This is a genomic window from Actinomadura sp. 1N219, from assembly GCF_044326405.1.
Classification (GTDB): domain Bacteria; phylum Actinomycetota; class Actinomycetes; order Streptosporangiales; family Streptosporangiaceae; genus Spirillospora.
Map to the genome: position 1 here is coordinate 570,359 of NZ_JBIRAY010000002.1, position 57,354 is coordinate 627,712.

The 57,354-nt window shown below is 71.4% G+C and carries 54 protein-coding genes and 3 tRNA genes (2 of these 57 only partly in view); 10 read left to right on the plus strand and 47 right to left on the minus strand.

Annotated features, from left to right (window positions below; all coding sequences use genetic code 11):
• Positions 1–82 carry the 5' portion of a tyrosine recombinase XerC gene (locus ACH35V_RS11385; RefSeq protein ID WP_395971855.1) on the minus strand. Its footprint begins 830 nt before the window's first position, so 82 of the gene's 912 nt are visible here — the first part of the coding sequence; the start codon lies at positions 80–82; its stop codon lies off the left edge, out of view.
• A gap of 155 nt (positions 83–237) precedes the next feature.
• Here ACH35V_RS11385 and ACH35V_RS11390 point away from each other — a divergent pair, with 155 nt between their 5' ends.
• From ACH35V_RS11390 to dprA, 3 genes are read left to right on the plus strand one after another with little or no spacing between them, the layout of a single operon-like run.
• Positions 238–591, plus strand: a complete 354-nt coding sequence (locus ACH35V_RS11390; RefSeq protein ID WP_395971856.1) for a YraN family protein — start codon at positions 238–240, stop codon at positions 589–591.
• Positions 591–2,144 carry a YifB family Mg chelatase-like AAA ATPase gene (locus tag ACH35V_RS11395; RefSeq protein WP_395971857.1) on the plus strand — a complete coding sequence of 518 codons (1,554 nt, stop codon included), beginning with the start codon at positions 591–593 and terminating at the stop codon, positions 2,142–2,144. Before ACH35V_RS11390 ends, ACH35V_RS11395 begins: the two co-directional genes overlap by 1 nt.
• Positions 2,141–3,334 (plus strand): DNA-processing protein DprA, encoded by a 1,194-nt coding sequence (gene dprA, locus ACH35V_RS11400; RefSeq protein WP_395971858.1) that lies wholly within the window; start codon positions 2,141–2,143, stop codon positions 3,332–3,334. Before ACH35V_RS11395 ends, dprA begins: the two co-directional genes overlap by 4 nt.
• Before the next feature lie 825 nt (positions 3,335–4,159).
• On the opposite strand, the gene ACH35V_RS11405 is transcribed toward dprA, so the two are convergent.
• The 26 genes from ACH35V_RS11405 to rsmD all read right to left on the minus strand — a co-directional run bounded on the left by ACH35V_RS11405 (position 4,160) and on the right by rsmD (position 33,137).
• On the minus strand, positions 4,160–4,474 hold the full coding sequence (locus ACH35V_RS11405) for a DUF2469 domain-containing protein (RefSeq protein WP_328352814.1): 315 nt from the start codon (positions 4,472–4,474) through the stop codon (positions 4,160–4,162).
• Entirely contained in the window at positions 4,471–5,196 is a 726-nt protein-coding gene (locus ACH35V_RS11410) for a ribonuclease HII (protein ID WP_395971860.1), read from the minus strand. The genes ACH35V_RS11405 and ACH35V_RS11410 overlap by 4 nt, the downstream gene beginning before the upstream one ends.
• Before the next feature lie 973 nt (positions 5,197–6,169).
• The gene (gene lepB, locus ACH35V_RS11415; protein WP_395971861.1) at positions 6,170–7,072 is read right to left on the minus strand and encodes a signal peptidase I; all 903 of its coding nucleotides are present in this window, start codon (positions 7,070–7,072) and stop codon (positions 6,170–6,172) included.
• 198 nt (positions 7,073–7,270) lie between these two features.
• A complete protein-coding gene (gene rplS, locus ACH35V_RS11420; protein WP_089312872.1) occupies positions 7,271–7,621 on the minus strand; it encodes a 50S ribosomal protein L19 in 351 nt (116 codons plus the stop codon).
• A gap of 118 nt (positions 7,622–7,739) precedes the next feature.
• Positions 7,740–8,621 (minus strand): tRNA (guanosine(37)-N1)-methyltransferase TrmD, encoded by an 882-nt coding sequence (gene trmD, locus ACH35V_RS11425; RefSeq protein ID WP_395971862.1) that lies wholly within the window; start codon positions 8,619–8,621, stop codon positions 7,740–7,742.
• Positions 8,618–9,130 (minus strand): ribosome maturation factor RimM, encoded by a 513-nt coding sequence (gene rimM, locus ACH35V_RS11430; RefSeq protein WP_395971863.1) that lies wholly within the window; start codon positions 9,128–9,130, stop codon positions 8,618–8,620. The genes trmD and rimM overlap by 4 nt, the downstream gene beginning before the upstream one ends.
• Before the next feature lie 11 nt (positions 9,131–9,141).
• Positions 9,142–9,384, minus strand: a complete 243-nt coding sequence (locus tag ACH35V_RS11435; protein WP_021598307.1) for an RNA-binding protein — start codon at positions 9,382–9,384, stop codon at positions 9,142–9,144.
• 1 nt (position 9,385) lies between these two features.
• Positions 9,386–9,880 (minus strand): 30S ribosomal protein S16, encoded by a 495-nt coding sequence (gene rpsP, locus ACH35V_RS11440; protein WP_395971865.1) that lies wholly within the window; start codon positions 9,878–9,880, stop codon positions 9,386–9,388.
• A gap of 701 nt (positions 9,881–10,581) precedes the next feature.
• Positions 10,582–12,171: a signal recognition particle protein gene (gene ffh / locus ACH35V_RS11445; RefSeq protein ID WP_395971866.1), complete on the minus strand. Its 1,590-nt coding sequence runs from the start codon at positions 12,169–12,171 to the stop codon at positions 10,582–10,584.
• A gap of 405 nt (positions 12,172–12,576) precedes the next feature.
• The gene (locus tag ACH35V_RS11450; RefSeq protein WP_395971867.1) at positions 12,577–16,200 is read right to left on the minus strand and encodes a [protein-PII] uridylyltransferase; all 3,624 of its coding nucleotides are present in this window, start codon (positions 16,198–16,200) and stop codon (positions 12,577–12,579) included.
• A 3-nt stretch (positions 16,201–16,203) separates the two neighbouring features.
• On the minus strand, positions 16,204–16,542 hold the full coding sequence (locus tag ACH35V_RS11455; protein WP_395971869.1) for a P-II family nitrogen regulator: 339 nt from the start codon (positions 16,540–16,542) through the stop codon (positions 16,204–16,206).
• Entirely contained in the window at positions 16,539–17,882 is a 1,344-nt protein-coding gene (locus tag ACH35V_RS11460; protein WP_395971871.1) for an ammonium transporter, read from the minus strand. Before ACH35V_RS11460 ends, ACH35V_RS11455 begins: the two co-directional genes overlap by 4 nt.
• Positions 17,883–18,053: 171 nt before the next feature.
• On the minus strand, positions 18,054–19,214 hold the full coding sequence (gene ftsY, locus ACH35V_RS11465; RefSeq protein WP_395971872.1) for a signal recognition particle-docking protein FtsY: 1,161 nt from the start codon (positions 19,212–19,214) through the stop codon (positions 18,054–18,056).
• A 356-nt stretch (positions 19,215–19,570) separates the two neighbouring features.
• Positions 19,571–20,224 (minus strand): DivIVA domain-containing protein, encoded by a 654-nt coding sequence (locus ACH35V_RS11470; protein ID WP_395971873.1) that lies wholly within the window; start codon positions 20,222–20,224, stop codon positions 19,571–19,573.
• Positions 20,225–20,229: 5 nt separating this feature from the next.
• Positions 20,230–21,441, minus strand: coding sequence for a globin domain-containing protein (locus ACH35V_RS11475; RefSeq protein WP_395971874.1), 1,212 nt, complete (start codon positions 21,439–21,441; stop codon positions 20,230–20,232).
• Positions 21,442–21,447: 6 nt separating this feature from the next.
• Positions 21,448–21,855 carry a globin domain-containing protein gene (locus ACH35V_RS11480; RefSeq protein ID WP_395971875.1) on the minus strand — a complete coding sequence of 136 codons (408 nt, stop codon included), beginning with the start codon at positions 21,853–21,855 and terminating at the stop codon, positions 21,448–21,450.
• Between the two features lie 311 nt (positions 21,856–22,166).
• On the minus strand, positions 22,167–25,853 hold the full coding sequence (gene smc / locus ACH35V_RS11485) for a chromosome segregation protein SMC (RefSeq protein WP_395971876.1): 3,687 nt from the start codon (positions 25,851–25,853) through the stop codon (positions 22,167–22,169).
• Positions 25,854–26,615: 762 nt separating this feature from the next.
• Positions 26,616–26,813, minus strand: a complete 198-nt coding sequence (locus ACH35V_RS11490; protein WP_131967557.1) for a hypothetical protein — start codon at positions 26,811–26,813, stop codon at positions 26,616–26,618.
• A gap of 178 nt (positions 26,814–26,991) precedes the next feature.
• A complete protein-coding gene (locus ACH35V_RS11495; RefSeq protein WP_395972053.1) occupies positions 26,992–27,291 on the minus strand; it encodes an acylphosphatase in 300 nt (99 codons plus the stop codon).
• Between the two features lie 32 nt (positions 27,292–27,323).
• The gene (gene mutM, locus ACH35V_RS11500; RefSeq protein WP_395971877.1) at positions 27,324–28,217 is read right to left on the minus strand and encodes a bifunctional DNA-formamidopyrimidine glycosylase/DNA-(apurinic or apyrimidinic site) lyase; all 894 of its coding nucleotides are present in this window, start codon (positions 28,215–28,217) and stop codon (positions 27,324–27,326) included.
• Positions 28,210–28,995 (minus strand): ribonuclease III, encoded by a 786-nt coding sequence (gene rnc, locus ACH35V_RS11505; RefSeq protein ID WP_395972055.1) that lies wholly within the window; start codon positions 28,993–28,995, stop codon positions 28,210–28,212. Before rnc ends, mutM begins: the two co-directional genes overlap by 8 nt.
• A gap of 408 nt (positions 28,996–29,403) precedes the next feature.
• The gene (rpmF, locus tag ACH35V_RS11510; protein ID WP_131967554.1) at positions 29,404–29,583 is read right to left on the minus strand and encodes a 50S ribosomal protein L32; all 180 of its coding nucleotides are present in this window, start codon (positions 29,581–29,583) and stop codon (positions 29,404–29,406) included.
• Between the two features lies 1 nt (position 29,584).
• Positions 29,585–30,232, minus strand: coding sequence for a YceD family protein (locus ACH35V_RS11515; protein WP_395971879.1), 648 nt, complete (start codon positions 30,230–30,232; stop codon positions 29,585–29,587).
• Between the two features lie 195 nt (positions 30,233–30,427).
• A complete protein-coding gene (gene coaD / locus ACH35V_RS11520) occupies positions 30,428–30,907 on the minus strand; it encodes a pantetheine-phosphate adenylyltransferase (RefSeq protein ID WP_395971880.1) in 480 nt (159 codons plus the stop codon).
• A 145-nt stretch (positions 30,908–31,052) separates the two neighbouring features.
• On the minus strand, positions 31,053–32,513 hold the full coding sequence (locus ACH35V_RS11525) for a penicillin-binding transpeptidase domain-containing protein (protein ID WP_395971881.1): 1,461 nt from the start codon (positions 32,511–32,513) through the stop codon (positions 31,053–31,055).
• 54 nt (positions 32,514–32,567) lie between these two features.
• On the minus strand, positions 32,568–33,137 hold the full coding sequence (gene rsmD / locus ACH35V_RS11530) for a 16S rRNA (guanine(966)-N(2))-methyltransferase RsmD (RefSeq protein ID WP_395971882.1): 570 nt from the start codon (positions 33,135–33,137) through the stop codon (positions 32,568–32,570).
• A 255-nt stretch (positions 33,138–33,392) separates the two neighbouring features.
• Here rsmD and ACH35V_RS11535 point away from each other — a divergent pair, with 255 nt between their 5' ends.
• A complete protein-coding gene (locus ACH35V_RS11535; RefSeq protein ID WP_395971884.1) occupies positions 33,393–34,100 on the plus strand; it encodes an LPXTG cell wall anchor domain-containing protein in 708 nt (235 codons plus the stop codon).
• A gap of 91 nt (positions 34,101–34,191) precedes the next feature.
• Here ACH35V_RS11535 and ACH35V_RS11540 read toward each other — a convergent pair whose 3' ends face one another.
• The 3 genes from ACH35V_RS11540 to ACH35V_RS11550 form a co-directional block, all read right to left on the minus strand.
• A complete protein-coding gene (locus ACH35V_RS11540) occupies positions 34,192–36,021 on the minus strand; it encodes a serine/threonine-protein kinase (protein WP_395971886.1) in 1,830 nt (609 codons plus the stop codon).
• Positions 36,022–36,146: 125 nt separating this feature from the next.
• On the minus strand, positions 36,147–38,336 hold the full coding sequence (recG, locus tag ACH35V_RS11545; RefSeq protein ID WP_395971887.1) for an ATP-dependent DNA helicase RecG: 2,190 nt from the start codon (positions 38,334–38,336) through the stop codon (positions 36,147–36,149).
• Between the two features lie 44 nt (positions 38,337–38,380).
• Entirely contained in the window at positions 38,381–39,985 is a 1,605-nt protein-coding gene (locus tag ACH35V_RS11550) for a DAK2 domain-containing protein (protein ID WP_395971888.1), read from the minus strand.
• 233 nt (positions 39,986–40,218) lie between these two features.
• Between ACH35V_RS11550 and rpmB the strand changes: the two genes are divergently transcribed.
• Positions 40,219–40,413, plus strand: coding sequence for a 50S ribosomal protein L28 (gene rpmB, locus ACH35V_RS11555; RefSeq protein WP_030164391.1), 195 nt, complete (start codon positions 40,219–40,221; stop codon positions 40,411–40,413).
• A gap of 96 nt (positions 40,414–40,509) precedes the next feature.
• Here rpmB and thiD read toward each other — a convergent pair whose 3' ends face one another.
• The 3 genes from thiD to ACH35V_RS11570 all read right to left on the minus strand — a co-directional run bounded on the left by thiD (position 40,510) and on the right by ACH35V_RS11570 (position 43,392).
• Positions 40,510–41,334, minus strand: a complete 825-nt coding sequence (gene thiD, locus ACH35V_RS11560) for a bifunctional hydroxymethylpyrimidine kinase/phosphomethylpyrimidine kinase (RefSeq protein ID WP_395971890.1) — start codon at positions 41,332–41,334, stop codon at positions 40,510–40,512.
• Positions 41,335–41,414: 80 nt separating this feature from the next.
• Entirely contained in the window at positions 41,415–42,368 is a 954-nt protein-coding gene (locus ACH35V_RS11565) for a cellulose binding domain-containing protein (RefSeq protein ID WP_395971892.1), read from the minus strand.
• Between the two features lie 100 nt (positions 42,369–42,468).
• The gene (locus ACH35V_RS11570) at positions 42,469–43,392 is read right to left on the minus strand and encodes a thiamine-phosphate kinase (RefSeq protein ID WP_395971893.1); all 924 of its coding nucleotides are present in this window, start codon (positions 43,390–43,392) and stop codon (positions 42,469–42,471) included.
• Positions 43,393–43,536: 144 nt separating this feature from the next.
• Between ACH35V_RS11570 and ACH35V_RS11575 the strand changes: the two genes are divergently transcribed.
• Both ACH35V_RS11575 and ACH35V_RS11580 read left to right on the plus strand, forming a co-directional pair.
• Positions 43,537–43,770, plus strand: a complete 234-nt coding sequence (locus ACH35V_RS11575) for an Lrp/AsnC family transcriptional regulator (protein ID WP_131967567.1) — start codon at positions 43,537–43,539, stop codon at positions 43,768–43,770.
• Positions 43,757–44,215, plus strand: coding sequence for a DUF3515 domain-containing protein (locus ACH35V_RS11580; protein ID WP_395971894.1), 459 nt, complete (start codon positions 43,757–43,759; stop codon positions 44,213–44,215). The genes ACH35V_RS11575 and ACH35V_RS11580 overlap by 14 nt, the downstream gene beginning before the upstream one ends.
• 19 nt (positions 44,216–44,234) lie before the next feature.
• Here the strand turns inward: ACH35V_RS11580 and ACH35V_RS11585 are convergent, their stop codons facing one another.
• The 14 genes from ACH35V_RS11585 to ACH35V_RS11650 form a co-directional block, all read right to left on the minus strand.
• Positions 44,235–44,786: a nuclear transport factor 2 family protein gene (locus tag ACH35V_RS11585; protein ID WP_395971895.1), complete on the minus strand. Its 552-nt coding sequence runs from the start codon at positions 44,784–44,786 to the stop codon at positions 44,235–44,237.
• Positions 44,786–44,980, minus strand: coding sequence for a ferredoxin (locus ACH35V_RS11590; protein WP_395971896.1), 195 nt, complete (start codon positions 44,978–44,980; stop codon positions 44,786–44,788). The genes ACH35V_RS11585 and ACH35V_RS11590 overlap by 1 nt, the downstream gene beginning before the upstream one ends.
• Entirely contained in the window at positions 44,977–46,317 is a 1,341-nt protein-coding gene (locus tag ACH35V_RS11595; protein WP_395971897.1) for a cytochrome P450, read from the minus strand. Before ACH35V_RS11595 ends, ACH35V_RS11590 begins: the two co-directional genes overlap by 4 nt.
• A complete protein-coding gene (locus ACH35V_RS11600; protein WP_395971898.1) occupies positions 46,314–47,096 on the minus strand; it encodes an SDR family oxidoreductase in 783 nt (260 codons plus the stop codon). The genes ACH35V_RS11595 and ACH35V_RS11600 overlap by 4 nt, the downstream gene beginning before the upstream one ends.
• 2 nt (positions 47,097–47,098) lie before the next feature.
• Complete coding sequence (locus tag ACH35V_RS11605) at positions 47,099–48,295, minus strand: cytochrome P450 (RefSeq protein WP_395971900.1); 1,197 nt, start codon at positions 48,293–48,295, stop codon at positions 47,099–47,101.
• Positions 48,296–48,329: 34 nt separating this feature from the next.
• Entirely contained in the window at positions 48,330–48,914 is a 585-nt protein-coding gene (locus tag ACH35V_RS11610) for a TetR/AcrR family transcriptional regulator (RefSeq protein WP_395971901.1), read from the minus strand.
• Positions 48,915–48,966: 52 nt separating this feature from the next.
• Positions 48,967–49,959 carry a hypothetical protein gene (locus tag ACH35V_RS11615; RefSeq protein ID WP_395971902.1) on the minus strand — a complete coding sequence of 331 codons (993 nt, stop codon included), beginning with the start codon at positions 49,957–49,959 and terminating at the stop codon, positions 48,967–48,969.
• 3 nt (positions 49,960–49,962) lie between these two features.
• A complete protein-coding gene (locus ACH35V_RS11620) occupies positions 49,963–50,580 on the minus strand; it encodes a hypothetical protein (RefSeq protein WP_395971903.1) in 618 nt (205 codons plus the stop codon).
• Between the two features lie 104 nt (positions 50,581–50,684).
• Positions 50,685–50,772: transfer RNA gene (locus tag ACH35V_RS11625), tRNA-Tyr, on the minus strand.
• A gap of 50 nt (positions 50,773–50,822) precedes the next feature.
• Positions 50,823–50,895: transfer RNA gene (locus ACH35V_RS11630), tRNA-Leu, on the minus strand.
• A 5-nt stretch (positions 50,896–50,900) separates the two neighbouring features.
• A tRNA-Leu gene (locus ACH35V_RS11635) sits at positions 50,901–50,974 on the minus strand.
• Between the two features lie 221 nt (positions 50,975–51,195).
• The gene (locus ACH35V_RS11640) at positions 51,196–52,665 is read right to left on the minus strand and encodes a protein kinase (protein WP_395971904.1); all 1,470 of its coding nucleotides are present in this window, start codon (positions 52,663–52,665) and stop codon (positions 51,196–51,198) included.
• Positions 52,666–52,866: 201 nt separating this feature from the next.
• Positions 52,867–53,727, minus strand: a complete 861-nt coding sequence (locus ACH35V_RS11645; protein WP_395971906.1) for a hypothetical protein — start codon at positions 53,725–53,727, stop codon at positions 52,867–52,869.
• 116 nt (positions 53,728–53,843) lie between these two features.
• Positions 53,844–54,515, minus strand: a complete 672-nt coding sequence (locus tag ACH35V_RS11650; protein WP_395971907.1) for a hypothetical protein — start codon at positions 54,513–54,515, stop codon at positions 53,844–53,846.
• A 23-nt stretch (positions 54,516–54,538) separates the two neighbouring features.
• On the opposite strand from ACH35V_RS11650, the gene ACH35V_RS11655 reads away from it, so the two are divergent.
• The 3 genes in view from ACH35V_RS11655 to ACH35V_RS11665 are tightly spaced (each overlapping or abutting the next) and all read left to right on the plus strand, a layout consistent with a single transcriptional unit that may run on beyond the window.
• Complete coding sequence (locus ACH35V_RS11655) at positions 54,539–55,999, plus strand: aldehyde dehydrogenase (protein WP_395971909.1); 1,461 nt, start codon at positions 54,539–54,541, stop codon at positions 55,997–55,999.
• Positions 55,996–56,733 (plus strand): SDR family oxidoreductase, encoded by a 738-nt coding sequence (locus ACH35V_RS11660; protein WP_395971911.1) that lies wholly within the window; start codon positions 55,996–55,998, stop codon positions 56,731–56,733. The genes ACH35V_RS11655 and ACH35V_RS11660 overlap by 4 nt, the downstream gene beginning before the upstream one ends.
• Positions 56,730–57,354: the 5' portion of an NAD(P)-dependent oxidoreductase gene (locus ACH35V_RS11665; RefSeq protein WP_395971913.1), read on the plus strand. Its footprint extends 215 nt past the window's final position; only the first 625 of its 840 coding nucleotides appear in the window; the start codon lies at positions 56,730–56,732; its stop codon lies off the right edge, out of view. The genes ACH35V_RS11660 and ACH35V_RS11665 overlap by 4 nt, the downstream gene beginning before the upstream one ends.

Sequence of the window (57,354 nt, forward strand, 5' to 3'; positions counted from 1 at the left end):
GCAGCGTGTGCGGTGAGACGTCGCGTTCGGCGCGCAGGTGGCGGCCGAAGTCGGAGACGGCGTCTTCCAGCGCTTTGGTCACAGCGTCACGCTGCGCCAACAGCCGGGCCGACGCAAGCACCGGACCCCGGTTTGCGGCGAATCGCCGGAGACGTTCTCCGAAGTTATCCACAGGTCGTGAATTCTCGGCGACACAACGTCACGGCCCGGCATCGTCGAGGACTGGAGGTGAGGCCCGTGAAAGCCCACATCAGCCTCGGCCGGCGCGGTGAGGACGCCGCCGTCGACTACCTGGTCAAGCTCGGCTGGACGATTCTCGACCGCAACTGGCGGTGCCGCGAAGGCGAACTCGACATCATCGCCCACGACGGCCGGAGCCACGTCGTCTGCGAGGTGAAGACGCGCGGCTCGTCCCGCTTCGGAGACCCGGTCGAGGCGATCACCGCGGACAAGGCGGCCCGGTTACGGCGGTTGGCCTGGCGGTGGGCCGCCGCGCACGGCGTGAGCGGCACGCACGTGCGGGTGGACGTCCTCGGCCTGGTCACCGACGGCGGCGGCTTCTCGGTCGACCACCTGCGGGAGGTGTGCTGATGACGCTCGCGAAGACGCGCTCTGTCTCCCTCGTCGGGGTGGACGGCTGCGTGGTCGACGTAGAGGCCGCCATCACCAGCGGCGTCCCCGGCCTCCACCTGGTCGGCCTCCCGGACACGGCGCTCAGCGAGGCCCGCGACCGCGTCCGCGCCGCGATCTTCAATTCCGGTGAGGACTGGCCCAATCGCCATGTCACGGTGTCGCTGTGCCCGGCGAGCATGCCGAAGAAGGGCTCTACCTTCGATGTCGCTATAGCAATTTCGCTGCTCGCGGCCGCGGAGGTCGTCCCGGCGCGGGCCTGCGCCGACCTGGTCCTGATCGGCGAACTCGGCCTGGACGGCCGTTTACGGCCAATCCAGGGGGTGCTCCCGGCCGTGCTGGCGGCCGCCAACCAGGGGTGCCGGACGGTCGTCGTCCCACGCGCGAACGCCGCAGAAGCGGAACTCGTCCCGGGCATGAAGGTGGTGCCCGCGAGCACACTGCGCAGCCTCCTGTGCCTTCTGCGCGACGAACCGCCCCCCGTCGAGGAGGACGAGGACGACGGCAGATCCTTCCCCGCCGACGGGCTCGCCATCCGGCAGCAGGACATCCCGCCCGATCTCGACCTGGCCGACGTCCGCGGACAGGCGGAGGCCCGCCGGGCCCTGGAGATCAGCGCAGCGGGCGGCCATCATCTTTTCTTCGCAGGGCCTCCCGGCTGCGGAAAGACGATGCTGGCGGAACGGCTCCCCACGCTGATGCCGCCGCTGGAACCCGACATCGCCCTGGAGGTCACGGCGATCCACTCCGTCGCGGGAACACTGCGCCCAGGCCAGCCGCTCATCACCCAGCCGCCGTTCTACGCGCCGCATCACACCGCCTCGCGCGCCTCGATGGTCGGCGGCGGCTCGGGCCGCGTCCTTCAGCCGGGGGCCGTGTCGCTCGCCCACAGGGGGATTCTTTTTCTGGACGAAGCTCCGGAGTTCTTCGGCGGAACGCTGGACGCGCTTCGCCAGCCGCTCGAAGAAGGCGAGGTGAGGATCAGCAGGATCGAAGGCATGGCGCACTTCCCGGCGCGGTTCACACTCGTCCTGGCGGCGAATCCGTGCCCGTGCGCCGCGGCCAAGCAGATCGACTGTTCCTGCGCTCCCGGCACGCGCCGCAAATACGCGTCCCGTCTGTCCGGCCCGCTCCTCGATCGCATCGACCTCAAGCTCGAACTGACACCGGCCAGCCGGGCCGAACTCCGCTACGACCTGGAGTTCGCCGAGTCCAGCAAGGTGGTGGCCGAACGCGTTCTGCTCGCCAGGGAACGGACGGTCAGACGCCTGGCCGGAACCCCGTGGCGCTGCAACTCCGAGATCCCCGGCCCGGAACTGCGCCGCCGCTTCACGCCTTCCGCAGAGGCGATGGAAGGCGCCGACGAAGCCCTGCAGAGGGGCGCGCTAAGTGCGCGCGGACTCGACCGCATCCTGCGCGTCGCGTGGACGATCGCAGATCTGACCGGCCACGACGAACCAGGCCCGGACGACGTCGGCGGCGCACTCACCCTGTGGTCCGCGGGGCGCCAATGAGCGACGAACGTACCGCCCGCGCCACCCTCACCGCGGTCGCCGAGCCCGGCGACGCCTTCCTCAACCGGATCATCGACTACTCCGGCCCCCAGCAGGCACTCGAATCGATCCGCACCGGTCGGCTCCCCGACGACGTGCCCGCCGACATGAAGGAGATCAAGCGTCTCGAAAACTGGCGGATCCGCCTGATCGCCGCCGAACCGGACCAGGACATGGCCGTCTGCGCCCAGTTCCGCGGCCGTCTCATCTGCCCGGGAGACCCCGAATGGCCGACGACGCTGGACGATCTCGGGAGCGGCCGCCCCTACGCGCTGTGGCTGCGCGGCCCCGGCGACCTCCGGTACAGCTGCTTGCGCTCTGTCGCCGTCGTCGGCTCCCGCGCCGCATCTCCCTACGGCATGCGGGCCGCGGCCGACTTCGCGTCCGAGCTGGCGGACGCGGGCTGGACGGTGATCTCCGGCGGCGCCCTGGGCATCGACGCGGCCGCTCACCGGGGCGCCCTCGCCGCCGACGGCCCCACCGTCGCCGTCCTCGCCAACGGCGTCGACGTTCCGTACCCGGCGTCCAACGAAAGTCTTTTCGCGGAGATCGCCCGGCGTTCCCTCCTGGTGAGCGAGTCACCGCCGGGCACTCATCCGCACCGCCTCCGGTTCCTCGTCCGCAACCGGGTGATCGCCGCACTGACCCGGGGCACGGTCGTCGTGGAGGCCGAGGCCCGCAGCGGCGCCCTCAACACCGCGACCTGGGCGTCCAAGCTCGGCCGCATGGTCATGGCGGTGCCCGGCCCGATCACCAGCCGCTCGTCGGTCGGCTGCCACCGGCTCCTGCGCGAGGACGGCGCCACCCTCATCACCCGAACCGAGGAGATCATCGAAGCCGTCGGACGTCTCGGCGCCGATCTCGCCCCGCCGCGACACAGCCCCGTCCTGCCCCGTGACCGGCTGGAGCCGGTCACCCGAGCCGTCCTGGAGGCGTTCCCGGCCCGCGGCGCGGCCGGTCCCGCGCAGCTCGCCGTCAACGCGGGCGTCGACCTGACAACGATCAACGCGAAGCTGGGACTCCTGGCCGCCGCCGGCTTCGTCGAACGCACCTCCTCGGGCTGGCGCCTGACCAAGACAGGTAAATCCCCCAGGGGCCTGACTGACAGTGACTCCCAGCCTCCGGCAACTCTCCAACAGGAGCCCGAATGACCCACGCAGACCACGGCTGCCGGGTGGCTAGCGCCGTCCTTCCACTGTCAGTGGATCAAGCCGCCCGGCACCCGCCGCGACGCCCGCACCCGTTGATCCCAGAGCGGACGACGACGTTCATCAAAGCCTCACGACAGCCGATGGGCTCACGACATAGGCAAACGCACGCCGCATACAGACTCAAGGCAACCGACAGGTGGGGAATCGACCAACAGCCACCGCGGCGCACCTGCCCGCAGCGCTCGATCCGCCGCAGAGTCACCCTCACCGCGGCCCGTCACCTCTCGCCGCCCCATCGCATCACGGCCCGTCCGAAACTCACGGCCCGTTCGAAACTCACGGCTCAAGGCGGACGAGGAGTCACTTGGCGAATGAGGTGACCCCGAGCCGACTTCACGAATCTCAGCGCCCCGCCCCACGCAGACCTTGGCACCGTGCTGAGCCCGTCACGACACTGAGCCGTCGCAGACGGAAGCAAACCGCTCCCCTGCCCACGAGCACCGGCACCGCGTCGACAGCTCCGGCAGTCCACCCTGCTGAAGATCAGAAACCGCTCCCGCCTACGAGCACCGGCAGCCCTGCTACGACGACGTCGTTCGGCGGAGGCCTGCTTCTCGGTGCTTCGCCAGCGGATCACCGAGCCGGAGGAACGCCCAAGCGCTGCCTCGCCGGGGACATGGCACATGCAGCGATCACCTCGGCCGCGAACCGAACCTTGATCGTCACCGAGTCCATCACAAGCATCCGTTCGACGGCGAGAAGCCACCTGACCTGGCTGTGTGAGTCACAAGCCGACGCTACGGGGCCAACCTGAAAGGAGCCGCCTCACTGGTCCGAGGGGAGCTCGAAGTCGCTCTTGGCGAGTTCTTCGACGTTGACGTCCTTGAACGTGACGACACGCACGTTCTTGACGAAGCGGGCAGGACGGTACATGTCCCAAACCCAGGCGTCCTGCATCGTCACCTCGAAGAAGACTTCGCCGTTGTCGACGCTGCGCACCTGAAGGTCGACGGAGTTGGTGAGATAGAACCTGCGCTCGGTCTCGACGACATAGGTGAAGAGCCCGAGAACGTCGCGGTACTCGCGATAGAGCTGCAGCTCCATCTCGGTCTCGTACTTCTCGAGATCCTCGGCGCTCACGCTCGTGCCCCTTCCGTGCAGCCCTCGCCGGGGACCTCCCCTTCGGTCTCCTCCACCAAGGCCACCTCTCCATTGTTACGCAAGGCACGCCCCACATTGACGTAGGAGAACCGATGCTCTGGACAGGGTCCGTGCGCGTTGAGCGCCTTGCCGTGCGCGCGGGTCACATATCCCTTGTGAAGGTCGAATCCGTACTCCGGGTACCGCTCGTGGAGGGCCACCATGATCCGGTCTCGGGTGACCTTCGCGACGATGGACGCCGCGGCCACGCACGCCGCCGCCTGGTCCCCTTTGATCATCGCGAGTCCGGGGACGTCCAGGCCGGGGACCGGGAAGCCGTCGCTGAGCACGTAGGCGGGCCGCTTGTCCAGGGCGGCGAGGGCCCGCCGCATCCCGGCGACGTTGCAGCGATGGAGACCGATCCGATCGATGTCATGGCACGGGATGATGACCGCGCTCCATGCGTACGCGCGCTCGGTGACCTCGGCGTACAGCTCCTCGCGTCGCGCCGGAGTGAGCAGCTTGGAGTCGGTGAGGCCGTCGATCTTTCCCCGTCCGCCCTGAAGGATCACGGCGGCGACGACCAGCGGCCCCGCGCACGCGCCGCGCCCCGCCTCGTCGACGCCGGCGACCGGGCTCAGCCCCGCATGCTCCAAGGCACGCTCGAAGGCGTGCAGCCCCGCGTCACGGCGCGGCGTGAAACGAAGTGGACGACCCTTCATGCTCCGCAGCGTACGTCCCCGCGCCCCTCCGCCGCTCCCTGAACGCCGCCGTTCCCACCATGTCCCTGATCACCCGTCGGGCAGCCCGATCCGGCCCACGAAAACCACACGACCACCGTCCTGAAGGTCGGACATTGCGGGTGCCGACCCTCACCCACGTCAGCGCGCCGACACCACATCTCCCCCGGGCCCAAGATCGCTGGCTCTCGAGACCGACCCACCGCCACGTCGACTCCGGAATGACTGCGATGTCTCGCTCACGCTGCCAATACCACCCACGAGTGCGTGGGCCCACATCCGTGCCTATCCCGCCACCAGGCCCTCGTCCCATCCCCAGCCGACCAACGAACGGACACACACGAACGAGCACACACGGAGCGCACGGACAAGCGCGGACAAGTGCACGATGGCGTAAGGCCCTGGAGGTCACCCCAGAGAAGGCCGTTGACTAGCTGATCGTGCATGGGACCCCGGCCTACTGCCACGGCCCCTGGGGTCGGATCATGGCTCGCGCGTGGGCGCTGCCACGGGACGGTGGCAGTTTCGCGTTCCCGTCTGGGAACACCTGGCCGTGTGTGTCCACTTGGCCCGGAGCGTGTGCGGCGTCGGCTCATCCCTTGGGGCGAAGGCCATCTAAGGGCGGCATCAATGCCTGGAACGGGCCAGAACCCTGGCGGAATTCGCGTCCACGACCAATCCCCGGAGAGAGCCTGCTTGCGCCAACCCAGACCGCATCCAATTGATTCGACCAGACCACCGCGAGATCATCTTTGCGCACTTCGAGTTTGGAGTTCGGCGGCGAATATCGCCGTGTCCAGGCGCACGTCCCTGCTGGCTGACGCCGGTTCGGTGCGATTGGCGGGTGAGAGCGGCGGCGGCCCGAGATCTTGGGTTGGTGTCGCCTCGAGGCCGGTGGTGGTGGGGATGGCCCGGTCGTTTGTCTTTCGGGTGCTGGTGGCCGTGGGGAGCGGGGTCAGGTTGCCCTTAGGCGGCGGCGTTTCAGGAGGTAGGCGAGCGGGAGGGTGGCGATGACGCCCAGGGCGTAGGGGGTGGCGGGGATCGCGGCGGCCAGCGCGTTCTGTTTGAAGGTGTCGGGAATCGGGAGGGTGGTCATGCGGTCCAGCGGCCAGACGATGACGAAGGCTCGGCCGATGACGCGGTCGATCGGGATGGTGCCGCCGCCGGGGTCGCCCCGATGGGAGCGGGAGTCGTAGGAGAGTTCACGATGGTCGCCCATGACCCACAGCTGGCCCGGCTTGACGGTGACGTCGAAGGGCTCGTTGGACGGTTTGTTCCGCTCGTGCGTGATCGGGTCGGTGAAGAGGTAGGTGTCCTCGTCCAGCGGGACGCCGTTGACCGTGACGCGGCCCTTGGCGTCGCAGCATTTGACGCGGTCGCCGGGGATGCCGATGACGCGCTTGATGTAGTCCTTCTCGTTGGGAGCGACGCCGAAGGCGGTGCCGACGGCGCGCAGCGCCCGGGAGACGGGGTTGCCGGGTTCCTCGACCTGGATCTCCGGGTCCCAGGAGTCGAGGCCGTTGAAGACGATGACGTCGCCGCGGGCGATGTCGCGGGTGTGGTAGACGATCTTGTTGACGAGGACGCGATCGCCGACCTGGAGGGTGTTCTCCATGGACCCGGACGGAATGTAGAAGGCCTGGACCGCGAACGCCTTGATCACGAGGGCCAGCACGACGGCGACCACGATGAGGACGGGGAGCTCTTTCCAGAACGAGCCCTGCTTCTTCTTTTTGCGCTTGCCGTCGTCGTCGGAGCCGTCGACCGTCTCCTCGGCCGAGTCAAAGGGCTCCTTCTCTTCGGGCACCGCGCCCTCGGCCTCGGATCGCACGTCTCTCCGATCGTCCTCGTCAGTCATCAGAGCGAAAGCCTAGCGGCGCAGGGCCCCGCGGACGCCGCCCGTGGGCGTGTCGCCAGGGAGCAGGTCGGCCATTTCCATCCGAAACTGGCAACGCCCCGGTCACCGTTACAGGTTCCCGGGGCGCTGTCATTCATTGGCTCAGATCGGCCCTGTTCATCCTTGGCGATCGAATGGGTCGCTGGCTCAGTGGCGGACTCAGTGGTCGCGCTTCTCCTTGATGCGCGCGGCCTTGCCGCGGAGGTTGCGCAGGTAGTAGAGCTTCGCGCGGCGGACGTCGCCGCGGGTGACGACCTCGATCTTGTCGATGGAGGGGCTGTTGATCGGGAACGTCCGCTCGACGCCGACGCTGTAGCTGACCTTGCGGACGGTGAAGGTCTCGCGGGCGCCGCCGCCCTGCCGCCGGATCACCACGCCCTGGAAGACCTGGATACGGCTCCGGTTGCCCTCAGTGACACGCACGTGCACCTTCAGCGTGTCGCCCGGACGGAAGTCCGGGACGTCGGCGCGCATCGCGGCCTTCTCGATCTCCTGGATCAGGGTGTGCATGGCAGCGGTTCCTCATGGTCGAACGCGGGCGTCGAGAGGCCCCGGTGGATCTTTCGTGGGGGCGTCGCGCCGCGGAAAGTGGTCGTGGGGTGCCGTGCGATCTGGACGCACGGACGCTCTAGTCTGCCATATCTTCGCCGTCAACCGGAAAACCGGCCTCGCGGAGGACGGCGCGGTCCCGTTCGTCGAGGTCTTTCGGGGCGAGCCGGGCGAGCAGGTCGGGACGGTGCCGCGCGGTGCGGCGAATCGCCTCGTCGCGCCGCCACCGGGCGATCGCGCCGTGGTGGCCCGACAGGAGGATGTCCGGGACGGGCCGTTCCCGCCAGACGGGGGGCTTGGTGTACACGGGGCCCTCCAGGAGCGACTCCATGGCGCCGGGCGCGAACGAGTCGTCGGCGACCGAGTCGGCGTTGCCGAGGACGCCGGGCAGGAGACGTCCGATCGCCTCGATCATGACCAGTACGGCGACCTCTCCGCCGGCGAGCACGAAGTCGCCGAGGCTGACCTCGTCCACGGGCATCCGCGTGCGGGCCTCGTCGACGACGCGTGAGTCGATGCCTTCGTAGCGTCCGCAGGCGAAGAGGAGCCACGGTTCGGACTCGTACTGCGCTGCGAGAGCCTGCGTGAACGGCCGCCCGCTCGGCGTGGGGATGATCAGCCGCGGCACCGTTCCAGAGGCCGCGGCCTGGCCCGCGCCGGAAACGGGGCGGGACGCGCTCGCAGATGGCAGTGGGGTTGGCTCGCTCACAGGTGGTGTTGGGGGTGGGGGGGTGGGGGGGACGATGGCGTCGAGTGCTTCGCCCCATGGTTCTGGCTTCATGACCATGCCGGGGCCGCCGCCGTACGGGGTGTCGTCCACGGTGCGGTGGCGGTCGTGGGTCCAGCCGCGCAGGTCGTGGACGTGGACGTCCAGGAGTCCGGTTCGCCGGGCCTTGCCGAGGAGGGAGATGTCGAGGGCGGCGAAGTACTCCGGGAAGATCGTGACGATGTCGATTCTCATGACTCGCCGAGCAGGCCGGGGGGCGGGTCGATGACGAGCCGCCCCCCGGGAACGTCCACCTCGGGGACGAGCGCGGTCACGAAGGGGACCAGCGTCTCCCCGCCGGGGCCGTTCACGACCAGGAGGTCCTGGCCGTGGTGCAGGACGTCGGAGACCCGGCCGACGTCGGCGCCCTCCGCGGTGACGACGGCGAGCCCGATGAGCTCCCGGTCGTGGAAGTCGTCCGGGTCTGCGGACGGGGCGATCTCACCGGGGTCGACGACGAGCCATGTGCCGCGGAGTTCTTCGGCGGCGTCGCGGTCGCCGATCCCGGCGAAGCGCACGAGCAGGCGTCCCGAATGCCAGCGAACGCGCTCGACGGCGAGCGGGCCGGCGGCCGCGGGGTCGGTGACGATCTCCGTGCCCGCGGCGAACCGGATGTCCGGCTCGTCCGTGCGGACGTCAATGGTGACCTCACCGCGGACCCCGTGCGGCCGTCCGATCCGTCCCACCACGAGCGGTTCGCTCATCGGGACACCACTCAGCGGACCTCGTTGACGTCGAGGAGGTCAACGCGCACGTAGCGGCCCCCGGAGAGGGCGCTGATCACCGTGCGGAGGGCTTTGGCGGTGCGTCCGCTGCGGCCGATGACCTTTCCGAGGTCCTCGGGGTGCACTCGCACCTCCAGGACCCGGCCGCCCCTGATCCGGCGGGCGCGGACCCGGACGTCGTCCGGGTTCTCCACGATCCCGCGGACCAGGTGCTCGAGCGCTTCTTCGAGCACGTCAGCCCTCGCTCTTAGCTTCGGTCGTCTCGGTGGCCTTCGCCTCAGTCTTCGCCTCGGACTTCGGCTCGGACTTCTTCGCCTCGGACTTCTTCGGCTCGGCCTTCTTCTTGCCCCGGCCCGTCGTCGCGGCTCCGGCGGCCGCGTCGTCGCCCAGCGACTCCTTGACGGCGGCCTCGAACGCGGCCTTCTTGTCGGGCTTCGGCTCGGCGACCCTGAGGGTGCCCTCGGCGCCCGGCTCGCCCTTGAACTTCTGCCAGTCGCCGGTGATCTTCAGCAGGTTGAGGACGGGCTCGGTCGGCTGCGCGCCGACGCCGAGCCAGTACTGCGCCCGCTCCGAGTCGATCTTGATGAGCGACGGCTCCTGCTTGGGCTGGTAGAGCCCGATCTCCTCGATGGCGCGCCCGTCACGCTTGGTGCGGGCGTCGGCAACGACGATCCGGTACTGCGGGTTCCGGATCTTCCCCAGACGCTTGAGCTTGATCTTGACTGCCACGGGTGTGGTGTACTCCAGACTTAATAACAGGGTGGACGACCCGTGCCAGGTGGGGAACACCGGCTCACGGCCGCCCGAGGACTCCGGTCGCCGAGGACGAGAGAGGGCGCCTGGCGACTCCGGGGTTTCCAGCCTGTCATTCTGCCAGACGATCCGCGGAAACGCGCAATCGCGCGAAGTCGTGTTGCCCGACCGCGGGCTCGGCCGTCGAGCGACCCCCGGTGCCTGCGGGAACTGATCAGGCGGCGAGCCGAACCAGGCAGGCGGCGACCCGCAGCGATGCGATGATCGCCGTCCCGCCATTGCTGTGAGGTGACCAGCGCGTTCGGCCGACGGTCACCCCCATCGCCCCGAAATACCAGGGCGTCCAAGGCCCGGCCCGATAGCGCGACAAAGCCGACTGCGACAGCGCCGCAGCCACTCCGGGAGCAAGCAACTGCAGTAGCCACGGCGACGTACGCCATCACTAGACCCTGCGGGATATCGCACTTCGACTCGCAGGGCGCAGCGGGTCACGCACTGATCGCCGTTTCCGGCCGGCGGGGGAAAGCTGCTCAGCGTCCGGCCTCGACAGCATTGCGCACGTCGACGGCATTGGGCAGCGCGTCTTGCGCAGCATGTCTTGCGCAGCACGTCTTGCGTTGATCGCTGCGTTCGCGTGGAGGCGGACGCCAGAGAACGGCATCGGCCCGAACGGGTGCCTACTTCTTCTTTCGGCTCTGGAGTTTGTCCAGGTCGGGCATCTGGAAGCCGGGCGGAAGCTGACCGCCGAGGCCGGGCGGGAGGCCAGGTGCGCTGCCGGGACTGCCGCCGAGCCCGGGGGGAAGGCCCTGGGGCGTCGCGCCGCCGGCCGCGGGCTGCTGATCCTGGCTTCCCTTGCCGCCGCCGGCGCGCTTGCGCGGGTCGCCGCTGCGCTGCTTGCCCTTCTTCTTGGACGCCTTCGCGGCCTTGGTCTTCCTGCGTCCGCCGGGCATTCCGGGCAGGCCCATCCCGCCCGCCATCTGGCGCATCATCTTCTGCGCGTCGAAGAACCTGGTGACGAGGCTGTTGACCTCGCCGACGCTGACACCGGAGCCGCCCGCGATGCGCGCCCGCCGCGAACCATTGATGATCTTCGGCTGGGCGCGTTCCTGCGGGGTCATCGAGCGGATGATCGCGGCGATCCGGTCCAGATCCTTGTCGTCGATCTGGTTGACCTGCTCCCTGACCTGCCCCATTCCGGGCATCATGCCGAGGAGGTTGCCGATCGGGCCGAGCTTGCGGATCATCATCATCTGCTCGAGGAAGTCCTCGAGGGTGAAGTCCTCGCCCGAGGCGAACTTGCTGGACATCTTCTCGGCCTGCTCGGCGTCGAACGCCTGCTCGGCCTGCTCGATCAGGGTGAGGATGTCGCCCATGTCGAGGATGCGGCCCGCCATGCGGTCCGGGTGGAAGACGCTGAAGTCCTCGAGCTTCTCGCCCGTCGAGGCGAACATGATCGGACGTCCGGTCACATGCCGGACGGACAGCGCCGCACCGCCCCGCGCGTCGCCGTCGAGCTTGGTGAGGACGACGCCGTCGAAGCCGACGCCGTCCATGAACGCCTGCGCGGTGTTGACCGCGTCCTGGCCGACCATCGCGTCGACGACGAACAGCACGTCGTCGGGCTTGACGGCGTCGCGGATGTCGATGGCCTGCTGCATCATCTCGGCGTCGACGCCGAGACGTCCCGCGGTGTCGATGACGACGACATCGTGCTGGGCCTGCTTGGCCTGCTCGATGGACCGGCGCGACACGTCCACCGGGTCGCCGACGCCGCTGCCCGGCTCCGGCGCGAACACGGGCACCCCGGCCCGCTCGCCGACGACCTGCAACTGCTGGACGGCGTTGGGACGCTGCAGGTCGGCGGCCACGAGCATCGGCGCGTGGCCCTCCTGCTTCAGCCACCGGGCCAGCTTGCCCGCGAGCGTCGTCTTACCGGCGCCCTGCAGACCCGCGAGCATGATCACGGTCGGCGGGTTCTTGGCCAGCCTGATCCGGCGCGTCTCGCCGCCGAGGATGTTGATGAGCTCCTCGTTGACGATCTTGACGACCTGCTGCGCCGGGTTCAGCGCCTGCGAGACCTCCGAGCCCCGCGCCCGCTCCTTGACCTGAGCGATGAAGTCCTTGACCACGGGCAGCGCGACGTCCGCCTCGAGCAGCGCGATCCGGATCTCGCGGGCGGTGGCGTTGATGTCGGCCTCGGAGAGCCGGCCCTTGCTGCGCAGCGACGAGAAGACCGTCGTCAACCGGTCGGAGAGCGTCTCGAACACGTGTCTGGACCGTCCTTAAAGCTTCTGGGATCGCCTATCAGCGTATCGGGTCACCGGCCGAGCCCTGCCCCTCTCGCCGGGACCGTTCTCAACGGCCGCTCGTCCGTCCAGCCCCATGCCACCCCCGGGCACCTCTGCTGACACAGGCGCAGCAGAACGCCTCGGCTGTAGGCCGGCAAGCCTTGCAGCGCCAGGAAATCGTGAATCTGGCCTGGAGCGGCCGTCCCTGGGGAGCGGCAGCTCCTTCGCTCGAGGAGCTCAGCGGGCCAGTCAGCCGTGGGCAGCAGACACACCGGGGAGCCGGGAGCGACGCATGAAGCCGCCCTGCTACAACATGCAAAAACCGGTCCAGGGAAGAACTTCCACGCAGTGGGGCAACGGACTCTGGCAGTGGACGGATGAAGATCAGCGGAGGGCTTCCAGGACCTGGGAGCGGACGGTTGCGAGAGCTGCGGGGTCGTCCAAGGGGCGTCCCTCTGCGTCCACCACGTAGAAGACGTCCACGGCCTCGGCACCCAGCGTGTCGACCTGGGCGGCGCGAACCTGCAGGCCGCATGCGCCCAATGCCTGTCCGATGCGCCAGAGAAGCCCCGGCCGGTCATGGGCGCGAACCTCGACGACGGTGGCCGTGCGGGACGCGTCGTCCACGATCATCACCCGCGGCGGGGCCACGGCCACGCCGGGTCGCACACGGATGGACCGCTCCCGCCGCTCAAGTCGGTCGGCGACATCGAGCCGGTCGGCGAGCATCCGGCGAAGGTCGGCCTCCAGGGCCGCCGGATCCGGGGGCGTCCCGAACTCGGGCACAGCGGTGAAGTCAAGCACGGCCGTCACCTGCGACTCCCCCACCGAACTGCCCGAACGCGACCCGTCGCCAAACACATCCGCAAGCACAGACGCCGTCCCACCAACGGACGCGCCTCCGTCAGCCGACGCGATCTCACCAGCCGACGTGACCCCGCCGCTCGCCGCGCCCCCACAGGCCGATGCAGACCCGCCAGCCGCCGCCACCCGATTGCCCGACATGGTCCCGCCGACCGACGCCGTCCCACCGGTGGACGCAGGCCCGCCGGTCGACGCCGCCCCGCTGCCCGACGCGGACCTAACTGCCGACGCGGAGCCACCAACCGACGCAGGCTCCCCGACCGACGCGGGACCGCCGACCGACGCCGCCCCGCCAGTCGACGCAGGCCCGCCCCTCGACGCCGTCTCGCTGGCCGATGCGGGCCTACCGGCCGAAACGGGCCCGCCGTCCGATGCGGGCCCGCCAGCCGACGCCGTCTCGCTCGCCGACGCCGTCTCGCCAGTCGGGGCAGAGCCATCGGTCCATGCGATCTCGCCCGCGGACGCGGCTGTGTCGGCGGACGCGGGCCCGGAGTCGCCGACGGACGCGGTCCACTCGGCGGACGGGGCGCGCGTTGTTCCGGCGGAGTTGGACGGTGGTTCCGAGGTACTCACATGTCCAGACAGGGGCGCGCCGCTTGCCGGAAGGCCTGCCGTGCTGGCCCCGAATGCCACGGCGTCGCTCTCTGCGGGCATCGCCCTTGCGTGGAGCCCAGCCATGCCATCGGTGGACGTCACAGCTGCAGACGCCGTTCCAGCAGCGGCCGACCCTGACGGCTCTCGATGGCTGAGGGGCATGGCCTCCCGCCCAGCGGACGGCTCGGGTGTCATTTCGGTGTTGCTGGGCGGTGCGTTCGCCGTGCCTACATGCCCGGGTGAGGTCGCGCCGCTCGGCGGAAGGCCGGTCGGGCGGGACTTGGCTGGCACGTCGTCGCGCCCCGCTGACGGGGCCCTGGCGTGGAGCGGAGCAGCTTCGTTGGCGGGCGGGGTGGGATGCGTTTCGGTGGCGGTGGGCGGTGAAGTGCCCACGTGGCCGGGTGAGGTCGTGCCGCTCGGCGGAAGGTCGGTCGGGCGGGGCTTGGATGGTGCGTCGTCGCGTCCCGTCGACGGGGCCCTGGTGTGGTGCGGAGCCGCTTCGTTGGCGGGCGGGGTGGGATGCGTTTCGGTGGCGGTGGGCGGTGGTGTGCCTGCGTGGCCGGGTGAGGTCGTGGCGTTCGGTGGGGGGGTGGTTGTGTTGGGCTTGGGTGGTGTGTCGTCGTTGGTGGGTGTTGTGGGGGTCGGGGCTGCCTGTGTGGGTGGGGTGGGCGGCTGTGGTGGTTCTTGGGTGGTGGGGGGTGGGGAGGAGATTGTGCGGGCTGTTTTCACGGCCAGGCGGTGTAGGGCTAGGACGCCGGCGGCGCGCCAGAGGAGGCCGGGGCGGTCGGGGGCGGCGATGGTGATGCGGGAGCCGGTGATGCGGACGGCGGCGCCGTCGTGGCGGGCTAGGGCTACCTGTTCGGGGGGTAGGGCGGGGGCGGGGCGGGAGCCGCCGGACAGGGCGGCGGCGGCGCGGCGGGCGAGGTCGGCGACTAGGCCGGACTTCCAGGCGCCCCAGGCGGCGGGGCCGGTGGCGTTGCCGTCGGCGATCGCGAGTGCGGCGAGGAGGTCGAGGATCTCGCGTTCGCGACCGGGCACTGTGGAGACTGCGGCGGTGACCGTCTGCACGGTCATCGGGTCGTCGATGTCGCGGCGGGTGGCGGTCTCGGGCAGGAGCAGGTGGTGGCGGACGAGCGTTTCCAGCACGCGGACGTCGTCCTCGGGGAAGCCGAGGTCGGTGCCGAGGTCGCGGGTGATGGCGGCGCCCGTGGTGGAGTGGTCGCCGGGACGGCCCTTGCCGATGTCGTGCAGGAGGGCGCCGACGAGGAGGAGATCGGGGCGGGCGACCTCGCGGGTGAGGGCTGCGGCGCCGGTGGCGGTTTCCACGAGGTGGCGGTCCACGGTGAAGCGGTGGACGGGGTTGTGCTGCGGACGGTTGCGGACGCGTTCCCATTCGGGCAGCAGCCGGACGATCAGCCCGGCCTGGTCGAGCGCCTCCCAGACGGCGATGGCGGTGGGGCCGGCGCCGAGCAGGGAGACGAGGGCGTCGCGGGCGGGGGCGGGCCAGGGGGTGCGCGGCAGGGCGGCGTGCTCGGCGAGCCGGGCGACCGTGGCGGGCGCCAGCGGCAGGCCCGCGTGCGCGGCGGCAGCGGCGACGCGGAGGACGAGCGCGGGATCGTTCAGGTCGGCGTTCCGTGCGAGGACGACCTCGCCGTCGTGGTCGACGGCGCCGTCGCCGACGGGACGCCGCTCGACGCCGCGCCGGGACCTGGTGAGGCGGTCGGCGCGGCGCCACGTGTGCGAGGCCGCGTAGGTGATCGTGCGGGCGGCCTCCGAGATCGAGCGTTGCAGGACGTCCGCGCCGGTCAGGCCGAGGGCACGGGCGACCGCGTCCTGCTCCTGAAGGACGAGGCGGTCCGTGGACCGGCCCGTGACCTCGTGCAACGCATGCCGGACGTCGAGCAGCAGGTCATGGGCCGCCCGGACCCGGGCATCAGGGCCTGACGCCACCCAGGACGCGGCGACGGCGTGCAGGATGTGGACGTCGCGCAGCCCGCCGTGCGCCTCCTTGAGGTCGGGTTCCAGGAGAAAGGCCAGCTCACCCTGCGTCTCCCAGCGTTCGCGGCACATCTCCGACAGTTCGGGCAGGCGGGCGGGGGCGTCCGCCCGCCAGTCGGTGAGGACGGCGGTGCGCAGTTCGTCCGCGAGGGCGCGGTCGCCCGCGAGCCGGCGCGCCGACAGGAGGCCGAGGGCGGCCTTCATGTCGCCGCGCGCGACCGTCCGGGCCTCGTGGACGGTGCGGACGGAGTGGTCGAGCCGCAGCCCGGAGTCCCAGATCGGGTACCAGACTCGGTCGGCGATCTCGGCGATCCCGGCGCGGCCTCGATGCAGGAGGACGAGATCGAGGTCGCCGCCGGGTGTCAGTTCACGCCGGGCGTGGCTGCCGACCGCGATGAGGGCGACGTCCTCGGGGATCGGGCGGGCCGGATCGGGGGTCAGGAGGGATTGCAGCCATCGGTCCAGCTCGGCGGCCCGTTCGGCCCGGGCCGCCGCGAGGGCGGCCCGGGCCGTTTCGGCTGCGTCCAGTCCCGCTTGCCGTCCTGGGGTCATCGCCTAGAGGGCTTCGGGGCCGGTTTCGCCGGTGCGGACGCGGACGACGGTGTCGACCGGGACGGCCCAGACCTTGCCGTCGCCGATCTTGTCGGTGCGGGCAGCCTTGACGATCACGTCGATGATGTCGTCGGCGTCCTCCGCTTCGACAAGGACCTCGACGCGGAGCTTGGGCACCAGGTCGACCTGGTACTCGGCGCCTCGGTAGACCTCCGTGTGGCCCTTCTGGCGGCCGTAGCCGCTGGCCTCGCTGACCGTCAGGCCCCGGACGCCGAAGGCCTCCAGGGCCTTCTTCACGTCGTCCAGCTTGAACGGCTTGATCACCGCCGTGACGAGCTTCATCCCTTTGCCTCCACCTTCGTGCCGCCGGGGACGCCGGAGACCGGGGCGGGCGCCGCCGCGGTCGCACCCGAGCCGATACCCGCCCGGATGGTGCCGAAGTCGTACGCCGTCTCGGCGTGCGCCGTGCTGTCGATGCCCGCTGCCTCGTCGTCCTCGCTGATCCGGAAGCCCATGACCAGGTCGATGACCTTGGCGATCACGTAGGTGACGGTGAACGAGTACGCGAGCGTCGCGAGGACCGCCACCGCCTGCTTGCCGAGCAGCGCGAACCCGCCGCCCGCGAGCAGGCCGTCCGCGCCGGCGTCGTTGACCGCCGTGGTGGCCAGGATGCCGATGAGGAGCGCGCCGACGATGCCGCCGACCATGTGGACGCCGACGACGTCCAGCGAGTCGTCGTAGCCGAGCTTGTACTTCAGGCTGACCGCGAACGCGCAGACCGCGCCCGCGACGAGGCCGAGGGCGATGGCGCCGAGCGGGGTGACGAACGCGCAGGCGGGGGTGACTGCGACCAGCCCGGCGACGATGCCGGACGCGATGCCGAGCGTGGTGGACGACCCGTCCCGCAGCTTCTCCACGATGATCCACGCGAACGCGGCGGCGCAGGTCGCGGCGAGCGTGTTGACGAACGCGACGGCCGCGGTGGCTCCGGCGCCGAGCGCGGACCCGGCGTTGAACCCGAACCAGCCGAACCACAGCAGCCCGGCGCCGAGCAGGACGAACGGCAGGTTGTGCGGCCGCATCGGCTCCTTCGGCCAGCCCCTGCGCCGGCCGAGGACGAGGACGAGCGCGAGTGCCGCGACGCCCGCGTTGATGTGGACGACCGTGCCGCCCGCGAAGTCGAGGGCGCCGAGGTCGAAGAGCCAGCCGGCCTTCTCTCCGTCCGACCACCAGACCCAGTGGGCGATCGGGAAGTACACGAGCGTCACCCACACGAGGGTGAACACGACCCAGGCGCCGAACTTGGCGCGGTCCGCGACGGCGCCGCTGATCAGCGCGACGGTGATGATGGCGAACGTGGCCTGGAAGGCCGCGAACACCAGTTGCGGGATGCCGGTGCCGTCGTCGGCCGTGGCGGCGGTCTCCAGGCCGACCAGGCCCCAGTCGCCGAACCCGCCGATGAACGAGCTGAGCCCGCCGCCGTCGCCGAACGTGAGGGAGTAGCCGTAGACGACCCACGCCATTCCCACGACGGAGATGCTGACGAAACTCATCATCATCATGTTGAGCACGCTTTTCGCGCGGCTCATCCCGCCGTAGAAGAAGGCAAGTCCGGGCGTCATCAGCAGGACGAGCGCCGTGCTCGTCAGCATCCAGGCGGTGCCACCGCTATCGATCTTCATCTCTGAGAGAGTCCCTCCTCGCCAGGGGAACGTGACTGCTCAGAGACTCGGGCGCGGCGGTTTCGGCTGAGGGGCTCCTACGTTTCCGCGGTGTGAAACCCGGTCCCGGCGTGTTTCACCGGTGTTTCCAAATCCTCACAAACCGCATTTCTGCAATATTGGCCCGCTTTTTCAGTCTCCCAGGATGGCGTCGACAAAGGCCTCGGGCTCGAAGGGGGCGAGATCGTCCGGTCCCTCGCCGAGCCCGACGAGCTTGACCGGGACGCCCAGCTCCCGCTGCACCTGGACGACGATGCCGCCCTTCGCGGTGCCGTCCAGCTTCGTCAGGACGACGCCGGTGATGTTGACGACTTCGGCGAACACGCGGGCCTGCTGCATGCCGTTCTGCCCGGTCGTGGCGTCCAGGACGAGCAGCACCTCGTCGACCGTGGCCTGCTTCTCCACGACCCGCTTGATCTTGCCGAGCTCGTCCATCAGCCCGGTCTTGGTGTGCAGCCGCCCCGCGGTGTCGATGATCACCACGTCGACCTTGGTGTCGATGCCCTGCTTGACGGCGTCGAACGCGACGCTGGCGGGGTCGGCGCCCTCGTCCTTCCGGACGACCTGCGCCCCCACCCGGTTCGCCCACGTCTCCAGCTGGTCGGCGGCGGCGGCGCGGAACGTGTCGGCGGCCCCGACGAGCACGGTCTTCCCGTCGCCGACGAGCACGCGGCCGAGCTTCCCGCACGTGGTCGTCTTGCCGGTGCCGTTGACGCCGACGACCATCAGCACGGCGGGACGCTCGCCGGGCGTGTCGGTGTGCAGCGACCGGTCCAGGTCCGCGCCGATCTGCTTGACCAGCTCCTCCTTGAGCATCTCGCGGACCTCGCCCGGGCTGCGCGTGCCGAGGACCTGCACCCGCGTCCGCAGATCATCGGTGACCTGACGGGCCACGGCGGCGCCGAGGTCGGCGGTGATCAAGGTGTCCTCGATCTCCTCCCAGGCGTCGTCGTCGAGCGTCTCGCGCGACAGCAGCCCGAGCAGGGTCTTGCCGAAGGTGTTCTGGGAGCGCGCGAGCCGCGCCCTCAGCCTGACCAGCCGTCCCGCGCCCGGCGGCGGTTTCTCGATCTCGATCGTGGGCCGCGGCGGCGGAACCTCCGTAGGCGGCGCCCGCTCAACGGTGGAAGCGCCGCCCTCCGCCTCATCGACGGCGGTAGCGCCCCCCGCCCCCTCGGCGGGACGTTCGCCCGGACGCTCGGCAGGAGGCCGCCCCCGACGCGGGCGCACCAACAGGACACCGCCGACGATCAACCCGACGACCACCAGCGCGGCAATGACGATCAGATATTCCATAGCGCCCCCAGTTTTCCAGAAGCCACCTACCCAACGCGCCAACCCCCTGGAACCCCACGGCCAACCCCCCGGAACCCACGGGAGACCACGGGAACCCACGGCCAACCCCCGGAACCCCACGGCCAGCCCCCTGGACCCCACCGGCCAACCCCTGGAACTCCACGGACGAGACCGCACCAGCCACCGCCGCAACCCCGCAACAACCCAAACCGTCGCGATCGCGTCCGAAGGCAGGTTTCGAGCCTGCGAGAAACCTGATCGCGCAGCGAGCCGCCAGGCGAGCCGAAGCGATGCAGCGATCGCACCGCGTTTCTCGACGATGGAGGGCCCCCAGGGCCCGAAGGAGGAGAAAAACGCTAAGGCAACGCAGCGCGTTCGGAGTTCTCCCATTCGTCGACGTTGCGGAGGAGCGCTTCCAGGTAGGAGCGCAGGTGGGTGCGGTAGACGTCGCTGTAGGTGCGCAGGTAGGCGATCTCGCGTTCCATCGCGCGGCGTTCGTCGTCCGGCAGGGCCCGCGGGCGGGCGGAGGAGGCCCGTGCGTGCTGTTCGGCGGTCCGGACGGCGGCGTCGGCGACGGCGGCTGCCTTGCGGTGGGCGTGTTCCAGCATCTGCTCGGCGCGTCCCTTGGCGTCGGACAGGATCGCCTCGCGGTGCAGCCGGGCCTCGTGGGCGAGTTCGCGGGTGTAGCGCTCGGCGTCCGCGACGTACAGGTCGGCGGTCTGCTGGGCCTGCGACAGGATCCGGACGGCCTGGAAGTGGGCGTCCTCGGGCGCCAACACGCCGTTCCCGCCGGCGGCCTGGGCGCGGAGCCGGTTGACCTCGTCGCCGAGCGCGGCCTTGTCGTTGAAGACCTGGACGAGTTCCCGCTCGACGTACGCCAGGAAGGCGCGGACCTCCTCCTCGTCGTAACCGCGGCGGCCGAGCGCGGCGCGGGCGAATTCCACCGACCGGAGCTCGCCCGGGGTCAGCCGCGTGCCCTCGGTAACGACGGGAAGGTTCGGTGGGTTCAACGCGCTCACCTCTGTGCGTCTGCGAAGGTTTCCAACCGGATGCGGTCCCGCGGGACGCCGAGCAGCGCGAGCTGCTCGGCGGTGTGCCCCACCATCGCGGGGGGCCCGCACACGTACGCGTCGTGGTCGTCCCAGGGGCCGCGCCTGGCCACGACGTCGGACAGGTTCCCGTGCTCGACGTCGCCGTCGACCGGGGACGGTCCCGGCTGGGGGCCCGCCTCGAACCATGACTGCGTTCCCGGCTGCGGTCCCGACTGGAGGACGGGCGAGAACCCGTGCCCGCCGGATTCCTCCGACACCGCGGGGACGACGGTGAGCCAGGGGAACTCGCCGGCGAGCTTGCTCAGGTGCTCCAGGTCGTACAGGCCGTCGCGGGTCCGGGCGCCGAAGAACAGGTGGACGCGCGGCGGGCTTTGACGGCGGGCGATCTGCTCCAGGATCGCCTTGAGCGGGGCCAGGCCGGTGCTGCCCGCGATGAGCATGACGTCCCGTCCGGACGACTCGTCCAGTGTGAGGGTGCCGACGGGGGCGCCCATCCGGACGCGGTCGCCGGTCTCGGTGGCGCGCACGAGGACGGAGCTGACCGGGCCCCCGTCCACGAGCCGGACGTGGAAGTCGACGCTGTGGTCGGGGCGTGGCGCGTTCGCCATCGAGTAGTAGCGCCAGTGCCGCAGCCGGGACGGCACCTCGAGCGCGACGGACTGGCCGGGCTGGTACGGCAGCGGCCGGTCGGGCTGGACGCGCAGGACGGTGATGTCGAACCGGCGCCGTTCGACCGCGACGACCTGGCCGTTCCACCAGGCGGGCCTGGTCAGGGAGTCCTCGTCGGCGGCTTCCAGCATGACCTTGGCGAGGAGGGTGTAGGCGGCGGTCCAGTCGCTCTCGATCTCGTCGGACCAGGTGTCCCCGGAGAAGTGCCGGAGCGTGGCGACGAGGCTGGCGCCGACGTGCGGGTAGTGCTCGGCGACGATCCCGAACCTGCGGTGGTCACGGCCGAGCTGCTGGAGGAACGGGACGAGGTTGGACAGGTCGTCGACCTGGGCGACGATGTGCCCGAGGGCGCGCAGCAGCTTGTCGCGCTGGTGGCTCATCCCGATCGGGAACATGTCGCGCAGGTGCGGGTTGCGCACGAACAGGTCGGAGTAGAAGAAGAGCGCGACGGCGTCGCCTTGCTCGGCGACGTGCGCGAAGTTGTCTTTCAGGCGCTGGGCGTCCACGTCGTATCAGGAGACGAGCTCCGCGGCGGCCTCGGACATGACCTTGGCGACGAGGCCGTAGGCGGCCGTCCAGTCGTGTTCGAGGTCCTCGGTCCAGGCGGGCCCGCTGAAGTAGGCGAGGGTGGCGATGAGGCTGGCGCCGACGGGCGCGTAGTGCTCGGCGACGACGCCGAAGCCGTGGTGCCGGCGGCCGAGGTCCCGCAGGAACGGGACGAGCTCGTCCTCGTCGTCGACGGTCGAGACGATCTGGGACAGCGCGCCGAGCAGGAGCTCGTGCTGCCTGGTCATCCCGGCCGGGAACATCGACCTGAGCTGCGGTTCCCGCGCGAAAAGGTCCGCGTAGAAATATTCGGCGACGTCCGCGCCGTTCACGGCCACCAGGGCGAAATTGTCTTTGAGTTTCTGCGGATCCACGGACATCACCCTTCCAGCGGTTCTCCGCACCGGGCGGGGGTGCCCGGCAAGGGGGGAGCCGGAGAACCACGGTGCCTATGCGTAGTGGATGGGTCCAAGGCACACAAGCCCGTGAGCGTCGCCGCGCCGTCACGTTCGGTGCATCTTGGCCGCACGGACCATCCCGTTACCGGCGCAAATGCCCCCGTGCCAAACCGTTATAGGACGCCGAAAATACAGCGGACCAGATCCAGGGACCGTCCGAAATATGGACCATCGGACGATGTAACGTTCCAGGGAAAGGTGGCGGATATCACCCGCCCATAGGAAATTCAGGCGCGCTCGTGCAGCCGCTGGCTGACGACCTGGGTGACGCCGTCGCCGCGCATGCTGACGCCGTAGAGGGCGTCGGCGCCCTCCATCGTCCGCTTCTGGTGGGTGATCAGGATGATCTGGGACGACTCGCGCAGCTCCTCGAAGACGGTGATGAGCCGCTGCGTGTTGGTGTCGTCCAGCGCGGCCTCGACCTCGTCCAGGACGTAGAACGGCGAGGGCCTGGCCTTGAAGACGGCGACGAGGAACGCGATCGCGACCAGCGACCGCTCGCCGCCCGACAGCAGCGACAGCCGCTTGACCTTCTTGCCGGGCGGGCGCGCCGCGACCTCGACGCCGGTGGCGAGCATGTCGTCCGGCTCGGTCAGCGACAGGCTGCCCTCACCGCCGGGGAACAGCCGGGCGAAAATGCGTTCGAATTCGCGGGCGGTGTCGTCGTAGGCGGCGGCGAACACCTGCTGGACGCGTTCGTCCACCTCTTTGACGAGGCCGAGAAGTTCCCGCTGGGTCTTCTTCAGGTCTTCCAGTTGGGAGGTCAGGAACGCGTGCCGCTCCTCCAGCGCGGCGAACTCCTCCAGCGCCAGCGGATTGACTTTGCCGAGCTGGTTGAGCTGCCGTTCCGCGACTTTGGCGCGCTTTTCCTGGACGGCCCTGTCGTAGGGGACGGGCTGTGCTACAGCGCCATTCTCCCCGTCCGGGCCGGTGTCTTTCTCGGGGTCGGGCGGGACGGGCTGATCGGGCCCGTACTCCGACACGAGCGCCTCGACCTCCAGGCCGAACTCCTCCAATGCGCGCTGCTCGAACTGCTCCAGCCGGAGCCGTTGTTCGGCGCGGGCGACCTCGTTGCCGTGGACGACGTTGACGAGCCGTTCGAGCGTCCCGGACAGTTCGCGCACCTGCGCCCGGACGACCTTCACCTCGGCCTCGCGGGCGGCCTTGGCCTGCTCGGCGGCCTCCCTGCGCCGGACGGCGGCGGCCAGGGAGTGCTCGATGCGCTCCAGGGCCGTCCGCGCGCCCTTGAGGACGGCGTCGGCGACCCTGGCCTGCTGCTCGCGGCGGGCGCGGCGCTGCGCGGCGCGGGCCCGTTCCTCGCGTTCGCGGCGGGCTCCGCGTTCCAGCGCGTCGGCGCGTCCGGCGATGGCCTGGACGCGCTCCTCGGCGGTGCGGACCGTCAGCCGCGACTCCATCTCGGCGGCGCGCAGCTCCTGGCAGCGGGCGTTCAGCTCGTCGCGGGCGTCGGTGTCGTGCCCGGCCTCGTCGGCGACCTCCGCGGCCTCCTCCGACTCGGCGAGCCGCATCGCGAGCTCGTCGGCCGCCTCGGTGTCGCGCTCAAGGGACTCGTTGGCCGCGTCGAGCGCCTTCGTCAGCCGCTCCGCCTCGCCGCGGGCGGCGCGCACGTCGGCCTCCAGGCGGGCGGCGCGCTGGGCCTCCTGAGCGGCCTGCGCGTCGAACTCGCGCAAGCGCGCGCGGACGCGGTCAAGCTCGGCCTGGGCCTGGTTCACGCTCGACTGGGCTTCGGCGGCGGCGGCTTCCGCGCCCTCCAGCGCCGCCTGTGCGGCCTGCTCACGCTCTATCGACAGACTGAGGTCCTCGGCGGCTGTACTCGCCGCCGTCTCGGCCGCAGTCAAGTCCTCAGCGGCCTGATCCAACGTCGCGCGCATCTGCAGAAGACTCTGGCCGCCGCCCGCCGCGCCTCCCTGCGCCCAGTGCGCGCCCACGAGTTCGCCGTCGCGGGTAACGGCCCGCACAGACGGTTCCCTACGGACGAGCGCAGCCGCGGTTGGGACGTCGTCCACCACGGCCACATCACGCAGTAGATGCTCAACCGCAGGACGCACAGAATCCGGCACGTTCACTGCATCGACCGCATAGTCGACACCTTGGACCCGGCCCCACGGCGTGGCCGCTCCCCCGCCGATGAGCAGCCCGGCCCGTCCGGCATCGCGCGAACGCAGCAGCGTCAGCGCGGCCTCAGCGGTGTCGAGCGAACCGACCGCGATGGCCTCCGCGGCGTTCCCGAGCGCCGCCGCGACCGCCGTCTCATACCCGGGACGGACGTTCAGCAGCGACGCCACCGTCCCGAGAACACCGTCGAGCGAACCGTCCGAACCCGCCGACAGCAGGGCCTCCCCGCCGTCGGCGGCGCTGGACAGCGTCAGGTTCAGTGCCTCGATCCGGGCCTGCAGCGCGGCGACCTTCTTCTGCGCCGCCTGGTCGGCCGAACGGGCCGAGCCCACGGCCGTCCGGGCCTCCTTCAGCGCGCGGCACGGACCGTCCACCCCCGCCCGCGCCGACTCGGCGGCGTCCTTGGCCGTGGCGAGCGCCTCCTGGACGGCCTCATGCTCCGCCGCCAGCGCCGGATCCTCGACGACCTCGGCCTCGAACGCCTCGAACTCGGTCTGCGCCGACTCGGCGCGCTGCCCGGCCTCTTCCCGCGCGTCGGCGAGCCGCCCGATCTCCGACCGCCCGGCCTGCGCCTTGCTGCGCAGCGCCTCGACGCGTCCGCGCAGCCGGGCCAGCTCCTCGCGGCGGTCGGCGGCCGCTCGCGCGGCGGCCTGCAGCCTGCGCTCCTCGGCCGCGAGGGCCTCCTCGGCGCCCGACCGCTCCTCCACCGCGCGCGACAGGCCGTCCTGCGCCTCGTCCAGCGCCGCCCGGAGCATCTCCTCCTGCTCGCGGATCTCGGCCGCCTCACGCTCCATGTCCTCGGGATCGCGCCCGCGCCGGTCCTCCTCGCGCGCCTCGGCCGCGTTCCGGTGCCGCTCGGCCGCGAGATCCGCGACGCCGCGCAGCCGCTCCTTCAACGCCGACAGCTGGAACCACGTGTCCTGCACCTGCGCGAGCCTCGGCGCCTGCTCGGCCTCCTCCGCCTCCAGCACACCCTCGCGCTCCTGCGCCTCCGCCAGCGCCCGCTCCGTCTCCGTGCGGCGCTCCCGGATCGCGGCCTCGTCCGCGGCCTCCTGGTCCAGCCTCGTCCGCAGCGTGACCAGATCGTCGGCCAGCAGCCTGAGCCGCGCGTCCCGCAGGTCGGCCTGGATGACGGCGGCCTTGCGCGCGATCTCCGCCTGCCTGCCCAGCGGCTTCAGCTGCCGCCGCAGCTCACCGGTCAAATCCTGGACGCGCGTCAGGTTGCCCTGCATCGCGTCCAGCTTGCGGAGCGCCTTCTCCTTCCGCTTGCGGTGCTTCAGGACGCCCGCCGCCTCCTCGATCACCGCCCGGCGCCCCTCAGGGCCCGAGTGCAGGACGCGGTCGAGCTGCCCCTGCCCGATGATCACGTGCATCTCGCGGCCGATGCCCGAGTCGGACAGCAGCTCCTGGATGTCCAGCAGCCGGCACGCGTCGCCGTTGATCGCGTACTCGCTCGACCCCGACCGGAACATCAGCCGGCTGATCGTGACCTCGGTGTAGTCGATCGGCAGCGCGCCGTCGGAGTTGTCGATCGTCAGCACGACCTCGGCGCGCCCGAGCGGCGCCCGGCTCGCGGTGCCGGCGAAGATGACGTCCTCCATCTTGCCGCCGCGCAGCGACTTCGCGCCCTGCTCCCCCATCACCCAGGCCAGCGCGTCCACGACGTTCGACTTGCCCGACCCGTTCGGCCCGACGACGGCCGTGATGCCCGGCTCGAACTTCAACGTGGTGGACGACGCGAAGGACTTGAAGCCGCGCAACGTCAGATTCTTCAGGTACACGCGTGCTCCGTCCCCCTTCTCCACACACGGGCCGACAACATCCGTCGAACGATACTGTGTTTGCTGCGTTTCTCTCCTCCTTCGGGCCCGGGGGCCCTCCATCGTCGAGGAACGCTGTGCGATCGCTGGCATCGCTCCGGCTCGCCTTGGCGGCTCGCTGCGCGATCAGGTTCTCGCTTCGCTCGAACCTGCCTTCGGACGCGATCGCGACGGTTTGGGTGTGTGCGGGGCTGGGGTGGTGGCTGAGGTGGGTGCGGCCATTGGTTGCGCAGTTTGCGCCGCTGCGGGTGACAACGGTCTTCGCGGACGTTCGGGTACCCCGATGCCAGCAATTGCCACAAAACCGTCAGGGTCGGACAAACCGAAAAAGGGCCGATGTTGACCGAATCTTGACTGGTTTCCGATGGGGCGTCGCGGGGGTGCGCGGAAATGGCGAACGTCCCCGCTTCCCAGAAATGGACGAACGGCGACCGCGTCCATACCTGGACGGGTCAGGTTTTGCCTGCTTGGACCGGGCCTCAGCCGGGGTCACGGGTCGTGCGGCCGGAGGCGCCCAGCGCCGGAGGTCGCACGACCCGCCGAGCCGGGCGACCGCAGCGCCACGCCGCAAACCCGCACGGTCACAGCAGACCCGCGCCGTGGCGTGAGGATCGACCGGCTCGCTGACGGGGGTTCCAGGGGGTCGCCCCCCTGGGTAGACAGGCATAACTAAGGGACGCCAAGTGGCGGCGTCCCTGTTCAATCTTGAGAAGCGGGCGCCGATCAGGTCAGCGCCGGTTCACGGTCCTTCACCGGAAGCGACATCACATCGTCGTCCGTCGCCGTCGCAAGCGCGTCGTTCTCCGCCTGGAGCCGTACGAGCTCGGCTTCCAGATCACGTACGCGCTGCTGAAGGCGCCGCATCTCCGCGACCATCCGGGGGTCGGGACCGCCGACGTGGCCGAGTAGAGCCTTCGCCATGACTAAGGGTCCTCCACGCTGAGTAACCAGCAGGGATCGCGCACGAGAATCTGCTGAAGTCGGTGCGCGTATCGTCTAGAGTCGCACCGGCCGGTGTCCTGGTCAAGACGCACATCACAGGCCGGTAACAACCTTCCTCTACTAGTTTAGCAGGTATAAACCAGGGCTCCCTACCCAGTCACCGCTCGTGGAAACCGGGGGCCTCGCCGCGTGGTCCGGTCCAACGCTCGGTGACGCCGGTGACCTTCCCCGGACGGGCCGCCTCGGGGTCGTCGCCGTCCAGCAGCTCCAGGAGGCGGCGGCACTTGGCCCGGGGGCCCTCGGCGACGACCTCCACGCGCCCGTCGGGCAGGTTGGCGGCGCTGCCGGCCAGGCCGAGCTCCAGCGCCCGCGACCGCACCCACCAGCGGAAACCGACCCCCTGGACGCGGCCGCGCACCCAGGCCGTCAGCCGCACCGTCTCGTCGTCGGCGTCCATCGCGTCCCCCGTTCCGGTCATCGATCCACGCCCTAGTACCGTGCCCGCCTGGGGCGCGGCTGGCACACGGGGCAGCTGTAGGACGAGCGGTTCATGAACTCGTCCCGGCGGATGGGCGTCCCGCAGCGGCGGCACGGCTCGTCCCGCCTGCCGTAGGCGTCCAGCGAGCGCTCGAAGTAGCCGCTCTCGCCGTTCACGTTGACGTAGAGCCTGTCGAACGAGGTGCCGCCGACCTCCAGGGCGGCGCCCATGACGTCCTGAGCAGCCTCCAGAAGGCGCGCGGCCTCCGCCCGGGTCATCGTCTCGGTCGGCCGCGCCCAGTGCAGCCTCGCCCGCCACAGCGCCTCGTCGGCGTAGATGTTGCCGACGCCGCTGATCAGCGACTGGTCGAGCAGGGCCCGCTTGATCCCGGTCCTGCGGCGGCGGAGGGCGCGGAAGAACGCCTCCGCGTCGAAGGCGTCCTCCAGCGGGTCGGCGGCGATGTGGACGATCGGCTCCGGGACGAGCCCCGACCCGTCGACCTCGTCCGGCGCCAGGTCGGCGACCATGAGGTGCCCGAACGTCCGCTGGTCGACGAACCGCAGGTCGAGGCCGCCGTCGTCGAAGACGATCCGGACCCGCAGATGCTTCTCGCGCTCCCGGTCCGGCTCGCCGACGAGCAGCTGGCCGCTCATCCCGAGGTGGGCCAGGAGCGCCTCCCCCGGCGGCCCGTCCCCGTCGGCGCGGAGGGGCAGCCACAGGTACTTGCCGCGGCGGCGGGGCGGCAGGACGGTGCGTCCGGCGAGGCGGCCGGCGAAGTCGGCGGGGCCCGCGTCGTGGCGGCGCACCGCCCGCGGGTGCAGGACCTCGGCGGACGCGATGGCACGGCCCGTCGTGAACCGGTCCATGCCCCGCCGGACGACCTCGACCTCGGGAAGCTCAGGCACCGGCCTGGGCCGCCTGTCCGGCCTGCTCGTCCTGTCCGGTCTGCTCGTCCTGTCCGGGCTGCTCGTCGGCGGGCTGCCGCCCCTGGCCGGCCCGCTCGCCGGCGGCCGCCCGCGGCTGGCCGGGGGCGTCGCGCTGGACGACGATCTCGCGGATCTCGTTCCAGGCGGCCTCGGCGGCGTGCTGCTCGGCCTCCTTCTTGCTGCGGCCCTCACCGGACCCGTACGTCCGCCCGCCGACCCGCACGGACGCGCGGAACGTCTTCTGGTGGTCGGGGCCGCTCTCGGCGACGTGGTACTCGGGGACGCCGAGCTCCTCCACGGCGGTGAGCTCCTGCAGCGAGGTCTTCCAGTCCAGGCCGGCGCCGAGGCCCGCCGAGCGGGCGATCAGCCCGTCGAAGAGCCGGTGCACCAGCGCGGACGCCTCGTCCAGCCCGCGGTCCAGGTAGACGGCGCCGATCAGCGCCTCCAGCGTGTCGGCGAGGATCGAGGCCTTGTCGCGGCCCCCGGTGCCCTCCTCGCCGCGGCCGAGCCGGATGTGGGCGCCGACGCCGAGTCCGCGCGCGACGCCCGCGAGGGCGCGCATGTTGACGACGGCGGCGCGCAGCTTGGCGAGCTGCCCCTCCGGCAGGTCCGGGTGGCCGCGGAACAGGGTGTCGGTGACGACGAGTCCGAGCACCGAGTCGCCGAGGAACTCCAGGCGCTCGTTGGTGGGCAGGCCGCCGTTCTCGTACGCGTACGAACGGTGCGTCAGCGCGCGTTCGAGCAGCTCGGCGCTCATTTCGACGCCGAGGGCGCCGGTCAGTTCGGCGCGATCCGGCGCCGGATCGCTCTTCTTTCCGCTCACGGGCCCTCCTCGCAGGCCGTGTACCGCGCATGGCGCGGTCGCGTCTGGGGCGCGCGGCCTGGGCGGCCGGGCCGGCGAGGACGGGCGAGGAGGGTCCGCGAAGACGAGGTGCGCGCCGGTCGGCTGATCCCGGCGTGCACCACGGCTCCGGGCGCAGTGAACCGTCCTCCAGCCCCCACCCGCCGCCATTCAACGGACGAGCTTCGCTCGACGGTCCGTTCAGTCTCCGCGCCTGTCACCACGCCGGCGTCGCGCGCCGGGTGGTCGGATGCCTGGTTCCTGCCGCATCGGGGGGCGGTTCGCGCCGTCCGCGCGGATCCGCCCCCCAGGATGCGAGAAGACTCAGGCCGACGGGGCGATGACCTCGCGCCGGTTGTAGGTGCCGCAGGTCGCGCACGCGGTGTGCGGCAGCTTCTGGTCGCGGCACGTCGGGCACTCGACCAGGTTCGGCGCCTGGGTCTTCCAGTTCGAGCGCCGGTGCCGCGTGTTGCTGCGCGACTTCTTCCGCTTCGGGACGGCCACGTCAGCCCTCCTGCTTTCTTTCTCGTCGATCGGATGAAGCACGGGAGCCGTTGCTCCCGTTCCCCCGGTCGGGGGACGCCGGCGCCATGTCGCCGGCGAGGTCCTGCAGCGCCGCCCACCGGGGGTCGGCGACGTCGTGGCGGTGGCCGGGTCCGGCGTCCGCCAGCCGCGCACCGCACTCCGGGCACAGGCCCGGGCAGTCGTCCCGGCACAGCGGGGACAGCGGCAGCGCGAGCAGCACCGCGTCCCGCAGGACCGGTTCGAGGTCGATCAGGTCGCCCTCGAGGCGGAGCTCGTCGTCCTCGGCGTTCCCGCCGGAGCGGGTGTCGTCGTAGACGAAGAGTTCCTGGAAGTCCGCCTCGAAGGTCGAGGCGATCGGGTCGAGGCAGCGTGCGCACTCCCCCCGGAGGGGGACGGTCGCCGTGCCGGTGACGAGCACCCCTTCCAGGACCGCTTCGAGCCGGATGCCCAGCTCGATCGCGGCGCCCTCGGGGACGCCCACCATCTCGACGCCGAAATTCTCCGGTGCCGGCACGGACAGGTTCTCCTCCCGCGACGACCCGGGTTGCCTGCCCAGAGCTCGGGTGTCGAGCACGAGAGGGGCGTTGGGGTCGAGACGTGTCAGTGGATTCCTGCTTTCGTGAGGCATGAGAATGACGACCACGGTGATGGCCGATGTCCCAGGGTACCGAAGACACGGCCGTTGACCCAACTCGCGGTGCCGCTCACCAGGGAGGGCCGCCGGTGCGTGTCTCCGTCCTCGCAGGGGGTCAGCGAGGGCTCGTTCCGCCGGCGCGAGAGGGCCCCGTCCGGCCGCGGACGGCCCCGCGCGGGAAGGTCGAGGTCAGTCCGTCTTGAGCCGCTCGACCAGCCGGTCGTGGACGAGGTCGGGGACGAGCCCGGAGATGTCGCCGCCGAACTTGACGACCTCTTTCATCAGGCTGGACGACAGGAACGCGTACTCGGGGTTCGTCGCCATGAACAGCGTCTCCACGCCGGCGATGCGGTGGTTCATCTGGGCCATCTGCAGCTCGTACTCGTAGTCGCTGACGGCCCGGAGCCCGCGGACGATCACCGGGATGTTCTGCTCCCTGCAGTAGTCGACGGTGAGCCCGTAGAACGTGTCGACCTTGATGTTGCCGTACTCCTTGGTGACCTCGGAGATCATGTCGGCGCGCTCGTCGACGGTGAACAGGCTCTTCTTGTTCTTGTTGATCAGCACGGCGACGACCACCTCGTCGTAGAGGCGGGAGGCGCGGCTGATGATGTCGAGATGCCCGTTGGTGACGGGGTCGAACGATCCCGGACAGACGACACGGCGCACGGCGCGAACCCTTTCGGTCCCGGTTTCTGACCTGCGGCGCGAACGTACCAAATCGCATTCGGCCCGCATTTCACCGGGGTGTGCGGGGAGTCCCTTCACATGAGCTCCGCCCGCTTTCGCCCCGGCCGTCCGGTCACCCCCTCCGTCAGTCCAGCGCGTCGATGATCTCGGCGGCGATCGGGCCCGACTCGATGCCGTACCCGGGCGCCTCGGTCATCACCGCGACCGCGTACTTCGGGTCGTCGCGCGGGCCGAACCCGATGAACCAGCGGTCGTTGTATGCCGCGCCCTCGACGTCGGCGGTCCCGGTCTTGCCGCCGAGGACGGACGTCCCGCGCAGCGATTTCCCAGTGCCTCGATCGACGACGGCCTTCATCATGTCCCGCATCTGCTCGGCCTGGTCCCCGGTGAGCGCGGTGGACATCCGGGCGGGCGAGATCTCGTCCACCGTGGAGCCGTCCGGCGCGCGGAGCTTGTCGACCAGGCGCGGCTTCATGACCACGCCGTCGTTGAGGATCCCGGCGGCGACCATCGCCATCTGGAGCGGCGACGCGACCGTGCTGCCCTGGCCGATGGAGCCCAGCGCGCTGAGCGACGGCTCGCTGGTCTTCGGGAAAGAACTGGCGGCGCTGCGCAGGCCGTCGGCGTACTCGATCCGGTCGCCGAACCCGAACCGCGCGGCCGCCGCGTGGACGGCGTCGTTCCCGGGCTCCTCCGCGCCCATGAAGGCGAACGTGGTGTTGCACGACTGGGCGTACGCCTCGATGAGCGGGATCTGGCTCAGGTCGCACGAGCCGCCGATGTCGCCGGCGTCGTTGTTGATCGCCTGCCCGGAGCGGGGCGGCCGGTAGCTGCGGCCCGCCTTGACGCGGCTGCTCTCGCTCGCCCCGGCCTCCAGCGCGGCCGCGGCGACGACGGTCTTGAACGTGGAGCCCGGCGGGAACAGCTCGTTCGCCGCCTTGTCGAGCAGCGGCTTGAGCGGCTGGTCGCCGAGCCGGTCGAAAGCGTCCGTCGCCTTCTCGCGGTCGAGGGTCGACACTTCCGCGGGGTCGTAGGACGGCGTCGACGCCATCACCAGGATCGCGCCCGTTTCGGCGTCGAGCACGACGGCCGCGGCCCGTCGCGCGCCCGCGCCCTGGAGCGCGTCGTAGGCGACGCGCTGCGCCTTGACGCTGACGGTGGACTCGACCGTCCCGCCCGGGACGTGCTTACCGATGAGCTTGTCGACGAAGTTGGACGTGGCGAGCCGGTCGTCGGTCCCGTCCAGGAAGTGGTTCTCCGCGTCCTCCAGGCCGGTCTGGGAGAACACCGAGAAGTAGCCGGTGACGGGGGCGAACGCCGGGCCGTCCTTGTAGCGGCGGCGGTAGCGCTCGTCGTCGGCCTTCTCCGACCAGGCGAGGCGCTCGCCGTCCGCCACGATGGGGCCCCGGTCGATCTTGAAGCGGTCCTCGAACTGGCGGGCGTTGAGCGAGTCGTCGCGCAGGCTCTGGGCCTGGAATCCCTGGACGTAGGTGATGTTCGCCATGAGCGCGATGACCATCACCAGGGTGAGGATCCAGGTACGCCCTACGGCACGGTCGACGCCGGGCCTCATGTCTTCGCCCATACCCGGAAGCCGCTTGTCTCAACGGCCGGTGGCGGGTTACCGACCGGTGGCGCGCTACCGACCGGTGGCGCGTCCGTACCAGAACACCGCTTCGCCGTAGCGGCGGTCTCGTTCGGGCTCGTAGCCGTCCGGCCAGAGCAGTGCCGGGCCGCGGGCGGCGCGTTCCACGACGATCAGCGCGTCCGGGGCCGTCCAGCCGTTGTCGCGGAGGTCTTCCAGAAGGACGGCGACGGACGCGTCCGCCAGCGCGTACGGCGGGTCAGCGAAGATCAGGTCGTACGGCTCCCCAGGCGGCGGCTTCCGGACGACCCGCTCGACCTTGTCCGCGCACGGGACGGCGCCCGGAAGTCCCAGCGCCTCCGCGTTCTTCCGGATCACCTTCATCGCCCGCGGATGCGACTCGACGAGCAGCGCGTGGGCGGCGCCCCGGGACAGCGCCTCCAGGCCCACGGCGCCCGATCCCGCGTAGAGGTCGGCGACGCGCAGGCCGTCCAGCGGGCCGAGCAGGGCCAGCACGGTGGCGAACAGGCCCTCGCGGGCGCGGTCGCTGGTCGGCCTGGTGTCCCGTCCCGGCGGGACGGCCAGCCGCCGTCCGCCCGCGCTCCCCGCGATGACCCTGGTCATCTCCCCAGTATCCCGGCCGCGCGGCATTCGGACGCCCGGCCGATCATGCACGGACGACACGCCCCAAGAGTGCACAACTTGGACAGTGGCCGATTGTGGAACTACACCCAAATGATCGGATCGCTGTTCACAGCCACTACTGGACGTGTAAACGTGCTCGCAGGTTGTGCAACCACTTTCCCCTCAGGAGAATCTGTGCATCACGGTAGGAGACTGGCGGTGACGGCGGGGGCGACGGTTCTCGGCATTGCCGCCATGAGCGGCGTTTCACACGCTGAGACCTCCCAGCCCTCCGCCGAACGGTCCGCGTCCCTGTTGTCGGGCGTGGCCCCCACGAAGGAGGCAGCGAAGACGACGAACACCACGAGGCCGCTGCTCAGCCTCGATCTCGGCCCCTCGGGGACGTCCACCGGGACCGGCGGCTCGGGGCTCAACCTCGACCTCGGCGTCGGCGTCGGCATCGGCGCGCCGAAGGACGGCGGCAGCGGGGGCATCCGGGTGAACGCGGGCGTGAACGCGTCCGTGGGCGGGGGCTCGGGCACGCGCCAGGGCAACCGGACCACGGCGGCCGCCGAAGAGCCCGGCCTGTCGGTCGGCGCGAACGCCGGGGTCTCGGCGGGCAACGCGCTGTCGGCGAACGTGTCGGCGAAGGCCTGCGTCGGCGGCTGCCAGGCCCCGACGCCGCCCACCCCGCCGACGCCCCCGACCCCGCCGACGCCGCCCACCCCGCCGGTGCCGCCGAGCCCGACGCCGCCGGGCCCGCCTTCGGGGCCGCTGCTGCCCGACCTCCCGTCCTCGCCCATGAAGCCGGGCGCGGCCGGAGTCGGCGACTTCACGCCGCCGAAGAAGCTGCCGGTCACCGGGACCGACGCGCTGCCGCTGGCCCTGCTCGGCATCACGGCCATCGCCGCGGGCAGCGCCGCGGTGGCGGCGACTCGCAGGCGGACGGCCCGCGAGTCCTGAGGATCACGCGAAGAGGGGCGTCTCCCAAAGCAGGGGAGGCGCCCCTCCGGCGTGCAGAGCCTCTCTCAGCCCCGCACAGGGCGCTTCACGCTCAGAGGGCCTCGTTGCCCGCGACCTTCCAGGCGCCGCCCGTGAGCTGGAGCTGCAGCCGGTGGACGGTCACCTGGTCCCGGTCGGTGCACGCGCCCTTGCACGCGCCGAGCGTCACGAGCGCCGTCAGCCGGTCCGCCTGCCCGCCCGAGCGCAGCCCGATCTCCACGGGCGTGCCCGCCGCGACGGACGGGTCGCGTGCCACCGCGTCGAGCGCCCCGCGCGCCTGCGTCCCCGGCCAGGGCGCGCCCGCCGTGTCCGCGCGCGGCGAGGCCGCCTTCAGCGAGTACAGGCTGTCGAGCAGCCAGCCGCCGCCCTGCTTGACCATGGTCGCCCGCATCGGGTCCTGCAGCCGGCTCGGATCGGCGTTCTCCGCGCGCACCGTCCGCTTGACGTACGACAGGACGGTGACCGTGCCCGACGAGGCGGCCACCACCGCCGAGTCGACGATCTCCGTCGTCACCGAGCCCTTCTTCTGCTTCAGCTCGTCGCGGTACTCGCGGGTCGCGAGCTGGCGGTCGTAGTCGGCCCCGTACCGCGGCGTCGACACCCGGTGCGCCGCCGCCACGTTCTGGTCGAGCGACGCGTGGTCGAAGCTGAGCACCGTCTTGATCGCCTGCGCGGCCGGGTCGGCGACGGCGGCCGCCTCGGCGGGCGGCGCGGCCTCGGCCGCGTCCGCCTTCGCGGGCTGCTCCCCCGAGCCGCCGGACAGCAGCGCCCACGCCGCCCCGCCCACACCGGCCGCGAGCAGCACCGCAGCCGCTGCCGCGGCGATGCCCAGCCCGCGCCTGCTGCGCCGCGGCGGGACGGTCTGCGGCGTCTGCGCGTACCCCGGCGGGCCGCCCATCGCGGGGCCCAGCCCGGGGCCTGTCCCGAGACCGATCCCGGGGCCGGTCCCGCCCGAGTCCGTCCCCATCAAGTGGTCGGCCCGGCCCACGGTCGGCGGCGCGGACGGCGGCGTCCGCGGGTCGCCCGCGAAATGGGCGCCGGTGCTGAGCGGGCCCATGTCGTCCTCGATCGTCTCGGCGCCGCCGAGCAGGTTCAGCAGCACGCCCTGCGCCTCCGGACGCCGCGCCGGGTCCTTGGCCAGGCAGGACGCGACGACGCCGCGCAGCGACTCCGGCAGCGCCGACAGGTCGGGCTCGTAGTTCAGGATCCGGTGGAACACCGCGGAGATCGTGTCGTTGCCGAACGGGTGCCGTCCCGTCGCCGCGAACAGCATCGTCGCCGCCCACGTGAACAGGTCCACGCCGGTGCCGAGGTCGGTGTCGGTGACCTGCTCGGGCGCCATGTACGACGGCGTCCCGACCACCCCGCTGCCCTTGGTCGCCGACGCACCGGCGATCCGCGCGATGCCGAAGTCGATGACACGCGGCCCGTCCGGGCCCATCAGCACGTTGGACGGCTTGAAGTCGCGGTGCAGGATGCCCGCCCGGTGGATCGCCGCCAGCGCCGTCACGGTCCCGATCGCCAGCCGGTCGAGGTCGGTCCCGGTCCGCGGGCCCTTCTCGTTCACCAGCCCGCTGAGCGACGGCCCCGGCACGTACTCGCTGACGACGTACGGCAGGTCGCCGGAGATGTCGGCGTCCAGGACCTGGGCGGTGCAGAACCCGGCGACCCGCCCGATCATCCGCATCTCCCGCTCGAACCGCGCCCGCCATTCCGGATCGCGGCTGAACCGGTCGCGCAGCAGCTTCACCGCGGCCTGATCGCCGTTCTCGCGACGCCCCAGGTAGACGACGCTCTGCCCGCCCTCGCCGATCCGTCCGACCAGCTCGTACGGCCCGAGCTGAGCCGGGTCGCTGGGCAGCAATGGGCCAACGGCCGTCATGGGAGCTCCTCCGTCGCATGCGAAACCCGCCACGGGACCTGTACCCGCCCGAGCACCGCATCGCCACTTACGATCGGCTATACGTTAGACGCCTGTAATCGCCCATGCGTTCTCCGTTGTCACGATCAGGTCTTTTCGAGGAAGTCGGCCCGGTCTTCGTCCAGGAGAGTGGCCAGGACTGTTGCCAGGCCAGGGTGGTCGGAGAGCTCTGGGTCCTTTTCGACCAAGGTCGTCGCTTCTTCGCGGGCGTCCCGAATCACGTCCTCGTCCTTTTGGAGGGTGAGGAGGCGGAGACTGGAGGTGCGGCCCGCCTGCGCGGCGCCCAGGACGTCCCCTTCGCGGCGTTGTTCCAGGTCCAGGCGGGAGAGTTTGAAGCCGTCGGTGGTGGAGGCGACGGCGTCTAGGCGTTCGCGGGCTTTGCTGCCGGGTTCGGCGTCCGTGACGAGGAGGCACAGGCCGTGCAGGGAGCCGCGTCCGACGCGGCCGCGGAGCTGGTGGAGCTGGGAGACGCCGAACCGGTCCGCGTCCATGATCACCATGACGGTGGCGTTGGGGACGTCCACGCCGACCTCGATGACCGTGGTGGCGAGCAGGACGTCCAGGTCGCGGTCGGTGAAGCGGCGCATGACCGCGTCCTTCTCGTCGGGGTGGAGCTTGCCGTGCAGGACGCCGATGCTCAGTCCGGTGAGGAGCTCCTCCAGCTTCGGCAGCACCTCCATGATCCCGAGGGGTGAGCGGCGGGCCTCGTCGTCGGACGCGATGGCGTCGCCCTCGTCGCCCTCCTGCTCGCCGATGCGCGGGCACACGATGTAGATCTGGCGGCCGTTGGACGCCTCCTCCCTGATGCGCTCCCAGGTGCGGGCGAAGAACGCGGGCTTCTCCGGCGGCACCACGTGGGTCTGGATCTCCGAGCGGCCCGCCGGGAGCTGCCCGAGGACGGACGTCTCCAGGTCGCCGAACACCGTCATCGCCACCGTCCGCGGGATCGGCGTCGCCGTCATGACCAGGACGTGCGGGCGCCCGCCGCCGGTCTTCTCGCGGAGCGCGTCGCGCTGTTCGACGCCGAAGCGGTGCTGCTCGTCCACGACGACGAGGCCCAGGTCGGCGAACTGGACGCTCTCCTGGAGGAGGGCGTGGGTGCCGACGACGATGCCCGCGGCGCCGGACGCGGCGTCCAGCAGGGCCTCCTTGCGCGCCTTGGCGCCCTGCGATCCGGTGAGGAGCGCGACGCGGGTGGCGTTGTCGGCGCCGCCGAGCTGCCCGGCCTGGGCGAGGTCGCCGAGCATGCCGGTGATCGACCGGTAGTGCTGCTGGGCGAGGACCTCGGTGGGCGCGAGCAGCGCGGCCTGGCCGCCGCCGTCCACGACCTGCAGCATCGCGCGGAGTGCGACCACCGTCTTGCCGGAGCCGACGTCGCCTTGGAGGAGGCGGTGCATGGGGTGTTCGAGGGCCAGGTCGGCGGCGATCTCGTCGCCCACCTCGCGCTGGCCCTCGGTGAGCTCGAACGGCAGGCGCGCGTCGAACTCCGATTGGAGGCCGCCGAAGGACGGGGGGCGTGGCGTGGCCGGGAGGGCGGCAGCCGCGAGGCGGCGCTGCGCTAGAGCTACCTGGACGACGAACGCCTCGTCCCATTTGAGGCGCTTCTTCGCGCGGCCCAGCTCCTCCCAGTTCTGCGGGCGGTGGATGCCCTCGTACGCCTCGCGCAGCCCGATCAGATTGCGGCGGCGAAGGAGCGGCGCGGGCATCGGGTCGGCGGGCAGGTCGAGCTGGTCGAGGACGGTGCCGACGGACGTCCCGATCGTCTCGATCGGCAGGTTCTTGGTCGACGGGTAGATCGGGATGATCTCGTCGGCCCACTCCTGCGCGGCCTGCTCGGCGCCCTTGTCGTGGACGACCTTGTACATCGGGTGCGCGAGCTGCCGGACCGCCCTGCCGCTGCGCGGCCGGTAGGTGCTGATCTTCCCGGCGAACAGGCCGCGCGTCCCGGGCGACAGGTCCTTCTCCGGCCGGTAGGAGCCCTTGCGGCCGAAGAAGCTCAGCTTCAGCTCGCCGGTGCCGTCCGTGACGGTGATCTCCAGGACGTAGCCGGGGCTGCGGGTGAGGGTGCGGCCCTGGACCTTCACGACCTCCGCCATGACGGTGACGTGCTCGCCGTCCTCCAGGCCGCTGAGCTGCGTGAGCTCGCCGCGGTGCGCGTAGCGGCGCGGGTAGTGGTGCAGGAGGTCGCCGGCGGTGTGCAGGTCGAGGCCCTTCTCCAGGACCTTGGCCGTCTTGTCGCCGAGGACATTGCGCAACGGCTCGTCGAGATTCGCCACGGTGTCTTTTCTAGCCGATGGGGGCGACGGGCATCAGGTGATGCTCACTCGATGCCGATGAGGAGCGGGTACCGTTCCTGGCCGCCGTCGTAGACGCCGACCTCCACGTCCGGATGGGCGTCGCGCAGATGCCCTTCGAGCACGGCGGCGAGGCCGGGCGGCGCGTACAGGCCGATGATCAGCGTGGCGAGCTCGCCGCCGCCGGACAGCATCCGGTCCAGGACGTGCCGCGCGACCTCCGCGACGCCCGCGCCGATCGTCACCACGCCGCCCTCGATCAGGCCGAGGACGTCGCCCGGCCGGCACGGGCCGGCGCTCGTGACCGCCTCCTGCCCGGCGACCTCCAGGTGGCCGAACCGGGTGGCGCCGGCGGCGCGGGTCATCTCGATCACGTCCTCGGCGAAGCGGCGCAGCGGGTCGTGCACCGCGAGCGCCGCCATCCCCTGGACGGACGCCTTGGCCGGGACGACCGCGATGCGCGCCCCCGCCTCGCGGGCGCGTTCCGCGGCGGCCTCGGCGAGGGAGAGGACCTCGGGCTCGTTCGGCAGGACGGTCACCTCGTCGCCCGCCGCGAGGATCGCCTCCGCGAGGACGGCGAGCGGCGGCGCCAGGCCGGGATCGCGGCGGACCACCCGCGCCCCGCATTCCTCGAACAGCGCGGCCAGGCCGTCGGCGGCGGTGACGGCGATCACCGCGCGGCCGGTGTGCGGCGCGTGCGGCTCCCGCGTCCTGGCGTGCAGGTAGGTGACGCGGATCCGGTGCGGACGGCCTGCGGCGAGGCCCGCCTCGATGGCGGCGCCCGCGTCGTCCACGTGGACGTGAACGTTCCAAAGTCCGTCGCCGCCGACCACGACCAGCGAATCACCGAGGCGGTCGAGCTTCTCGCGGAGGGTGTGGACGGCCTCGTCCTGCGCGTACAGCAGGTAGATGACCTCGTACCCGGGACCGTTCCGCTTCTCGGGCCGTTCCTGCACGGGATCCGGGGCGCCGGGAGCGCGGGCGGGCACCTCGTAGCGCTCGGGGTACTCCTCGGTGATCTCGGCGACGAGCGCGTCGAGCACCACGCAGAGCCCGGCCGCGCCCGCGTCGACGACGCCGCTGCGCGCCAGGACGTCCAGCTGGCCGGTGGTGCGGTGCAGCGCCTCCCGGGCCCCGCTCGCGGCGGCCCGCGCCGCCTCGGCGAGGCCGGTGGCGGACGATTCCGCGGCCGACGTGCATGCGGCCGCGGCGGCGTCCAGGACGCTTAGGATCGTTCCCTCCACGGGATGTTCGACGGCTCCGCGGGCCAGGCCGGACGCGTGCTCCAGCGCGCTCGCGAACGCCGCCCCGCCGGGCGGCGCGTCCAGCGGGCCGAGGACGTCGGCCAGACCGCGGAACACCTCGCTCAGGATCACGCCGGAGTTGCCGCGCGCGCCCAGCAGCGCGCCCCGCGCCAGCGCGCGCCAGGTGTCCGGGACGCCCGCGCCGTCCGGAAGCTCGTCCAGCGCCTCCGCCGCCGCGATCACGGTGAGGTGCAGATTGGTGCCGGTGTCGCCGTCCGGGACCGGGAAAACGTTCAGCGCGTCGATCTCCGCCCGGGTGCTGCCGAGCGCCTTCGCGGCGCCCCTGCACCACCGCCGGATCGCCGCCATGTCGAGGACTTCGCCCACGCCCCGCCCCTCTCCGCTTTGCCCGACTCTTCTGTACCGTGTATGGGGCGTCCTGGGGAAGCCGTAAGGCCGGATGATCGCGAGCCGATTCGCCTATCCGACGGGCCGTCGGCTACTCTGATCCGTGCGCCTCGTCCGAGGCGCTCATCAGTGAGCGCCCATGATGCCCGGCTCGCCCGCAGCGGCGACGGGCGGCGTTCCGGTCAGAGTTTCGACACCACTTGGAGTTTCCCGTGGCTTCCGTCTGCGACGTCTGCGGCAAGGGACCCGGTTTCGGCATGCGCGTCTCCCACTCGCACCGCCGCACCCCGCGCCGCTGGAACCCCAACATCCAGCGCGTGCGCGCCGTCGTGAACGGCAGCACCAAGCGGATCAACGCGTGCACCTCCTGCATCAAGGCGGGGAAGGTCGTCAAGCCGACGGTCTGAGCACCGCCGGGCAGAGCTTCGGCCGGCTCATCGGGCCTTCCCGATGAGCCGGTTTTTTGTGCGTCCGAGGTGGCGTGCGTCCGGTGTTGCCGCGGGTCAGGTGCGGTGGCGCCAGCCGTGGTCGACGGGGCCGATGCCCGCGCCGAGCGGGAAACCCGCCGCGATCGCGCCCGTCACGTACTCCTTCGCCTTCGCCACCGCCGCTGGGACGTCCTCGCCGAGCGCCAGGTGCGACGCGATCGCGGACGCGAGCGTGCACCCGGTGCCGTGGGTGTGCCGGTTGTCGTGCCGGGGCGCGGTGAACCGGTGCTCGCGCTCCCCGTCGAAGAGCAGGTCGGCGGGCTCGCCCGGCAGGTGCCCGCCCTTGATCAGGACCCACTGCGGGCCGAGCGCCTTGACGGCCTCGGCCGCCTCGCGCAGACCCGCCTCGTCCACCACCTTGACGCCGGTGAGCTGCTCGACCTCGTAGAGGTTGGGCGTGACGACGGTCGCGGCCGGCAGCAGCGCCGAGCGGACGGCCTGGACGGCGTCGGGCGCGAGCAGCGAGTCGCCGTGCTTGGACACCCCGACGGGATCGACCACGGCGGGCGCGTCCGAGGCGGCCAGGGCTTCGGCGACCGTCTCGACCAGGACCGTGGACGCGAGCATCCCCGTCTTGATCGCGTGGACGCCGATGTCGGACAGCACGGAGTCGAGCTGGGCCCGCACCGCCTCGACCGGCAGCTCCCAGTAGCCCTGGACGCCGAGCGAGTTCTGCGCGGTGACGGCGGCGATGACGCTCATCCCGTGGACGCCGAGCGCGAGCATGGTCTTCAGGTCCGCCTGGATGCCGGCGCCGCCGCCGGAGTCCGAGCCCGCGACGGTGAGCACGAGCGGCGGGGCCTGCCGCATGGACGGGACGGCGGACGGGGAGTGCGTCATACCGTCCACTTTATGGCGTAACGGGGCCTAGACGATCTCGGGCGACCGGGGCCGGAGCTCGGGGCCGGGCCGGGGGCGTCTCAGACGAAGGCGCAGGGCTGGCTGTTCAGGACGCACGCGGACGGCTTGGACGCGGTGCCCTGCGCGGCGAACACGATCTGCACCTTCGCGCCGGGCGCGATGCTGGTGCGTCCGCGGACGTAGGCGACCTTGCCCGTCCTGACGACGGTGGCGCCCTTGACGGCCGTGACGGACGCGCTGGAGATCTTGAACGCGAGCGCCCACCTGGTGACGGGCCGCGGGCCGTTGTTGGCGATCGTGGCGGTCGCCTTGAAGCCGCCGGGGCCCTTGGACGCGACCCGGAACGCGATGACGAGGCCGTCGGTGCGGCCGGCGCCGCGGCTGGCGCGCTCGTTCTTCTCGCGCTGGGAGACCTGGTTGTCCCTGGGGTTGGTCTGCGTGCTGTCGTGCGGCGCGCCGCCGGCGAAGTTGAGGGAGATCTGCTGCGTGCTCAGCGCGTAGGCGACGATCCCGACCGCGATGACGAGCGCGACGATCGGCAGCAGCGGGACGGGGAGCACCGAGAGGAACTTGAACGGCCCGCCGCCCGGCCCGGACGTCCCGGATGTCTCGGATATCTCGGCGCGGGTCTCCGGGTCTCGCTGGTCCGGCAGGTCGGGCGGCGAGAGCGGCTGGGACGGCTCGTAGGAGCCGAACGGGTCGAACGGGTCGTCGAACGGGTCTTCGGGAGCGGTGGCGGGGTGGAGGCTGGGAGCGCCCGGATAGTCACCGGGATAGTCGCCTGGAAGAGGGTCGAACAGCTGCTGGGCCGGAGGGCCGTGCGTGCGGTCGGCGTCGGGCGGCGGGCCGGTCGAGATGCGCTCGTGCGGCGACACGTAGACGCGGTCGTCGGTCGGCCCGGAGTAGGCGTCGTAGGACGTTCCCGGCGGAGCGCCGTAGAACGCACCCTGGGACGCGGCGGCGTCCGGTACGGGTTCGTCGTCCGGTTCTTCGCGCCTGGTGTGTCGTCCCATCCCATCCCTCTTCGATCAGAGGATGTATACCAAACCCGTACCAACCGTGCCTACAGGTTGCCCCAACGCGCACGGGCGGACTCGCTGCGTGCACGCCGTCTCACGTCGGGAAATGATCCCACGCTCCGGCCGGCGGTTCGCGTCCGTCCACGCGCACTCCGGCCCCCTCGCCGACGCTCCCGATCACCGTCCAGGACGGGGGCAGGGCGGCGTGCGGGGGGAAGGTTCCGGCGAAGGCGTGGTCCTCGCCGCCGGTGAGCGCGTGCCGCAGCCCGTCCGGGCCGAGGACGTCCGGGACGGGCACGGCGGACGAGTCGATCTCGATCCGGACGCCGCTCGCGGCCGCGATGTGCCCCAGGTCCTGGACGAGCCCGTCGCTCACGTCCAGCAGCGCGGTGGCGCCGTGCGAGCGGGCCTCCTCCCCCGCCGTGTACGGGGGCTCCGGACGGCGGTGCGCCGCGATCAGCTCGGCGGGCCCGTCCCGCCCTTCGGTGAGCAGCGCGAGCCCGGCTGAGGCGTGGCCGAGCCGTCCCCGGACCGCCACGACGTCGCCCGGACGCGCCCCTGACCGGGTGAGCGGAGCCGCGCCGCCCAGATCCCCAAGCGCGGTGATCGCGAGCGTGACGATGCCGGGCGTGCCCACGACGTCTCCCCCGGCGACGGACGCGCCCGCCAGACGGCATTCGTCGGCGAGCCCGTCGTAGAGCAGTTCGGCCCATTCCGCCTTGGTGGCGGGCGGGGCCGCGAACCCGACGAGCAGCGCCGTGGGACGGGCGCCCATCGCGACGACGTCGGCGAGGTTCTGGGCTGCGGCCTTGCGCCCGATGTCGTACGGGCCCGACCAGTCGCGGCGGAAGTGCCGGCCCTCCACGAGCAGGTCGGTGGTGGCCACGACACGCCCGTCCGGCGCGGCGATCACGGCCGCGTCGTCGCCGGGGCCGAGCCGCACGTCAGGCCCCTGCGGGAGCCGCCGCGTCAGCCGGGCGATCAGCCCGAATTCGCCCACGTCCCCGATCGTGCCCATCCGCCCCGTCCGCGCCGTTTCCCCGTGTTCCGACCGTGCCGTTCGCGCCCGCCCGGGGCACGCCCGCCCCCGGCCACGCGCGGCGGCGCGTAACACGATACGGTGAACCGTCCGACGGTTGAATCTCCGCCCGGGGAGGACGTGATGGTGCAGGCCTACATCCTCATCCAGACCGAAGTCGGCAAGGCGGCCGAGGTGGCAAGCCATATCTCCGGCATAACGGGTGTCACTCTGGCGGAGGACGTCACGGGACCTTACGACGTGATCGTCCGAGCGGAGGCGCGCAATGTCGACGAGCTCGGCAAGCTCGTCGTCGCCCAGATCCAGGCGGTCGAGGGCATCACCCGCACTCTCACGTGCCCGATTGTCCACATCTAAGCTCCCCTTGCTGGTGGCCGGGCTGGCCCTGCTGGCCGGCGCGTGCGGTGACGGCGCCGTCCAGGTGCAGGTGCCGCGGCCGGACGCCGCCACACAGCGCCTCTGCGAAGGGCTGCGCCTCCCCGAGAAGGTGCACGGCCAGAAGCGCCGAGACACCTCCCCCAGTTCGCCGCTGACCGCCGCCTGGGGCTCGCCGCCGATCGCGCTGCGCTGCGGGGTGCCGCGCCCCGCGACGCTCCATCCCACGTCCCAGCTGGTGACGATCAACCGTGTCGACTGGTTCGGGCTGCCCGCGAACCGCCCGGTCACGTTCACCGCCGTCGCGCGGCAGGCCTACGTCGAGGTGACCGTCCCGCCCAAGTACAACCCGGCCGGTGACGTGCTCATCGAGCTCGGCCCGCTGATCGAGGCGACGATCCCGCAGAAGCCCGAAGGCCAGATCTGACCGCCTCCGCAAAAGCGCATCACCAAAGCGGGACGGGGCTCTCCCCACGCGCGTAGTAGCCGGGGATCGGCTCGCCGGACGACGCCCGGTCCAGCCGCCGCCGCATCCCGTCCGACAGGACGTCCGCCTTCATCATCTCCACGAACACGGACGTGACGTTGCCGAGGTCGAACCAGTCGCGCTGCCACGACCACTGCCGGTTCCCCGCGTACCGGAACCACGACCCGCCGATCCCGGGGACCTCGTACGGCGTCCCGTCGGGGCGGCGCGCGTCCGCGATCTGCTTCCAGAACCCGACGACCTCGCCGTTGCGCTCGTCGACCAGGACGCTCTGGTACGGGTACGTCCAGCCGTCCAGGCCGCCCATCTCGGACCCGAGCGCGATGTCGCGGATCTCGTCGCGGCCGACGGCCATGAAGTCCTGCGCCGGGCCGAGGTTCCAGCCGTAGGTGGCGTCCTCGGTGTAGAGGTCGGCGAGCGGGCGCCAGTCGCCGGCCTCCTCGCAGCGCCGGTTGGACTCCAGCCAGTGCTCGACCATCGCGTCGAGCTCTTCGCGGGGGAAGGAGGGCATCACGTCTCCTGCAGTCTGAGGGCCTGGGTCGGGCAGTAGCGGACCGCCGCGGTCACCTCCGCGCGCCGGTCTTCTGACGGGTCGGCGTCCAGGACGCGGACCTTGCCTTTGGCCGGGACCTCGAACACGTCCGGGGCCTCCAGCTCGCACATGGCGTGTCCCTGGCACAGGTCGAGGTCGGCCTCGATCCTCACCGGCGCCTCCTGCGATAGCGGACGGCGCACGGCTGCGCGAGCTGGACGACCATCTTCGAGTGATCGTCGCGGTACGTCTCCGGAGGCTGGGCGGGCTCGAACTCCCAGTCCCGCAGCAGCACCGAGAAGATGGCCTTGAGCTGCATCATCGCGAAGTTCGCGCCGACGCAGCGGTGCCGTCCCGCGCCGAACGGCACCCACGTCCAGCGGTTGAGGAGGTCCTCCTCGCGGGGCGCGGCGTAGCGTTCGGGACGGAACGCGTCCGGTTCGGGGAAGTCGGCTCCGATCCGGTTGGACACGGCGAGGCTGCAGCCGACCATCGTCCCTGCCGGGATGCGGCGCCCGACCACCTCCTGATCGGTCTTCGCGACCCGCAGGAGCAGGATCAGCGGCGGATGCAGCCGCAGCGCCTCCTTGATCGCCGACTCCAGGGCCGGGATCGCGCGGAGGGCCTGGAAGGAGACCTCGCGCCCGTCGGCGTAGAGGGCGTCCAGTTCGCGGACGACGCCGTCCAGCACGCCGGGGTGGCGGAGCAGCTCGATCAGCGTCCAGGCGGCGGTGCCGGACGTGGTGTGGTGCCCGGCGAACATCATCGAGATGAACATGCCGGTGACCTGGTCGGCGTCGAACCGCGGCCGCCCGTCCGCGTCCTTGACCGACATGAGGACGTCGAGGAGGTCGCGATCGTCCCTCGGCGGGTCGGGGGGCCGCTCGTCCATGATCCCCTGGACGAGCCCGACCAGCGCCGCGCGGGCCGCGTCCCGCCGCCGGAAGCTGTCGATGTCGGCGTACGGGTCGACGTAGGCGAGCGCGTCGGTGCCGCGTTCCAAGTCGTGGTACAGGTCGGCGAACCGCCGGTCGAGCGCCGCGCGGAACTTGCGTCCGATCAGGCACGCGGACGAGGTGTAGATCGTCAGCTCAGCGAAGAAGTCGAGCAGGTCGATCTCGCCCCCGTCGCCCCATCCGGCGACCATCCGGTCGACCTCGGCGGCGATCGTCGCGGCGTGCCCCTTCAGGTACGAGCCCTTGAGGGCCTGGTTGTGCAGGGCTTCGTGGCGCTGCTCGGGCGTCGCGTCGAACACCACGCCCGCACCGAAGATCGGGGTCATGAACGGGTACGCCTCAGCCTGGTCGAGTTCCTCGTCCGGGGCGCGGAAGAAGAACTCGTTGGCCTCCGCGCCCGACAGCAGCACGACGCGCCGCCCGGCGAGCCGGAACTCGCCGGCGTCGCCGCACTCGTCCCGGACGCGCCGCATCAGCCCGATCGGGTCGGAGCGCAGCTCCTCCAGATGGTCGGGCCCGCCCGACACGACGCGCGGCTCTGCCGATGCGGTCACTTTGCCTCCTCCAGGGGCGCCTCTGGCTGTAGTTCGACCAGGGAGAGATGCGCGCCGCGCGGCGCGGACACGACCGCCGTGATGGCGGCGGCCACGTCCGAGGGGCGGAGGAAGTAGGGATGCCGCGCCACGCCCCACTTCACCCACTCGTCCAGGACCTCGCCGGTCGTCTGCGCGTCCCAGCCCATCCCCATGCCGGTCGCCGTGGGCCCGGGACGGACGATCGACGCCCGCACACCCGTCCCTTCCAGCTCCATCTGCATGGCCCGCGCCATTCCTTCCACACCGTTCTTGGACGCGACGTAGGCGCCCATCCGCGTCCTGGGCACGCGCACGACGTCCGAGGAGACGAACACCACGTCGCCGCGCCGCCGCGCCACCATCCCCGGGACGAACCGCGAAACGAGCCGATGCGCGCCGACGAGATGGATCTGCACCTGCGCGGCGAACTCGTCTGGGTCGAGCTCGTGGATGCGGGCGGCGTCCAGGTCACCGGCCCCGGAGACGACGACCTCGACCGGCCCGAGCGCGTCCTCGGCGGCGGACGCGAACGCCTCGACGGAGCCGGTGTCGCCGACGTCCAGCGGATGCGCGAACGCCTCTCCCCCGCCCGCCCGGATCGTCGCGGCCAGCTCCTCGCATCTCTCCAGCCGCCGCGCGCCGAGCGCGACCGGATGCCCGGCCGCCGCGAGCGCCGTGGCGGTGGCCGCGCCGATCCCGGACGACGCGCCCGTCACCACGGCCGGACGCCGCTCGGGATGCGGATCGAACCGCGGCATGCCTACCGCACCTCCACCCGGACGGGCAGGGCGGCGAAGCCGCGCACGTTCACCGAGTGCACCCGCTCCGCGCCCGCCTCGTCGACCTCGTAGGACGCGACGCGCCGCACCAGCTCGGTCAGCGCGATCCGCGCCTCCAGCCGCGCCAGGTTCGCGCCGAGGCAGAAGTGCCGCCCGCCGCCGAAGCTGACGAGCTGCGACGTGTCGCGATCGAGGTCGTAGTCGTCGGCGCGTTCGAAGACGCGCGGGTCGCGGTTGGCGGAGCCGACCAGCAGCAGCACCCGGTCGCCTGCGGGAATCCGCTGCCCGTGCAGCTCGACATCTCTTGCGACCCTCCTGGCCAGCATCTGGCTGGACGTGTCGTACCGGAGGGTCTCCTCCACCCAGTCGTCCACGCGCGCCGGGTCGCCGAACGGCTTCGCGACCTGCTCCGGGTTGCGCGCGCCCCAGTAGAGGGCGTTGGCGAGCAGCTTGGTCGTCGTCTCGTTCCCGGCGACGACCATCAGGAACAGGAACGCGATGATCTCGGTGTCGGCCAGCCGGTCGCCGTCGATCTCGGCGTCCAGCAGCGCCGACGTCAGGTCGCCTGACGGCCTGCGCCTGCGCTCGGCGACCATGTCCTGGTAGTAGCCGGCGAGGGTGAGCGCCGCGTCCATCCCGGCGGGCGGGACGTCGTCGAGCCCCTCCTCCCGGTGGACGACGGCGTCCGCGAGCCGCCGCACCTCGGCCCGGTCCGCCTCCGGGACGCCCATCATCTCGGAGATCACGTCCATGGGCAGCAGCCCGGCGAACCCGGACACGAAGTCGAACTCGCCCTTCTCCAGCGCGGGCTCCAGATGCCGCCGGGTCAGCGCGCGGACGCCGTCCGCCAGGTCCTTGATCCGCCGGGGCGTGAAGCCCTTCGACACCAGAGCCCGCATCCGCGTGTGCCGCGGCGGGTCGAGCGCCAGGAACGACATCGTCCGGTGCGCGTGCGGACCCCAGGCGCTCGGCTCCACCGAGACGCCGTGCGAGCTGGAGAACGCCGCGTGGTCCCGGAACGCCGCCGACACGTCGGAGTGCCGCGACAGCGCCCAGAAGCCGACCTCGTCGTCGCGGTACAGCGGCGCCTCCTCGCGGAGCCGCGCGTAGACCGGGTAGGGATCCTCGTGGACGGCATAGTCGAACGGGCTGTACGAGACCTGCGCGGCGGCGTCCATGGCTGCTCCCCTCTCGTCGGACGGCACTCGTCAGTCAGTCGGCCGGGTCGGGGAGGATCAGCTCCGCCATCTCGGCGAGCCGGTCGGCCATGCGGGCGTAGGACGTGTAGCCCATGCCCGCGTGCACGAGCGCGCCGGTGTAGGCCAGCTCCAGCGCCCCGAGGATCTTCGGATCGTCGTGCTCGCGCAGCGCCGCCCGCAGCCGGTCCCGGATCGCGACGCCGATCCGCGCCCGCAGCTCGCGGACGTCGGGGTCGGTGCCGAGCAGCGCGGTGGTGCACGCCGCGGCGAGTTCCGGCTCGTCCGACACCAGCAGCGCGATCTCGCGGAGGACCGCCACGACCCGTTCGCGGAGCGTCCCGTCGGCGTCGACCTGCGGCAGCGCACTGAGCCGCCGCCAGAACACCTCGGTGATCAGATGGTTCTTGGACGCGAAGTAGGTGTAGGCGGTCGCCGGCGCGACCCCGGCGCGCCTGGCCACGTTGCGGACGGTCAGCCCCTCGTAGCCGGTCTCCCCGACCTCGACCACGGCGGCGTCCGTCAGCCGCCGGACGGTGTCGGCCTGCCGCTCGGTGAGGCGGCGGCGGGTGGGCTCGGTCGTCAGCTCGTTACCGGACACGTGTCCAGACATTAGTTCAGCACGAGGTCGGGCGCAACGCCCGCGAGCGTCGTCAGGGAGCCAGATCGACCCGGACGTCCTTCATGGAGTCGGGAAGCAGGATGACCGTCGCGCCGTTGTGGCGCGTCCAGCCGGCGGGGAGCAGGAACCAGTGGCCCCCCACGTGCGCGAGCGTGCGCAGGCCGTTGTAGCGGTAGCCGAACGCGGCGTCCTTGGCGCCCAGCTGCACCACGCCGACGCCGGGTCCGGTGATGTGCAGGCGCTGCCGGGAGTACACGACCGCCTGCGGGCTGGTCGGCAGCGACAGCTCGACGGCGCGGGCCGCGTCGAGGCCGTGCTGCTGCGCCGTGTTGGCCGTCGCCCAGAAGGCCGCGATCAGGGCGAGCGCGATGAGCAGCAGCCGCCGGACGGCCCGGGTGGACACGAGCATCTCCGACCATCCGCCCCGCGCCACCCCGTACCGGGTCGCGGCCTCGGCGACGTACTCCAGCAGCAGGGTCCCGCCGCCGAGCGCCGCGGGCGACAGGTAGGGCCCGCTGACGGCGTCCTCGGCGTGCCGGTGCAGGCTGACCGCGCCGATCGTGAGCAGCGCGAAGGCCAGGACCGTGAGGAGCACGCACACCAGCAGCCGCACGCGGCGGGACGCGCCGCGCATCAGATGGACGAGGAGATGATGGGCGATGAGCGCCCCCACGCCGAGGACCATCACCGACGCCAGCGGCGAGAACACCGGGCCCGCGCTCAGGACGAGGTAGTCCGTCGTCGTGAACCCGACCGTGCCGAGATCGACCCCGAAGTAGGCGAAGCGCGCCCGTTCGCGCACGTAGCCGAAGTAGTACAGGATCGCCGTCAGCACACCGGTGGACGCCAGCACCCGTCCGGCGATCTCGACGACCCGTCCGATCGCCTGGTTGCCACCGGACGACGAGTCACCCGCATCGGCGGGCTCGTCGGCGAACGCCCCGGCAGGCTGATCAGCGGGCGGCCGGGCTGGATGATCAGCGGGCGGCTCGGCAGGCGGCTCGGCGGACGGCTCGGCGGGCATCGGTCAGGAGCCGGCGGGGCCGGGGTCGTCCTCTTCGGGCGTGACGTCTCCCGGGCTGTCCGGTTCGGGCTCCGGACTGATCTCGCTCTCGCCGCTCGGCCCCTCGGGCGACGGCGACTCACCGCCGGGCGACGTCGACTCCCCGGGCGGCGACCCGCCGCTGGGCGACGCCTCGGGCGGTTTCGTCGCGGCGACGTCGAAGAACTCCGTCTTGGTCTTCACCCCCACCCGCAGGCACACGTTCCCTTCCCCGCCCTGGCACATGGAGCTGTCCTTGATCTCGACGATCCCGGCCGGGTTGGAACTCGTCTCGCGCGCGATCATGCAGGGGGCGTCAGGCCGGCACGGCCGGTGGTTCTTGAACTGCTCCCGGATGGACCGGGCGCACGGGTCGCCGCCCGCGTCGGTGATCTCGACCGCCTCGCGGCACGCCGCGCCGATCTCCTGCAACTGCGCTTTGGAGATTTGGGTCTGCGCCAGGTCCGTCGCCTGGGGCTGGACGTCGCCGCCGACGGCCAGGCCGCTCGGCTGCATCGGCAGCGGCGTGGTCGCCGGCGCCGCCTCCTCTTCGCTCTTGCCGCATGCCACGGCGCAGAGCAGCAGGACCAGTCCGCAGGCCACACGTGTTCGCCAAGACCGCATGCTCGCCCCCCGTCATCACCTGGTGACCCCACGCATGCGCGTTGAGTTCCCCCAGGTCAGACCGTGAAACCGGGCGGACTGAATGGTGAGGCGGGTGGGATTCGAACCCACTCAGCGCAGTGGCAACCGGGTTACAGCCGGACCCGACTCTCCGAACGTCGGCGCCGCCCCAAGCACGGGCCGCCAGGGCCCGCATCACGCGACCGCCGTGGCCGCGTCCGTACCTCCGGAGGGATTCGAACCCCCAGCGCACAGCACCTCATGCTGCCGTCTCTGCCGTTGGACTACGGAGGCATGCGTGCGGCTCCCGGGAGTCGAACCCGGAACATCCACTTCCTGAGAGTGGCCTCTCTGCCGATTGGAGTAGAGCCGCAAGAAGATTCGCGAGGGGCGTCACTCGCGGCGGCTCGACCGGAAGATCGTCAGGAGACGGGATACCGGCCGGGGCGGGCGCGCGACGCCGAGGGCAGTCGAAGTCGATACTGCTCCAGTGCCATGGCCGGTCCTCCTCTCAAAGCCTCGTGTCTTGGACGGGCTGACGTCGTCCACGGTGCCAGCATCCGGGGAACCGCCGCAACGCATTTTCCAGGGGGCTCACGTCTCGTCCGGGAGGGCCGCGCCGAAGGCGACCATCGCCCAGAACGCGACCATGACCCAGCCGAGCGCGATCCCGGTCACGGCGAGCCCCAGCCCGCGCTCCCCGGAGCGGCGCAGCCGCGCCCACGCCATGTGCCCCGCGATGATCGCCGGGATGGACGGGAGACCGCACGTGATCAGCCCGACCGCCCCCATGGACACCGCGTAGATCGCCAGGCTGTTGATGGGCCGCTTGGCGTGCGGATGATGAGCGGCGGCAGCGGCCTGGTACTGATGCCCGGACGGCGGGTACGGCGACTGCGTCGGATAACCGGTGTAGCCCGCGGGATCCCGGTAGGCGGCGCCGCGGGCGGCGATCGCGTCGGCGTACCGGTTCCACGTCTCCGCCTCGGCCGTGCGGCCCTGCCCGTTCAGCAGCATGGCGAGGTTGCGCATCGCGGCCGGGTCGCCGGCCTGCGCTGCCTGCCGGTACTGCCGTTCGACCAGCGCCTCCGCCTCCCCCGCGGCGAGCGCCGGCCCCTGGAACCCCGCGGCCCCGTGCGTCTGCGGCTGCATGGGAGCCTGCGTCGGTGACTGCGCGGGTTGTGCAGGTTGCGCAGGTTGCGCAGGCCTTGCGGGTTGCGCGGGGGCTTGCGTCCGAGGCCGGTCCGCGGTCTGGGCGGGTTGCCGGACGCCGCTGGAGATGAGCCCGTCCAGCAGGGACTGGGCGGACGGGCGCCGCGCCGGGTCCTTGGCGAGCGCCGAGCGGACGGTGTCGAGCAGCGAGCCGTCCAGCCCGCTCAGGTCCGGTTCCCCGCTGATGATCTGGTGGATGATCGCCGGGAGCGAGGCGCCGTCGAAGCACGGCCCGCCGCGCGCCGCGAACGCCACGGTCGCGCCCCAGGCGAACACGTCGGACGCCGGCGTCGCGCCGCGTCCGTCCAGCTGCTCGGGGGCCATGAACGCGGGCGTGCCGACGATGCCGCCGGTCGCGGTGAGGCGCGTCCCGTCCAGGGAGCGGGCGATGCCGAAGTCGATGACCCGCGGCCCGAACGTGGACAGCACCACGTTGGCGGGCTTCAGGTCGCGGTGGACGACCCCGGCGTCGTGGATGGCGGTCAGCGCGGTCGCGATCCCGACCGCGACGGCTTCCAGGTCGGCGCCCCGCAGCGCGCCGTCCTTGGCCACGGCGGCGTCCAGGCTCGGCCCGTTCACGAACTCGGTGACCAGGTAGGGCGGGTCGGCGGTGGGGTCGGCGTCCAGGACGGGCGCCGTGCAGAACGGCCGCACCCGCTGCGCCGCCGCGACCTCCGCCTCGAACCGCGCGCGGTACTGCCGGTCGGCGGCGAACTCGCGCCTGATCACCTTGATGGCGACCTTGCGTCCCGCCCCGTCCAGCCCGGCGTACACCGTGCCCATCCCGCCCTCGCCGAGCCGGTCCACGACCCGGTACGGGCCGATGCGCTCCGGCAGGCCGCCATGCGACACGGGACGTTCTCCTCAGGGTGGGGTACAGCCCCCAAGCCTGGCACATCCGACCACCTCCCGTAGCCGAAGACACCCGACCTCATCTCGCAGCCCTAGGAAACGAAACAACCCTCGCCCTGACAACCTTGCCCACGCCAAAACACCCCTAGAAACCAAAGGTCCGCATCCATCAGTGGATGCGGACCCTATGGCGGTGGCGCGCTAGTCGAGGACGTCGGCCGCCTTGTGCGCCGTGATCGCCCGGTCCAGCCAAGCGTCCAACTGCTCGACGTCCGTGCAGCCCACGATCCGCTCCCGCTGCTCATCGGTCACCGCGACGCCCCGCTTCTTCAGAACACGCAACACCGCCCCGGCGACCCCCTCCGCCTTTCCCTTGGCCGCCGCCTCGCTGAGGAACTCGGAGTAGGAGTACAGCGATTCTGTATTCATCTTCATATCCAGGGCCTTCCGCGCAGCCTCGGGAAGAACTGCGATCAGGTGGTTATAGTACCGCTTGAAGCGTTCGTCGCCTCGGTCCGCCATCAGATTCGTGGTGTCGAAGCCGGCCTGGACGACATCGTTCTGATGCTCTCCGTCGCCGTGGAACAGGGCGGAGAGGACTCCCATGGCGGGGTCGGCGGCGATTTCCTCGGCGTCCTTGAGCAGGGGAACGTGATCGCGGCTCAGGACGAGCGGGGTCAGCGTGTGCCCCGGATGCCCGGTGTCGATCTCGGTGGCGCACCACTCGGCGACCTTGGGGTCCGGGGCGATCACCAGGAGGACGGTGGGGCAACGCTGGCGGTTGCGGAGGGTCGCGAGGTAGAGCGGCCACGTCCAGCGTTTGTCGTCGGCCTTCTTGCGCTGGACCTCGACCACCACGCCCGTGCGGCCGTGGACGGTTTCGAGGACGATGGCGGCGTCGGCCGTGTACTCCTTCGTACTGAAATCGGTGAAGGACTCTGAGACGTCCCGGGCCCGCCGGATTTCTGGCAGGCGGATTCCCATTTCGGTGAGCAGTTCCGCGGCGAGCATGGGGGACCAGCGGAAAAGTTCAGCCGGGACGTCGTGCTCCTGTGACGGCATGCGGAGACGTTATCCGGTTTCAACGGCTCACGTTTGGCTATTCCTTGGAAATAGTTTGGCGTGGTCTATGTCACGCCGTAAATGGTAGCGGTTCATTGATATTCCGGCATTCGGTGTTAAGTCGGGATGTGCGGGGTTCCGTTGCGGAGGGGCGGGAAGCGGAAATTGGCGGCTGTCGTGGCGGCGGTCATTCGGGTGATGTCGGCTTCGGGGAGAGGCTCGGTGTCGTCGTCGATGAGGACCTCCCAGCGGCAGTGCGGGACGCGACCGGCGGGGGCGCGGGGTGGGCGGTGGACGGGGCGTATGCGAGCCCTCGGGTTGACCGCCTGGGCCGTGATGTCGAACGTGCCGTCCTCGATGGTGTGGCACATGCCCCGGACGGAGCGTTCGCCGAACGGCTCGACGTCGAGGAGGGCGCCGCAGGAGCGGAGCTGGAAGAAGCCGTGCGTCTCGGAGACCAGCTCGTATTCGACGTCCATGTAGTGCTGGGCGAAGCCGGGGTCGAGCTGGAGGCATTTGAAGATGGCGGAGACGCCGGTCCCCTCGATCCTCATGATCTCGCGGATGCGGCGGGTGTAGACGGGGCTGGCGCCCTTCCACTCCTCGATCGCGATCTCCTCGACGACGCGCTGGCCGTAGCGAAGGCCGACGGCGGTGAGGGCGGAGCGGTCGAGGATCTGGGCGATCAGCGCGTACTCGCGGACGAGCCGGACGAGCGCCTCCTTGGAGAGGTCCTCGAAGCGGAAGTCGGGATCGAATTCGCCGGAATAGTCCTTGCGTTCCGTCATGGCTTGAACTGTAGTCTGGACACGTGTCCAGAACAACCGAACGCTTGCTTCTGCTGGACGGCCGCCAGACCCCGGGCGAAGGCGGTGCCTTCGAGACGGTCGATCCGGCGACCGAGGAGGTGCTCGGCACCGCCGCCGACGCCACGAGAGGCGACATGGATCGCGCGATCGGGGCGGCCCGGCGGGCGTTCGACGAGACGTCCTGGCCGGTGAACGTGGAGTTCCGCGTCCGGTGCCTGCGGCAACTCAGGGAGGCGATGCGCAGACGCGCGGACGAGCTCCGCGAACTCACGATCAAGGAAGTGGGCGCGCCGAGGTTCCTGACGTTCGGGGCCCAGCTGGACGCGCCCGTGGACGATCTCGGCTGGTTCGCCGATCTCGCCGGGTCCTACGCGTGGGAGCGGGATCTCGGCCGGGCCGAGCCGATGGGGATGCCCAGCAGGCGGCGGCTCCGGAGGGAGGCCGCGGGGGTGGTCGGCGCGATCACCCCGTGGAACTTCCCGCACCAGATCAACCTGGCGAAGCTGGGCCCGGCGCTGGCCGCGGGGAACACGGTGGTGCTGAAGCCGGCGCCCGACACGCCGTGGTGCGCGGCGGTCCTCGGCGAGATCATCGCGGCGGAGACGGACATCCCGCCGGGCGTCGTCAACGTGATCACGTCGTCCGACCACGGGCTGGGCGCGCAGCTGGCACGGGATCCGCGCGTCGATCTGGTGTCGTTCACCGGGTCCACGGCGACGGGACGGAGCGTCATGGCGAGCGCGGCGGCGACGGTCAAGAAGGTCTTCCTTGAGCTGGGCGGCAAGTCGGCGTTCGTGGTGCTGGACGACGCCGACCTGCGGGCCGCCTGCTCGTACGCGGCGTTCTCCGGCATCGCCCACGCCGGGCAGGGCTGCGCGATCACGACGCGGATCCTCGTCCCGCGGAAGAAGTACGAGGAGGCCGCCGAGATCACGGCGGGCACGCTGGCGAAGCTCGGCGTCGGCGATCCCGGCGACGACCGGACGGTCTGCGGCCCGGTGATCTCGGCGCGGCAGCGGGAGCGGATCGAGGGGTATCTGGAGCTGGCCGTCGAGGAGGGCGGCTCGTTCGCCTGCGGCGGCGGCCGTCCGGCCGGGCGGGAGAAGGGCTTCTGGATCGAGCCGACCCTCGTCACCGGGCTGGCGAACGAGAGCCGGACGGCACGCGAGGAGATCTTCGGGCCCGTCCTGGTGATGCTGCCGCACGACGGCGACGACGACGCGGTCCGCATCGCGAACGACTCGCCGTACGGGCTGTCGGGCGCCGTGCACGGCGGGGACGTGGAGCGGGCGCGCGGGGTGGCGAGGCGGCTGCGCGCCGGGACGGTCAGCGTGAACGGCGGCGTCTGGTACGGCGCGGACGTCCCGTTCGGCGGCTACAAGCAGTCGGGCGTCGGACGGGAGATGGGCGTGGCGGGGTTCGAGGAGTACCTGGAGACCAAGGCGATCGCGGAGGGGCTGTGACGAGGTTCGCGGGAAGGGTCGCGGTGGTGACCGGGGCCGCGCAGGGCATCGGTGAGGCGTACGCGCGGGCGCTGGCGTCCGAGGGCGCGTCCGTGGTGGTCGCCGACGTGGACGAGCGCGGGCAGGCCGTCGCCGACGACATCCGGGGCCTGTTCGTCCGGACGGACGTGTCCGACCCCGCGTCGGTCGAGGTCATGGCGGCGACGGCGGCGGAGCGGTTCGGCGGCATCGACCATCTCGTCAACAACGCCGCCGTCTTCGGGACGATGAAGCTCGACTTCCTCTTCACCGTCGACTGGGACTACTACAAGAAGTTCATGTCCGTGAACATGGACGGGGCGTTGCTCTGCGCACGCGCCTGCTACCCGCATATGCGGGCGCGCGGCGGCGGGTCGATCGTCAACCAGTCGTCCACGGCGGCGTGGCAGTACTCCGGCTTCTACGGGCTCGCGAAGGTCGGCGTCAACGGGCTGACGCAGCAGCTCGCGCACGAGCTGGGCGGCATGGACATCCGCGTGAACGCGATCGCGCCCGGGCCGATCGACACCGAGGCCAGCCGCAGGGTCGTGCCCGGCGGCATGGCGGAGAAGATCGTCCAGGAGAAGATGGCGCTCAAGCGGATGGGCACCCCCGCCGATCTGGTCGGGACGTGCCTGTTCCTGCTGTCGGACGAGGCCGCCTGGATCACCGGCCAGATCGTCAACGTCGACGGCGGGGAGGTGTTCCGCTCATGAGGGTGGGGTTCATCGGGCTCGGGCAGATGGGCGCCCCGATGGCGGGGCATCTCGCCGAGCGGGGTCTGGTCGTGTACGACCCCCGTGCGGAGGCGATGGCTCCGCTGGTGCAGGCGGGCGCGCGGGCGGCGCGGAGCGTCGCCGACGTGGCCGCGCACGCGGACCTGGTCTCGGTGATGGTCCGGGACGACGACCAGGTGCGGCGGGTGGGCGCGGAGGTGCTGGCCAGCGCCCGTCCCGGCACGGTCCTGGCGATCCATTCGACGATCCGCGCGGCCACGGCGGAGGACCTCGCGGCGCAGGCCGAGCGGTACGGGATCGAGGTCGTGGACGCGCCGGTCAGCGGCGGGTTCATGGGGGCGCAGGCGGGCACCCTCGCGGTCATGGCCGGCGGGACGGACGAGGCGTTCGAGCGCTGCCGGGACCCGTTCGGGACGTGGGCGGACCTCGTCCTGCACATGGGTCCGGTCGGCGCGGGGACGCGCACGAAACTGGCCCGCAACCTGCTGCATTTCGTGGCGTTCGCCGCGGCGGCGGAGGCGCAGCGGCTGGCGGAGGCGTCGGGGGTGTCGCTGCGGAAGCTGGGCCGGGTGGTCCGGCACACCGACGCGGTCACGGGCG

Coding starts and splice junctions, on each gene's coding strand:
- trmD (WP_395971862.1), bottom strand. CDS start 8,621: ATGAGAATCGACATCGTCACGATCTTCCCGGAGTACTTCGCCGCCCTC.
- rsmD (WP_395971882.1), bottom strand. CDS start 33,137: ATGACCAGGGTCATCGCGGGGAGCGCGGGCGGACGGCGGCTGGCCGTC.
- ACH35V_RS11605 (WP_395971900.1), bottom strand. CDS start 48,295: ATGGACGCCGCCGCGCAGGTCTCGTACAGCCCGTTCGACTATGCCGTC.
- ACH35V_RS11450 (WP_395971867.1), bottom strand. CDS start 16,200: ATGACCCCAGGACGGCAAGCGGGACTGGACGCAGCCGAAACGGCCCGG.
- ACH35V_RS11410 (WP_395971860.1), bottom strand. CDS start 5,196: ATGAAGGGTCGTCCACTTCGTTTCACGCCGCGCCGTGACGCGGGGCTG.
- ACH35V_RS11515 (WP_395971879.1), bottom strand. CDS start 30,232: ATGCCTCACGAAAGCAGGAATCCACTGACACGTCTCGACCCCAACGCC.
- rplS (WP_089312872.1), bottom strand. CDS start 7,621: ATGCACACCCTGATCCAGGAGATCGAGAAGGCCGCGATGCGCGCCGAC.
- ACH35V_RS11585 (WP_395971895.1), bottom strand. CDS start 44,786: ATGCCCTCCTTCCCCCGCGAAGAGCTCGACGCGATGGTCGAGCACTGG.
- ACH35V_RS11565 (WP_395971892.1), bottom strand. CDS start 42,368: ATGGGACGACACACCAGGCGCGAAGAACCGGACGACGAACCCGTACCG.
- ACH35V_RS11525 (WP_395971881.1), bottom strand. CDS start 32,513: ATGGGCGAAGACATGAGGCCCGGCGTCGACCGTGCCGTAGGGCGTACC.
- dprA (WP_395971858.1), top strand. CDS start 2,141: ATGAGCGACGAACGTACCGCCCGCGCCACCCTCACCGCGGTCGCCGAG.
- ACH35V_RS11645 (WP_395971906.1), bottom strand. CDS start 53,727: ATGCCGTCACAGGAGCACGACGTCCCGGCTGAACTTTTCCGCTGGTCC.
- ACH35V_RS11395 (WP_395971857.1), top strand. CDS start 591: ATGACGCTCGCGAAGACGCGCTCTGTCTCCCTCGTCGGGGTGGACGGC.
- ACH35V_RS11460 (WP_395971871.1), bottom strand. CDS start 17,882: ATGAAGATCGATAGCGGTGGCACCGCCTGGATGCTGACGAGCACGGCG.
- ACH35V_RS11570 (WP_395971893.1), bottom strand. CDS start 43,392: ATGGGCACGATCGGGGACGTGGGCGAATTCGGGCTGATCGCCCGGCTG.
- ftsY (WP_395971872.1), bottom strand. CDS start 19,214: ATGGAATATCTGATCGTCATTGCCGCGCTGGTGGTCGTCGGGTTGATC.
- ACH35V_RS11615 (WP_395971902.1), bottom strand. CDS start 49,959: ATGCCCGCCGAGCCGTCCGCCGAGCCGCCTGCCGAGCCGCCCGCTGAT.
- ACH35V_RS11650 (WP_395971907.1), bottom strand. CDS start 54,515: ATGACGGAACGCAAGGACTATTCCGGCGAATTCGATCCCGACTTCCGC.
- rimM (WP_395971863.1), bottom strand. CDS start 9,130: ATGAGCGAACCGCTCGTGGTGGGACGGATCGGACGGCCGCACGGGGTC.
- ACH35V_RS11535 (WP_395971884.1), top strand. CDS start 33,393: ATGAGCGGCGTTTCACACGCTGAGACCTCCCAGCCCTCCGCCGAACGG.
- ACH35V_RS11495 (WP_395972053.1), bottom strand. CDS start 27,291: ATGGACGCCGACGACGAGACGGTGCGGCTGACGGCCTGGGTGCGCGGC.
- thiD (WP_395971890.1), bottom strand. CDS start 41,334: ATGACGCACTCCCCGTCCGCCGTCCCGTCCATGCGGCAGGCCCCGCCG.
- ACH35V_RS11540 (WP_395971886.1), bottom strand. CDS start 36,021: ATGACGGCCGTTGGCCCATTGCTGCCCAGCGACCCGGCTCAGCTCGGG.
- rnc (WP_395972055.1), bottom strand. CDS start 28,995: ATGAGCGCCGAGCTGCTCGAACGCGCGCTGACGCACCGTTCGTACGCG.
- lepB (WP_395971861.1), bottom strand. CDS start 7,072: ATGACTGACGAGGACGATCGGAGAGACGTGCGATCCGAGGCCGAGGGC.
- ACH35V_RS11455 (WP_395971869.1), bottom strand. CDS start 16,542: ATGAAGCTCGTCACGGCGGTGATCAAGCCGTTCAAGCTGGACGACGTG.
- ACH35V_RS11575 (WP_131967567.1), top strand. CDS start 43,537: ATGGTGCAGGCCTACATCCTCATCCAGACCGAAGTCGGCAAGGCGGCC.
- ACH35V_RS11600 (WP_395971898.1), bottom strand. CDS start 47,096: ATGCCGCGGTTCGATCCGCATCCCGAGCGGCGTCCGGCCGTGGTGACG.
- ACH35V_RS11490 (WP_131967557.1), bottom strand. CDS start 26,813: ATGGCGAAGGCTCTACTCGGCCACGTCGGCGGTCCCGACCCCCGGATG.